We start from the raw sequence: 57,671 nt of genomic DNA on the forward strand, positions 1-57,671 counted from the left end.
TATTCCATATTACTCTGCCCTGAACAAAGCCATACATCACCAACCAATACATTATGAAAAGTAATCGTTGATTCTGCTTTAATCACAAGATCAGCAGGAGTTGCAGAAAGTTGTAGTGGATCTAATATAACTGACCAGTTACTATCCTTAGTTGCTGTTGCAGTTTTTTGTTGTGAAAGAAAGGAAACTATTACGGTTGTTCCGGGATTTGCCTTTCCCCAAACCGGCAATGGGTTATCCCGTTGAAGAACCATATTATCTGAAAAAACAGCAGAAATTTTTAATTGTGCAACTGATCCGGATGTACAGAAAAGCAATAAACTGAGGAAAAGGAAACGAAACTCCGGCAAGCGAAACATGGCAATAGTTTAGCTGTCTAAAGTACTCACTCAAAGAAGCTTATCCGTCCTGCGGCATCCTGCAAAAGCAATTGTTTTCAGGCTGACATATAATATTTATGATGAGCGGTTTTCAAGTAAATTTGCGTTTTCCTTAAATCATTGATCACTATCTCACCATTACCAGGCCAGTATTCCAAACTGCAGATGCGAATTGCCGTTTCGGTCTTCTTTTTTTGTCAGGGAATTTGTTTTGCAAGTTGGGCAAGCCGCATACCTGATATTAAAACTACTTTGCATTTATCGGAAGCTGCATTAGGCAGCATTTTACTGGCACTACCCGCCGGACAATTGACCATGATGCCCTTCAGCGGAAAACTGGCTACACGTTTCGGAAGCAAATACGTGTTGCGGCTAGCTGCCGCCGGATATGCCTTAACGCTCATCATCATTGGATCAACAACTACATCCTGGCAACTGGCTTTATGACTCTATCTTTTTGGATTAACCGGTAACCTTTGCAACATTTCAGTAAACACACAAGCTGTAAATGCAGAAGCATTGTTTGGACGTTCTATTCTTGCATCCTTTCATGGTGTGTGGAGCACCGCCGGTTTTACAGGCGCCTTGGTTGGTTTGTTGATGATGCGTTTGGAATTAGTACCCATGTATCATTTTATGATCATTGCTGCGATTGTGATTACACTGAATATTTTATTTCAGAAATATCTCATCATTACGCCTACCAGTCGCTCTGCTTCTTCGTTTAAAAGATTCCAGATGCCGAAAGGTTTGTTGTTGCAATTAGGATTGATCGCTTTCTGTTGTTTGAGTGCCGAAGGTTGTATGTTCGACTGGAGCGGTGTTTACTTCAAAGAAGTAGTAGGAGTAAAAGGAGAACTGGTATCGTTGGGTTATGCTTCCTTCATGATTATGATGGCAACAGGACGTTTTACAGGCGATAAACTGGCTGAACGTTTTGGCCGTACGAAAATGGTGCGGCTAAGTGGTGTGTTAATCTTTACCGGTATGATGACAGCGGTATTATTCCCGAACATCATTATGTCTACCATCGGCTTTTTGATTGTTGGTTTTGGCGTAAGCAGTATTATCCCCTTGGTGTACAGCACAGCAGGTAAAGTAAAAGATGTGTCAAGTGGTATTGCCATTGCTACAGTTTCAGGTGTTGGTTTTCTTGGTTTCCTAATGGGGCCTCCGTTGATCGGCTATATTGCAGAGCTGGCTGGATTACGTTATTCGTTTGCCGTAATTGCATTGCTTGGTTTGGTGATCAGTTATATGATCAGTAAGATAAAGCTTGCGTGAGACTTATTTCGGTTGCCTTAGGTATGCTATATCTAAAGCAACCTGACAAATTTATTTTACTGAGCAGATATGGCATACCTGGCTCACTCACAAATTCTGCAACAATTCAAATTCTTTTCTGCTGATCGTAAAGATTGTTCCATGACGGATACCTTTTGGCAGGGAAATTTTATCTGAAATATCTGTCCAGTTAATCAAATCAGCTGATTGTATGGCTCCGTATTTATGATCACGGTATTTATCAAAGTAAACAATCCAGGTATTATTCAGCTTTAATGTTGTTGGACCTTCAGCCCAGTAATTACCGGTGATTGGTGCAGTTGCATTGCTGTAACCGCTGTTTAATTTTTTACTCGTAGCGATCTTAATATTTTTCTGCGCAGGTTCTCTTGTTTCATCTTTCAGAAACATGATAAACCGTTTTCCGTCAGGAACAATCGTTGCATCAATCACATTGAAACCTTTGTCGTAAAGTAATTTTGTTTTGCTGAAGGTTTTAAAGTCTTTTGTCAGCACATAATACATCCGATGATTGTAACCGCTCTCTACTTTTGGATCAGCTTTGTATTTACCGGAGATGGTTGTTGCCCAATAGATCATGTATTGTTTCTTCTTTGCATCATAGGTAATTTCAGGAGCCCAGCAGTTGCGTGCAGAATCTTCCTGCTGCATCACAGGAATAAATTGTTGTTCACTCCAGTGAATCAAATCAGCTGATGATGCATAACCGATTCCTTTCTCATTCCAGCTTACTGTCCATACCACATGAAACAAACCATCAGCACCACGGATAATGCAGGGGTCACGCATCAGTTTATCTTTTGAAACAACAGGCTTTAAAAAAGAGCTGTCATTCTTCAATGCTTTCCATTGTAACCCATCAAAACTGTAAGCAAGATGCAAACCATCCTGCCCGTTATTTTTGAAATAGGCAAACACACGAACACTGTCGCCCGACTGTGCAACTACTGCACTTAAAAAAAACAAACCAACCAGTGCTGTATAAATTCGTTTCATTGCTTTCTGTTATAAGTTTAAAATTTCATTCCAGATATTTTCCAACACAGGAATTCCATTTTGCAGATTTTTTCTCTTGCCTGCAGAACACGTTCACCGGGGTAGGCAATTTTTGCTTCAGCATTCGCCGGAACAGACTGTTTATAATCTGCAATGACCCGTTCAATCAGTTGAGGAATGGATGAATGATTGGACAATTTTGAAAGATCAATTGCAATAAACACCTGCGACAAACTATGCTCCGTTTCTTTCTTTGTGATTTCATGTGCAGATAATCCGCCAGATAAAATTGCAGCAAGCAAATCCAGCAATAATGAAAGACCGGCACCTTTCCAGTATCCAACAGGAACAGGACGTTTGAAAGCAAGAATTGCAGAAGGATCTTTTGTAAGCTGACCATGTTCATCATATCCACCATCAACACTCAGCATTTCATCATTCATGGCTTTCAGTTCCAGTGCACCATTTGAAAATTGTGAAACAGCCATATCAAGAACAATTGCTTCATGTTGAAAAGGAACTGCAATAACAAGCGGATTATTTCCCAGCCTTGCATCAACAGCACCCCATGCCGGCATGAGGCCGGTAGTGTTTGTCCATCCTATAAATACAAAACCTTTCTTTGCTGCCTGCCATCCGTAAGTTCCGCCACGCATCCAGTGATTGGTATTTGATAAAGCCACACAACCAATTCCATATTCACCAGCAAGTTTCATGGATTGATCTGCAGCAAACTGTGCATTCAAAATTCCCGGACCAAGCTGTCCGTTCCATTGCTCCATTCCATTGAACTTTCCTGTAAGCACCGGTTCTGCATTCTTATCTACAATTCCATTTCTTGTATATTCTACAAACCGTTTAAACCTGTTCACGCCATGAGAAGTAACACCATCCATACTGCTTTGTGTAAATACCTCTGCAAGCATCTTTGATTTTTCTGCTGCAAACCCTTCCCTGTTGAGAATTGACTCAAACCTCGCTGACATTTCAGATGCCTTAATATAAACAGTTTGATTACTCATTTAAATGTTTAATGAAATGGATCACCTGATTAAAGTTACACTCATCAGTCCAATCACCACATCATTGGCAATGGTTTGCAATTTTAATTCTTTCAGGGTTTTATTTTTATTCAATGGCAGATCTAAAACCGTAGCTGCCCCGCCATCAATCATTTTTCCTTTGTAAGCTGCAATAGTGTTATCGTAGTCAGATACAATTTTTCCTGTCTTTAAATGAATACGTACAGGTCGTGCTGCATCAATGGTAAAAGCAAACCCATCATCCATATAATCCTGCTCGATGGGCCACCATGTTTCAGGGTTTTTCAACAATAATGTATCGGATGTATTATCAGTATAGGATATGATCACCGCAGCATTCACCATCCTGCTTTGCATCGGGTTGGTCGATCCTGCCATCAGCAAATAAGCATGCGATGCTTTGCCTGTTAGCGGAACGATAGCTTCTTTGGGATAATTATCCCATTGAGAAGTAAACAGGATATTTGATTGTAACGTATCTGAAGGAGTGGCGAAAGAAATACCCTGCGGTAAAACGATCCTGTTTGATTCACCTGCTAATTTCCTTAAACCTCTGTCATTGATGTCAGCCGTTAATAATGGATGCGTCCATTCTCCGATTCCCTGTGTAGGTAATTGCAGTGTAGCTACCTGTGGTCTTGGTGAGAGATACTGGTTCCTGAATATTTTCGTGACTTTATCGTTAAACAGTTTCGTTAAATCGACCTGTTCAGTTTTCCCAAACGGTTGATCTGTATTCCAATTAACGATTTGTTGATGAACTGTGGTTTCATTCGCTACAAAAGAAATGGTATTGGAACCGGGAATAACATACTGCTTTTCTACATTCGCTTGCTTGTAACTACCATTGGGCTGTAATTCCAATACTCTGGTAAATGGATGAACATCTGAATTAATGATCAGATTTCCCTTTAGTATTGAATTGCTGTTATTAACGATACTGAATTCCAGGCTGTTCCTTGGCTGATTGAAGGAAGCTGTTATTTCAACGGCATCTTTCACAGTTATATCCAACGGTTGCCACCAAATGAAATCATTCTGTTTCAGCTTTACAAAAACAGTATAGCTTCCTTTCACAGCATTGATTACTGCTGAAACTTTTTCCTTATTGTTTTGTACCGATTGTAAGATTTGCTGCGGATCGGATATGCTTTGAATTTCAGTACCGGAAAATTGCAAATTAAGTTTTGCTCCGTTTGTATAATGTGGTTGCAGACCAGATACCGCTGTGCTGTTTCCTGACCATATGATGCTGATGACATATTTATCCTGTACTCCACTGCTCACTTCAATTGCAGGCGATCCTATTACATCTTCAACATTTTTCCATGTTGTTTTTTTACCGTTCACTATTACAGACTGAACATTGGCTCCATTTGCTTTTACTACTAATTTCAATTTCATCTTTTTTCCGAGAGATGGAATAATGGTATAACGATCTTCTTTGCCGTTTCGTTTAAAATCAACACTAATATCAGGTACGCTGATGGATGCATGATTCCATGCGGAAGGGAAACCAGGCTTTATTACCAGTTCTCCTTTCAAAGCATTCGGTAAGATTCCAAACAAGCCTTCAACCAGGCTTCTTGCAGTCATTGCAACTGGATCAGCAAAATCACGGTAAGATTCACCACGGGCAGCATCATAAAAAGATATTTGTCCGATGTTACCTGCACTGCCACCGAGATACATGGTAGATAATAATTCACTCTTAAATAAATTAAACCCTTTTTCATTTCTTCCGGCCTGCCAGTTGGCCAATGCAGTATGCATCACTTCCGCAGTAGCCACATTATTCAAACTCCATTCGTAAGGCATCCAGTTTGTTGTACTTACTGTATAATAACCATCTTCCAGTCCTTTTGCTGTTACAGGAATATGCGGAATATTTTTATCGATATATTTCATGCTTTGATATGCCTGGAAAAGATCCGGCACATCACTGTCAATACTGTGATACATGGTCCATAATCCAGCACTTGTATGCAACAACTTGTTACCCATCATGTCTTTAAATTCTGCATAAGTTCCTTGTGAAGGCATCCACAAAACAGTATTGATTGCTTTCAAAATTTTGGCAGCTTCTGCTTCATAAGCAGTTCCATCTTCACCAATCAGTTTTGCAATCATTGCTGCATCCCTGTTGGCTTTATAATTATAAGCTGATGAATGTGTAACTGCTCCTCCACTGTATTGCAATGCATCGCTTGCCCAGATGACTGCATACGCATCGTAGAGCCCATCATTATCAGGATCAAAATTTCTTTTCTCCCATGCAAGATGCCGGGTAATAACAGGCCATATTTCTTTTGCAAAAGTTAAATCACCTGTCCAGAATAAATGACGCAGCAATGCATCAATATAAACCAGGTTCATATCATAATGATGAGCACGGATATCACCATTTGGATTACGACAAATATATCCGCTGGTAAAAACAGAGGTCCCGATTTTTTCCAGTGTTCTTGCAAGGTGCAGTGCTGTATCCATTACAAGAGGGCCAGTCAAAGGTGCAGTAATTTGCGATAAAGCATATGCTTTAAAATGTGTGTTTGCCCTGTCGTGCCAACTCAACACATCACCAACATACGGACCACGCCATCCATTTAAACGCATCCTCCACCCAATAGAACCATGCATGAATGTTGGATTTTCCCAAACAGCATCTGCTGTAATTCCTAAAACTCCACCTAATGTGTTGATGTATTTATCCGGAGTAACTACTTTAACCCGATCAGCAATCTTACGTCTTGCAGCCTCTGCTTTGCTGTATATTTTTTCAGATTCAGTATAAGAAATCGATTTTTTACTGCCGGGTTTTTGGATGGCGAAATAATAAACTTCATTATTTTTTACATCCAGTCTTCCTGTTATCAATGAAGCTTTGCTTTTTGCTGAATGATATAACAGATCCGGGGATTTTTGTTGTGCAGCATCCCCAATATGTAATTGCATGGAAGGAGGAACAAAACCAATCAGCTGTTGTTCTTTGCTCACAGTAACAGGTTTGACCGTATCAGTTGCAAAGTTTTTATTTACATATGGATCCCATTCAGCAACCACACCTGTTCCATATTTCAACAGGAAATTATTGTTGTTTATCACATAACTGTTATCCGTGCAGTATTCCGGTTTTAAATAAAAACTGCTTTCAGGATCAGGGCCCATATCACCATCACGACTGAATTTTTTTCCTGAGGCACCTCCATAAGCATAAATTAATTTTATAGATGATGGAACGTTTTCAAACTGCAACTTAATAATCACACCCTCTGCATCAGCCATGGCAAGAATACTAAGATGCAGCTTTCCTTTGCTCAGCATTTTATCTTCAATTACATAAATCATACTGCCGGGGCGGTAACGTGCAGTTATTTTATCAGCATAAATCAACCATTTGCTGCTGTCATTATTTGCCAGTCCGAATTTTATATTACCACCCATGCCCGGCATATACATTGCAAACTCCGGAAGATCACCAGCTTCTGCACGAAAGGCAGTATTGGTACCATACAAGGCTCTAGTGAAACGCCTGTTCCCATTCTCAATTACAATATCATTCCCTTCGGGATGATAACGAACCTGGCGTTCAATTCCATGCCATGATTTTTTCTCTTGACAGAATGAGAACTGCCATGCAGAAATTAATAGTGTAAGAAGTATAATTTGTTTCATTTAGCCTCTCCTCCCTTCCTCCTCTCCCGTAGAGAGGAGGCGGTACTTTAATTTTTTATTGAATCGTTTATCTACCACATCTGCTTTATCTATTTACTCAACACATCAACCCAATTCTTTTAATCAGCTTTTGCGAAAAGCAAGGGCTGTGTGTTGATGGCCTTCTCCTTTGGAGAAGGTCGGGATGAGGCTTCAAGGGCTGTGTGTTGCAGTTCCCCCTTCAGGGGGCGGAGGGGTTTTAAAACATTTTCTTCAACCCTTCCCATTTCACTTTCCATGTTTTTGGAAAGCCTGCATTGATTCCTTTGTCTGCATCAGCACCTGTACACATCAATGCAACAGCATTCAACACACCACCATTGCCCGGCAGATAGATCGTTAAACGATCATCCTGGAAATTATGTCCATTGATTAAATACGTATTTGTTCTAACAGGCATCAGTAATGCATTTACTGCTTCTTCACCCATATGCAAACGTGCTGCTGTCATTGCCATCAGGGGATAATCCCAACCCCATGTTTCATTCCAATCCCATTTTTCCAATACGGTAAAATAAGTTTTTTCATTACCACTGTATCCAATCCGTTTGCAGCAGGGATCGTACTGTAAGCACCCAACACTGCCGGATGATCAGTTAAATACTTTGATCCTTTTTCATAACAGTCAGGTGTGTTGCCAGCTGCCAGATAAACACCGTTCAACTGTGGCAATGGTGCAAGATTGTTAATGATCTCATCCCATTTCTTTTCTCTTGGCAAACCTGAACGTACTCTCCATTGCTGTGCAACTTCCAAGGCCCAGCTCCAGTAAGACAATTCATAGGTTGGATTGAAAGTTGATACTGCATCAAAACATTCCTGCGCAGGGATCAATCCTTTACCAAGATTATATTTTTTTGTTTGTTGATTGTACGAAGGAAACGATGCCATAAAATCGGCTGTAGCAAACAATAACTCTTTGTACTTATTTAATGTTTTGCTATTTGGGTTATGACGATACATCAACTCCGCCATATAAATAAAATGCGGTTGTTGCCAAATGAGAAATGCACCAACAGAAGATGGAGCTTCATCACCATTATTATCTGTCATCTTTTGCCAACGCAAACCTTCAAAGCCTTGTCGCTTGGCAATCAACTTTGCTTTTTCCGCAACAGTAAAATACCAGTCGAGACTTTTTTCCATCAACTCTGGTCTTCCCCATTGTGCAAAATGCACGGCATGCCACCAATGCATTTCTAAATGTGGTTTACCATACCAGCTGTTATAAGTTAATCCTGTTTCCTGTGGCGGATAAGCAGATACACAGTTTACTTTCGTGAGATATTGTGATAACACAACTCTGCGTTCCAGTTCAAATGCTCTTGCTTCTTTTACCTGTGAAAAATCAACAGCACCACCACTTAACCAGAATTTTTTCCATGAGAGTTCACTGCTCTGTTTCGTTTTAGAATAGTTGGTGATGGTTGTTACAGGTTTCTTCTCTGAAAAACTGAAGCTGCATTCAAACAAACCCTTTCCAGACGTTGGTTGTAACAGAAAATAATGAGTGTCTGCTTTTTTAATTGTTGCAGACGAAGACCAATTCACATCAACATAATAATTAGTTGTATCGAATGTTCGTTTGATGAGTGCACTACCCGTACTACTTGATAATGTTGAACTGTGTTTTTCATCGCTCTTGAAATTATCTCCACCGTCTTTAAACTGTGCATTTGGATAAGGGAAATGCAAACGGACAGTAATTCTTTTATTGGATAGTAATGGTGATTCAATACGAAACGAAACAGCATCGTGTTGCTGATGTGCGGCTGTTGTAACTTTTACAGGTACACCTTCTACTGTAAAGTTGCTGATGATTACTCCCGTCCACAAATTCAATTCCTGGCTGATCTTTTGAATATCTTTTTCTGTTGCAAGCGTTCCATCATTCTTTTTTATTTCCAAACCAATATTGCCCAATTGCAAACGATGTGGATTAACACGAAAATATTCTACTGCCATCTTCACCCTGCCCCCTTCTTTCGGCTGTACGGTGTAAGAAATTTTTCTTCCTTCCAGTTCATATACTTTCTGTGCTTCTTCTACCCGCAAGTTTTCCGTATTGGGAAAGCTGTGCCAGCCCCATACCGATTGTGTTCCCAACGGCACTCCTTTTATATAGGCATCAGGAAAACTCTGCATACCTGTTGCATCAACTGTAAATGCGAAATTGCCATTGCCAACAGTGAGTGATGAAAGTGAATCAATCTTGTTCACTTTTACATTGTGGCGTTTCACTACTGTTTCACGGTTGATGGGTTGCGAGGTTGCCACAAAGACACTAAGGCAGAAAGAAGCGCAAAGAAGAAAAGAAGAAAAGTTGAATTTCATTTTATTGTTTTATCGCCACCAAGTTCGCTGAAACAAAGAAGCTTCATGTTTTCCTTTGCGTCTTCATGTCTTTATACCAATGATCAGAATACATTATCTACTGCCGGGCGACTATAATTTTCTTTCTGTCAGTTGTCTTTGGCATACCAAAATAGAAATACAAGGTACGCTTCTTGCTTCCGCTTACATGATTCAGTTCACTCTTTGGTCCGTACACTCTTGTATTGGTTGTTAAACCTGTTGCCAGTTTGGTACCAATCGGTGGAATGCAATCCAAAAAAGAAATATTCCCGGTTGGTAATTCAGGATGCGGTTTGGTGGCACTGCTCAATGCATAAAAATCAAAGAGACGGACAAACAATCCACTATCTGGTGATGCCACGTACAGTTTACCTTCAACCGTACTCAGCTCCATCCAGTTTACTTCCCCATAATATCCTTTAAACTCAGGATATACAGCAGGAGAATAACCCGTATGTGAGTTGTTATAAATATTCTGCCAAACATTTACAGGTGTACCTGCCAACCTGTTTTTCCATTGACGAACAGGACCTTTACCTAACCAACGGCTTGATAAAATATAATTCTCCGGATAATTAAAACTGATCCCTGCAAACGGCTGATCACCTTCCAGGCTGTACTCATATTCCATCGTTGTCCATCCGCTTGCGTTGATTTTCCAGCGAACATATTTCATGTTACCACTGTAAGTAAACTCAACAACAGAATTCGTTCCTTCCTTATAAGACCTTGATGATACAACGGCTGCAGTTCCTTTTACCAGTACAGGGCCGTTGTTAAATGATAACACATAATCATTCGCTGTATTTCTTGTTGTAACAAGGTTACCTGTTTTTTTATCCAGCACTACTGTTACTTCTCCCCCTGTGATTGAATACACCGTATCTGTTTCTTTAATAACCGTTGAATCATTCTTTACTGTAACAAAACCATTCAGCTGTACCGCATTACTTTTAATACTGGAAGTCCATTTGTAAATCTCCCTGCCGAAATTATCTTTCGCCACAATCACCAGTGCATCATAATTTTTATAATCAGCAGGTAACTGCAATTGCAATGATCCTGTTTTTGTTGCTTCAATGGCTGGAAAAGATGCAGTGCCTTTTTCTTTACGATATAACCATCAAAACGGTCAAAGGGTTTGCTGTAGTCAACCAATGCCCAATAAAAACTGCATTGACTGGTATTGAGAAAATGATACCGGTTTTCCAATTCAATAGTTCCATTAAAGTTCGCAGGCAACTGTGTGCCGAGTTTTAATTGAATGGGTGAAAAGATTTCACGCAGCGCATAAAAGCTTCCTTCTTTTTCACGGTGCGGACCAAGTATTCCATCGTTTGCATTCAAACCATTTGCATCCAGTGCATTATTTAAATCTGTGCGTACAATTGCTTCATCCACCATTGCCCAAATAAATACACCACCACTCTTTTGTGATTTCCAATGCAGGTTCCAGAAATCCTCCATTGCTGCGCCACCTCCACCATCATCCTGCGAATGCAGCATTTCTGTCGGCATATAAATCAATGAATCGTTCAGAATTTTTTGTGTACTGTAAAAGTCTTCGTAATGATTACCATCGATGCCGCTAAAATGATTACCCGGTCGATGATGCGGATGAATGACAGGACGTTTTTGAAAATCCCATTTTGTAAAATCATCATCCAGTTCTTTGTTGGTGCCGCCTTCATTTCCATTGTCCCAGAAAATAATGGAAGGATGATTCAGATCACGCAACACCAGTTCTTTTACCAATGGTTCACCTGCTTTTGCTGAATAGAATTTTTGCCAGCCGGCTAATTCATTCAATACATAAATACCGAGACTATCACAAAGCTGTAAAAATATTTATCAGGCGGATAATGACTGCAGCGAACTGCATTCATATTCATTTCTTTCAATAGTAATGCATCAGTCAATTCCTGTTCTTTACTCAGCGATCTTGCAGTTTCAGGCCACCAGCAATGTCGGTTCACACCTTTAAATTTCACCTGTGTACCGTTGATATAAATACCCTGTCCATATTTTATTTCAATGGTGCGGAAACCAAACTTCTCATTCAGTTCATATAATTTTTTACCGGAAGCATCCTGCAGAACTACATTAGCAGAATATAAGTTCGGTAATTCAGATGTCCATGTTTTAATATTGGGAACCTGTGCTGATACAATTACATTTTCATCTGCTTTTGATACAGAAGTTTTTACTGTAGAGATCACTTTTTTATTTACATCCGTAATCGTTGTTAATACAAATGCATTTTGTAAAAGATTTTTGTCCAAACCTGCATTGCAAATTTGCCATCGGCTTTTGCATCAATACCAACATAGTCAATATACTGCTTTGGCGTTGCTTCCAGCCAAACCGGGCGGAAGATGCCGCCGAATACCCAATAATCAGCAAGACGTTCTGCATTGTTTACACTGGCATCACTGCTCATCTTGCTCACGGTTACTTCCAGTGTATTTGGTTTATCATAATTCAATAAAGAAGTCACATCATATTTAAACCGGTAGAAAGCGCCCCGATGTGTATCACCTGCTGATTTTCCATTGATCTTTACTTCAGTATCCGTCATGCTTCCTTCAAATACAAGCTGTATCAGTTTTCCTTTCATGGATGCAGGAACTTTGAACTGGTATTTATACATCCCCTTCTCATCATAGAAGCGAAAGTTTTTTCCGTTGGTCTTATAATCACGGCCGTAATTATAATTACCAAAGCCCTGCTGCTCCCAGCAGCTCGGCACCTGGATCTTTTTCCATTCGCCGCTATTACGACCTGCGGTGCAAAAGAAATCCCATTGAACAGTATTCTTTGCATCGGTGCCGGAGAGATATTGAATTTGCTTTTGTTGTGCCTGCAGAAAAGTTATGAGTAATAAGTTATAAGTTACGAGTAACCAAACTTTGTACATCTTGTTCATTGTTGTTGTTATTTATGTTATCCGCTTTTGTATTTCTATCATACTTCGTTGCGTCGCACTCTTGTACTGCAACAAATCTTTCAGCCTTCTCTCATCAAACGTTCCTACGGAACGAACCTCTGCTTTTTTATCCTGTTACCGATCAAATGTCCCTACAGGACATTTTCTCTATTCATCATTTATCACTTATCATTTATTGCTCAGTGCTATTCTAACCCCGTCCGACGAAGGCGTCTGACGGGGCGTACATACATCATACATCACTCATAAAGCTTCACCTGGTCGATGACTACGCCTTCATCAACTGCTGTAATTTTCACTACATGTTTTCCAGTTTTACCAACAGCATGTCTTGTTCTGCGAATGGCCTGATTGGTTAATACATTCTGCTTCCACTCTTCACTCCTTCCCTGTGTGGTATAGTCAATGGTTTGTACAGACCCATCATCGACTTGTATTGTGTAACGGATCGTTGTTCCTTCAACAGGATGATTGGGCGCTAATGCCAACACTACTTTTACTGAATCGCCGTTACTGGTAAACACGAAAGAAACAGCACTTCCTTTTGTTATACTGATTGCGCCACGCTGGTAACCCAATCCATGTGCCAATGGTTTATTACCGGTATAGGTTTTATAATCTGTTCCATTAAAAACAAACAATGGTTTTATTGTTTGTACCAATGGTTGATCCGTTGTTTGCTGAATTGCTTTATCATACACCGCCAGTTTTCTTGGCTTCATATCCATCATGTACTTCCACTTTCCATCAGCAAGACTGTTATACCTGTCGGTGAGAGCAGCAATGGTATCGTATGCAGCATCACTCAATGTCCATTCTGCTTTACCATGCCTTGCCAGTTGTGCATACAATAATTTCCTGTTGATCGCTGCTGCGCCTCTTACCGGGTATTCAATCAACTGGAACCAGCTATCCTGCTTTGTTGAAGAAATGCGTTTTGAAAGCTGCACTGTTTTCGCATCGATCACTGCATAGTCTTTCAAACGTTGGTTGATTTCTTCTTCAGTCCATGACAAGTCAGTTACAAGTTTGTATTTCGGATCGCTTTCTTCTGTTCTTGTGGCTCCCATAAATTCAGGCTTGCGGATATAAGCCAACCGATAATATTCATTCATCACCGCACCCATTTCTTTTGCATTTGCAGTTCCAAATTCTCTTGCCAGCCAATTCTGCAAATGCTGTTCTAATCCTTTTTGATTGTTGGCAATGGAATCAATACTCCATGCCATCTCTAAAAACAATTCGATTAAATATTCACCGGGTTTAATATCACCCACATTCACCACCCACATTTCTTTTGCTCCTTTTTCATAAGCCACACGCATTTGCGTATAGATCTGTGCCGGATGAGTGCTTGCCAGCCAGAGATAATCATGCGGCCGTCCCCAATAGGAAATATGATAGTACACACCGTTACCGCCTTTTTGAGTCCGTTCTTTTTCATTGGGAAAATGCCGGATATAACCATAGTTATCATCGCACCAAACCAATGTTACATCCTGCGGTACTTCAAAACCATAATCATAAATATCCTGCACTTCTTTGTAAGGAATAAATGCCTGCGGTACTTTTTCAATTGCAGGGTTAATATGCTTCACCAATAGTTGTCTTTGTTCTTTTACTGCTTTATCCATCACCTCTTTTTGCTCCTGCAGTGTATTTGCACCAAGCATTTTACTATCGTGTACTCCACGAATCCCCAATGTATAAAATGCGTTGAATCCTTTGCTTTGTATAACTCTGTCTTCCCAATAGCGGTAGATGGTATCATGATTGCTGATGAAATTAAACTCACCCATTGTTTTCTCCTTCCATTCATCCACATTATTACGCAACATGGGTTCTGCATGCGAACTGCCGATCACAATTGCATAATCGGTTGCCATTTGTGCATTGCCGGGATAGTGAAAAAAAGCTTTGGTTGAAGGATGCATGGCAGGCCAGATAAGGTTTGCCCGCAAGCGTAGTAGTAATTCAAAAATCTTTGCATAGGTATTCGGACCAATATCACCTGTTTCGGGTTCAAATGTTTTTGCAGCCCATGGTTGCAATCCCCAGTCTTCATCATTTAAAAAGATGCCACGATACTTTACAGAAGGAGCCGATGAAATATAGCTACCTGAAATAAACAGTTGCTTCTTTTTGTTTGGTACTGCATCGGCCCACCAAACCCAGGGCGAAACACCCAACAATTTCGATAAATGAAAAATACCATAAGCAGTTCCCCTTGGATCACTACCAACAATCACTAGTACCCCTCCGCCCCTAAATGGGGACTTAAGAGCCCGCTCTTTTGAGCTACTCGTAATAATCTGGATTGTAAAACATTCCCACTTGTTGCTGATTGTTGTTACATCAATCAATTTTTTTGCAATCAAATCATCAATGAGTTTTGACTGACCAATAGTACCGGCAACAATGCAGAATCCTTTTAAAGGAACTGTATGCAACACGGGCATCTGCTTTCCACTGATTAATTGAACATCGTTTGCAAAAGCATCCGCAGCAATGGTTACCACTTTTGCATCATGCTCATCGGTACAAATCGCAGCAACAGATGAAGGAGTGAATAAAGAGAAAGAAGAAGGCTTTTCAGAAATCGACAGTGTATTGGTTTGTGCCCTGCAAATAGTCACAAGAAAAAGCAGACAGCAGCAGAACAGGGGCTTGATCATCTTCAGCATACACAATCGTTTAAAACAGCATGTAAATTTAGCGTACTGGGGAGGTAAGCTATCCTGCTGTGTCCTGCAATAGAAACGGCCTGTTTTCCCCCTAATTTACAATGCCTGTGCTGCTGTTAACGATATATTCCGGCTTTTGACCATTCGCCGTTTTGATTTGTTCAAACTTCACCTGTTCTGCATCGTTGATGAGCACTTTACTGTTTGAAGGAAGCAGAATGTTGCTGAACAGCACATTCTTCAGCTTATGTGCCAGATCTTTAAACCCGTTGATATTGATCACCGGTTCTTTTACATCTGCCTGCGACAGATCGATATTCTTAAAAATAAAATTTTCAAAGGTTGGCGGTTCAGGTGCTGCTTCACCATCGTTATTGTAATTCAGTTTTGAGAAAATGGTGATCTTCAGCAATTGGCAATCCACCACTGTTACATTTTTTACATAACCACCCCGTTCTTTGGTTCCTTTTATCTGCAACCCGTTGATCAATGCACCGGCTTTACAATCCTGCACCAGTACATCACTTACGCCTCCGCTCATTTCGCTGCCAATGGAAATACCATGACCACGCTTGAAATCACAATCCGTTATCCGTACATTTTTTGTTGGCTTGCCTACATAAAATCCTTCCGGGTTTTTGCCCGATTTGATCGCAATACAATCATCTCCATTATCAAAGCTGCAATTGAAAATGTAGGAATCGGTTGAAGAATCCGGATCAATCCCATCGCTGTTGCGGATACCATAGGTAATGATCTTTAAGTCGTGACAGGTAATATTATCGCTGTAGATATAATGGATCGTCCAGCTTGGCGGTTCTGTTATGGTAAGGTTAGAAATACTTACATCCTGGCAATTGATCAGGCAAATCAATCTGCCACGGCTTCTCTCGCCTCCTGTTTTCCACATAGCATCACCCAACTTTCTTCCTCCGCCACTGATGGTGCCGCCACCTGTAATGCGAAGATTTTTTACATTGTAAGAACCATCACGGTTTAATGTACCGGCATTTAATAAACTGGCATAGGTTTTCAATTCCCATCCTTCAAACCGGTTTAAGATCATGGGCAGATAATCGTCGGGAGCTACAGACCCTTTGAGTATGGCTCCTTTTTCGATATACAGCGTCATATTACTTTTCAAAAACAATGCACCAGAAATAAATGTTCCCTTCGGAATATAAACAGTGCCACCTGTTGTGCAGGCATCAATGGCTTTTTGAATGGCAACGGTATTTACAACGATTGAATCGGCCTTTGCACCAAAGTCAACAATGTTATAAATCTTTCCTTTGGCTGCTGTTTTAAACTTCAGTGCAAACAGTGTTGTTTGTTTTGTTTGTTTCAACCGCAGCGAAACGGTATAAGCAACAGCAGGTTTCAAACCTGTGATGGTATAATTTGTTTTGGTAGTTGTGCCATGCAGTTTACCATTGAGCAGCAGTTCATACAGAACCGCCTCTTTTGCATATTGCTTATCCCACAACAACACCACCGAAGTTTCGGATAAGGTGCCGGGAGCAATCAACAGATTGTATCGGTTGGAAGGAGAAGCCGAAACCGCTAACACAAAACAAGAAAGAAGAATGACAGAAAGAAATCTTTTCATACAGCGTGCTTTAGCAATGGGATAAAAATAAGCGGGTTGGGAGAAAGGAACATCCTGTACTGTTACGGGAGAAAGAAAAAAACATACTAATTTCCTCGATCGACTAATGTTAGCCCCAAACAGATAAAAATAGGAGTCAAAAATTTTAGGTGATACGTTTTTTCTCAGCAACGTCTCCGCCTCGGGACGTTGCGTATTACGATGGTACTGCTGATGAATCTATAAATAACTGTTGATATTTTGATTTGCTGCTCATCAGAATTCCGTCAAGCCCAGCTTTTGCAAATACTTTTGTTGCCTGCTGTCCTTTCTTGTGCTTTTAGTTTTTCTGGAAAGTTTTTTTTAAGAGCCGTAATTCATTTATCAAATGATGAACTTTTGTACAAGGCTTTTGGTTTGCATAGTCTTCCCGTTCTTCCCATAATTTCTCGAGTCTTTCCGCATTTTCGATTGCAAAATCTAAATTGCCATACTTAGAAAGAATGTCTAACATTTCTTTACTATTTTTTGTATAAACAAAGGCTTTCCCCATTTTTTTAGATAGTTGTTCTTCTAACATCCTCTGATATTCAGTTCTTCTTATAGCAGTGTCAAAATAAATTAGATGAAGGAGATACCATAATTCAAAAGCTTCATTGCTCCATGCACACCCTATTTCTGGCTTAGATTGTTTACACCTGGTAATAGCAGTGTTAAATTGTTGTGCTTCAAAACTATCTCTGTCAAAAACGACCCAAGCTTTGTCTATTGGGCGACCAGTTTCTTCATGCCATTTCCCCATAAGTCGGATGGTTTCATCTAAAAGTGACTCTGTATTTCTGCCAGCACCTTCGATTTCGATATGGCATGCTGTTAGAACTCCTTTTGGTAAACGCTCTTTTATTGCTTCGAAATAATTAGGTTCTGTTTGCACTCCTTCGCATACTATTAAATAGAACTTCCTTTTCGTTCTTACATTTATTTTTCTTTTAGTGTTTACCCTAACTAGTCTCTTTTGTAAATGGTTAGGAATTTTTATTTTCCTTGCCATTAGTTTAAGAGTTTATGTAGGTTACCAATAAAAGGAATAGCTCCATATCTGCCTTGTATATAGTCCTTTTCAAATGAGCGGTCTTTTCTAATTTTCTTACCACCATCTTCTTTGTATTCTACTAATGAGTATAAATCTGAAGCTCCGTATACATCTTTTTCAACAAAATAGATTTGGTCTCTTCGATAATGTCCGTACTCAAAAAGATTCGTGTCGTGAGTTGCAAATATTAGCTGAGCATTAGTTTTGTTAAATTCAGTGGAATTAAAAAGTTTTGTAATCATTAATGTCATTAAGGGATGCAAACTAGCGTCTAGCTCATCAATAATTAATACTCCACCTTTTTTTAGAACATCAAATACGGGGCCTGAAATGTTAAATACTTTATTTGTTCCTGATGATTCCTGTCGCCTCATATCAAACTTTTCAAATGAAACAACTTCGTTATCGCTATTGTATTTTTTGTGAATTGTCTTTATATCAATTTTACTTTTCCCTTCAAAGTCTGATAAAAATTGTTTGGCAATTTCCTCATTAAAAACTTTAGTGATCTCTTTTGTGTCAAACGGCTTTTTCTCTAAATCTATTTCATCACATCCTAGGTTCAGTTTTTTATAAAAATCGAGCAGTTTTGGTTTTGTATTACCATCCTCCAACATCTTAAATGTTACGTTTTTATATCGTTCGTGTGATAATCCTGATATTGTTATAAAATTTGAAAACCATTTCATGATTTGTTTAGCTGTTGCTCCATTAAACTGGTCAATAACTGATAAAAACAAAGCATTGTCTCTAGTTTTTTCTTCTAAGTCTTTTGCTTCCTTAAAATTGGTAGAAACCTCAATACCATCTCCTTCTCTAATGAATAATGGCTTCTCAGTTTTTTTTCTTGCTTCAAAAAGCCATTCGGACTTAATAGAAATATTGTCTACTTCAAAGCCATAGCGGTATCTGATGTTATCTATCAGAAATAAAATTTCAAAAAAAGAAGGTTTGTCAGAAGTTTCAGTGCTTAGTAAAAATGGGGTTATTCCTAGTTCGTCGGTAGAAGATGCCTCAAAACTTTGCATTAATATCCTTCGCATTGTGCTCATAGCCTTAATAAAGTTACTTTTACCGCCAGCGTTTGCACCATATATTACTGCACCCCGAAGTAGTTGTAGTTTGTCAAGTTTTACAATGTTTGTGTCAATATGCTCCTTGATGGCAGCAGCTTCAAGACTTAGTGTCTTTTGCTTTTAAAGGATAAAAAATTCCCTATTGTGAATTCAAGTAACATAGCGTATAAGTTTAGAAACCGAGAAAAATTCTCAAATTTGAAGCAAAATAAGATAAAATAGCTATAAAGTGAGAAAAATTCACATAATTTAACCAATTGCTTGCTTTTTTGATTATGTGGGCTCTTCTCCTGCGCAGCAATCAAAATAAAATTGTCCGGGGTAAAGCGTGGAATTTGGGTTAGCTCTGGCTGTTCCGGTGGTTCACGGTTGCAGTTTCACTTGCTGGCGCTGGTCGATAGTAAATAAAAAGATCAACTTGTTTAAAAATAAAAATCAGTCTGTCTGGGAGCTGGCCTTAGCCCCGGATGGACGAATGTTAAATAGAATTGCTTCAGTACAAGTGTGCGACGCAACAGACGATCCCAATAGCAATGTCGCTGGTTACATAATACTTTCTTAACTGCCTTTACTTCGCTGTATACAGAGTACTAAACTCATATTTTCCCGAACCCACTTTCACTACCACATACTCTTTCTCCTTACCAACCACCTGTATCTCTTTTACAGATGAAAGCGGCTGCCCGTTTTCCAATACATCTGTTGCAGCAGCTGCAGGAATATAAATGGTGGCAGTTGTATTGGCCGGAACTAAAGCATGCAGGATCAATTTACCATCCTGTATTTTCCAGCCACTGCTTAGTTTGCCATACTGTGTTTCGTATGTTGCTGATGCATGTGTAAAGGTTCCGCCCACATGCGGCTGAATACGGATCTTCTTATAACCAACAGCATTATTGTCTGTATCCAAACCAACCATTACACGATACATCCAGTCGCCGATGGCACCGTATGCATAATGATTGAAAGAGTTCATGGTAACGGCCTGAAAATCGCCGTTGGTGCGGATGCCATCCCAACGTTCCCAGATTGTAGTAGCGCCTTTTGTTACAGGATACAACCAGGATGGATAGGTCTTTTGCAATAACAGGGTATACGCCACATCGGTATAACCATAACGACTCAACACATGACAGAGATAAGGTGTGCCGAGGAATCCTGTGGTTAAATGATTGCCGTATTGTTTGATGTTGTTCACCAAACGGTCGGCTGCCTGCTGACGCAATTCCTCCGGAAACAGATCGAACTGCAATGCCAGCACATAGGATGTTTGTGTGTTGCTCATGGTGGCGCCATTGGGCGTGGTATATTCTTTCAGAAATGCTTCTTTTATTTTTTTCAGCAAGGTTGTGTAAGCGGTTACATCATCCTTCTTTCCCAACTCTTTTGCTGCATTGATGAGCAATTGTGTGGAGTAGGCATAAAAGCATTGTGCAATTAAATATTTATTGGTGATGGCTGCTCTGCCGTCATTATCATCAGCCATGGTGTAAAACAGCCAGTCGCCAAAATGAAATCCTTTGTTCCATAAGTTATTCGAACTCTGGCTTTGCATATAACCTACCCATGCCTTCATACTTGCGTACTGATTTTCTAAAATGCGTTTATCGCCATACACCACATACATTTCCCATGGAATAATGGTACAAACATCGGCCCATCCGGTGCTGCCTGCTGAATTATCGCCTAAAATATTCGGGATGACGTAAGGAACACTGCCGGATTTTAACTGATCCAGTGCCACATCTTTCATCCACTTGGTATAAAAATTTTTTGAGCCTCTTAAAAATGATGCGGTATGGAAGAAAGCCTGTGCATCACCTGTCCAGCCCATACGTTCATCACGCTGCGGACAATCGGTTGGCACATCTAAAAAATTTCCTCTTAATCCCCATTCAATATTATGCTGGAGTTGATTGATGAGTGTATCAGATGAAGTGAAGCTTCCGGTTTGCTCCATATCAGAATACAAAGCAACCGCTGTAAAATCCTGAGGCTGCAAATCGCCGGTGATTCCTTCCACTTTTATATAACGGAAACCGAAAAAAGTAAAATGCGGTTCAAATATTTCTTCGCCGTTTCCTTTGAGTACATACACAGCCTGTGCTTTTGCGCCACGCAGATTATCGATATAAAAATTTCCGTTCTTGTCTAACACTTCAGCATGGGAAACAGTGATCTTATCTCCTGCTTTCCCTCTTACTTTTATCTGCACCCAGCCAACAAGGTTCTGTCCAAAGTCAATTACCTTTTCGCCTTTTGGCGTAGTAATAAGTTTTAAGGATGGAAATGTTTCATGCTTTTTGATGGGTTCGTTATAGGTTGCTACTAAAATATCTTTTGAAAAATTGGCGGTCTTCACTGCAGTCCAGTTTTGATCATCATAACCTGCAACTGTCCAACCATTCTTTTCCTGTCTTGCATCAACGATCTCACCCTGGTAAATACCATTTGAACGAATGGCGCCAGTTGAAGATTTCCAGCTTCCATCAGAAACAATAATTGCTGTTGTTCCATCAGCATAAACAAGTTCCAGTTGAAACAGCAGTGCAATATCTTTTCCGTAAATATTTCTTTTGTGATCGAAGGAGAAGTTACCACGATACCATCCATCCCCCAATGTAACAGCAATGGCGTTTGCTCCGCTTTTCAACAGATCAGTTACATCATAAGCCTGGTATTGTAAGCGTTTGTTATAACTCGTCCAGCCGGGAGTTAGATAAGCATCACCAACACGTTTGCCGTTGATCTGTGCTTCGTATAAACCATGTGCAGTAATATATGCAGTTGCTGATTTTATTTTTTTTGCCATTTGCAAATTCTTTGCGCATCAAAGGCGCTGCAAATACCTTGTCTTCGGTAAAGCCAGGCTCGATCCATTGTGCTTTCCAGTCTGTTGGCTGCAGTAAACCCATTTGCCAAAACGCAACTGCACTCCATGCAGATGCTTTTCCATTATTGTCCCATACACGTACCTGCCAGTAATATTTTTTACCCGATGCTAATGCAGCGCCTTTGTACGGAACATGAATTGATTGATCGGAAGTAATCTTTCCACTCTTCCAGATTCCTTCACCTTTTACTAAAGCCGCCGGAAATTCACCGACTCTTATTTCATAAGCAGACTGCATTGTATTGCGTTGATCAGAAATTAACTGCCAGCTGAAATAAGGTTGCAGTACATCAAGCCCGATGGGGTTGTTTAAGTTTTCTGTACGGAGATGATCCAGTTTTACCTGTGCAGGAACAGATAACAGGATGCACTGAAAACTGAGCAGAAGGAAGATAAATTCTTTCATATGACCATGTTGAGTTCGTGTGATTAATCAACTTTCAATACCAAAATTCCATGTTTGGTATAGTGAATGCGGTTAAAACAAATTTCTACAGCAATTTCAAACTAAACATTCACATCTGCAAGGAATTACTGAACGCTGATAATATTTGCTTCACCGGTTTTTATATTTAATGTCCATTGTTTCGGCTTGAGAAGCCAAAGTTTACCTTCTCCAATTTCCAGCGGCATCCATAAATAACGGGAATCCCATTGTGTTTTTGGTTTCCAGATATCCGCCATAAATATCACCGTTGTTGATTTTGTTCCAACCACTTTAATCATCATGGTAGATTGAGAGCCGTATGTTTTAGTTTCCGGCTGCGCAATATCTTTAAATTCAGACCATGGCCCTGACAATGATTTTGCAGTTGCAAACTTATTCGGATTAGGGTTCCAGCCAGTTAAAGCAGAGCCAATTGCATAATAAAGGCCTTCATAATGCACAATAGCACCTCCTTCAAGAGGCGCCTGTATAAAAGCAACTTCCTTTTCTACATCGAGGTAATCTTCGGAAAGTTGTGCGATGTAAAACCCTTTCGTTGGCCGGCTTTCAAATACAAGATAGGCTGATCCGTCATCATCGATGAACTGCCCGATATCCCTGCTCTCTTTGCCCAGTGGCCGAAAACTACGAACATACTTAAACGGCCCTTCCGGTTTATTACTAACGGCAATCGCCACCCTTGCCATTTTATAGGAATGCCCGCTTTCACCATTGCCCGGTCCATCCAGGTGAAAATACATGACATACTTCTTCGTCTTTTTATTGTAATACACTTTAGGACGTTCAAGCACCCAATGTTTTCCTGCACTGTCATGTTCTGACAATTTTAAAGCATCGCCTGTAAATTTCCAGTTAACGAGATCTGCAGAAGAATAACAGCTGACGTAGCGGAAATTCGAATCCAGTCCCTGCCTGCGCTCTTCTCCATACCAGTAATACGTATTTTTTATTTTGATGATTCCACCACCATGTGCCTGGATATGATTACCATCCTTATCCGGCCATACTTCACCCGGGCGAATAATGTTTTGGTTTTGTGCAAACAAACTGCTGAACAGCATCGCTAAGAAAAACGTAAGGACCTGTCGCTTAAATAAAATGTACTTCATGTTGTATAAATTATTTTAGTATAAAAGTTTGTTCTGCCTGTTTCAATCCTGCTGCTGTAACTTTCAATTTTACAGTTCCTGCAGTTTGTGCTGAACGTAAAATGGCCATGGCAAAACCTTTGTACAATACTTTTTTATTGCCGCTAAATAAATCATCGCTGGAATGGTCGCCATTATCCACTGCAATTAAGCTGGCTGCGCCACTCACTTCAAAAGTAATTTCTCCGGTTGCAGTTGGTACTTTATTTCCTTTGCTGTCAACAGCATAAACTTTTACATATTGAAGATCCATGCCGTCAGCTTTCCAGGTTGCATTCTCCGTTTCTATTTTTAATGCAACAGCTTTTCCCGTTGTTTCTATTACATGGCGTGCTACTTCCTTACCATTGGTTCGGGCTATGGCAACTAATTTTCCGGCTTTGTAGGGTACCGCCGGCCAGTATATCATATTGCGTTTGTACACATCGGTTGTATTGTTTTTTTGTACACCAACAGATTTTCCATTTACCAGCAACTCTACCTCATCAGCATTGGTAAACGTGAACAGTTTTTGAGTGCTTCCTGTTGCTCTGTTCCAATGTGATGAAAGCGGTAAATGACCTACTGTAATATCGTTCCACTCTATATTTTCTTTTTCACTGTCTACCACACTTATGTATACCAAAGGTTCTTCTTTAAAGGCTGTTTTTACAAGGTAAGCCTGTGGCAAAGGCTCCATTGCATGATTAAAAAAAGAGTAGTTCCATCCTTTTTTGGGCCAGCCGTTGGACTCACCCCAATACTCAATTGCACCCCAATAAGCAAGGCCCACCATTCTATCTCTGTTCATTCCGAAAAAGGGAGCTAACAACTCATTGGTAGTAGCTTCGCTTTGGTAAATGTTCATGTTGGGTGCATGTTTCAAATAATCTGCATAGTTATACCAACGGTAATTAAAACTTGCTACGTCGGTAACAGTAGCCAACTCTGGCGGCAGAATGTTCGTATTAAACCCTTCATCGCTTTTGCCGACAGCGCCTGCCCGTGCCGGAAACATGGCCACGGTTGTTTTTCTTGTAGTGTCGTAACGCCTCGCCAGCACATTCATCATGTGATAGGTAGTTACTCCCCAATCTCCGGTTTGATAACCAGCCAAATCTTCCCGCATTTGTAATTCATTGCCAAAACTCCACATAATTACCGATGGATGGTTTCTGTCTCTCTTAATCCATTCGGTAAGATTTTCAGGCCACAATTCGGTCCAGGGTTTTCGCCCTGCCCAATAATCTTTATTGCTCCATTTATCGTACAATTCATCTACTATTAATATGCCTTTTTCATCGGCCAAACGTAAAAAAGCTTCGGAGTAAGGATTGTGCGAAGTGCGGATATGATTAAATCCAAAGGCTTTCAACTGATCCATCATTCTTGCAATGGATGTTTCATAAGCAGCAGCGCCAACAGCGCCCAAGTCGTGATGATTGGCAATGCCTTTTAGAAAAACTTTTTTGCCGTTGAGTTTAAAGCCATATTCTTTATTAAACTCAATCGTTCGAATGCCAAATTTTTCACTCAACTGATCTACTATTTTTCCATCTATACTTAAAGTAACAATTGCGGTGTACAGGTTTGGTGTTTCGCATGACCATAGCTGTGGGTTAGCCACTGCAATAGCAGGCAACGGAACTTCAACGGCTTTTAATTTATTACGTTGGGGAGCAGCAATTTTAGAGCTTGCCATTTGTTTGCCATCCGGAGAAATGATGGTTGTGCTTATTTCTACATTTACACTTTTATTCCTGATGCCTTCTATTTCTACCTGTACATTTACCGTTGCATTTTTGTCAGATACGTTGGGTGTGGTAATGTATATTCCATGACGTGCAATTGAGATACTGTCTTTTACAAGCAAATGCACATCACGGAAAAGCCCTCCGCCTGTGTACCAGCGGGAGTTTCCTTTGGCGCCGGTAGATGCCCGTACTGCTACTATATTTTCTGAACCATACTTAATAAGCTTTGTGATATCAGCTTCAAAACCCAAATAACCATAATCGGTGCCGCCAACTTTTTCGCCATTGAGCCAAACATCACCTATCAGCATCAACCCTTCAAAGTCCAGTAAAACAGTTTTGCCCTTCCATGACTCATCTGCTTTAAAAACTTTACGATACCAACCTGTACCCATTGCCTTAAAACCTCTGGCACCACCTGCTGACTTATCCCAAGGTTGATTCATTTGAAAATCATGTGGCAAATCCAGCAGTTGCCATTCACTATCATCAAAAGCCAGGTTTTGTGCATTTGACATTTCACCAGCTTTGAACTTCCAACCAAAATTAAAAAGCTGGTTTACTCTTACATTCTCTTTACTGCTTTGTGCAAAAACAAATGTGCTGCAACAAATAGCAATAATAATTGACACAATTCTCAACGTCTTCATTTTTTTCATTTAAAAGCCTTTATTATTTTCTAAACATTTTTAAGCCAATGAGTATTTATAAATACTCTCATTCTATATTAAAAACTATAATTTCTTAAACTTAAACTCACTAAACTTTACTTCACCTTCTCCATAAGCAAACAACCCCGGAAGAATACTTATGAAGTCATATAATGTGTTGTGATGATAGCCGGATATATCTCTTGCCCAGCCTTCCTTCTTCCAGTTGATGCCATCATCACTATAATAAGCAGTCATTATTTGGTCGATGTTTTTGATCTTCAACCATAATTGTGTTTTTCCCCGTCCGACTGGGTCAACCGGACGGGCTTTTGCGCCGCCCTTGCTTTTATAGCTCCCTTTCTCCAACCAAGTCTTTCCTTATTGTCGAAGCCGGTACCAACATAAAAATCGCTGTTATAAAAAAGCATCAGCCCTGCAGTGGCAGTGGAGTCTTTATTAATTTTCACACTAAACTCATAATTGTGTGCGCCTGCAATAAAAAGCAGTGGAGCAGATTCATGCGGTGTTTTGCCCTGCGCTTTTAATGTAAGAATACCATTGTTAACCAAAAAACGACTTGTATCAAATTGCTTATAAAAACGCCAATCGAGCCCAATGCGAAATTTATTTAATTGAGCCAGGCGGTCAGCAGTTAAAGAAGATTTGATTGGTTTCAGCAAAGGCTTTTCTATTGTTGTACCTGTTGGTGCTTTTAGCCACCCATCACTTGTTACTTCTACCGGCTCAAGTAATGTTTGTCTGCCCAAACCATAAAATCCATTTTCATAGGCATGATATACGATCCACCATTTTCCATCGGGTGCATCAATTAATGAACCATGGCCTTTCGACCACCATCTTTCTGATTTGTTGTAGGTATGTATTAAAGGATTATCAGGAGCATTCTCCCATGGGCCATTAACAGATTTTGAACGGGCAACAACTACCATGTGAGATGTTGGCGGGCCGGCTGTTCCTCCCTGTGCACTCAACATATAATAGTAGCTGCCAATTTTTTTAAGCTTGGGTCCTTCCAATGCCTTGCCTTCTGTATCCCACTCTTCGGGATATTTCCACCCTTCATATATTTTCTCTAAAGAACCAATTGTTGATAGACCGTCTGCTGAAAGTTTTATTCTATGTCCGCCACTTAAAAATAACCATCGCTGTCCCGTTTCATCTGCAATATGACAAGGGTCAATCCAGCCAACTTTTAAATCAACAGGATTACTCCATGGCCCATAAGGACTGGAAGAGGTGACAACGAAATTTCCCTTGTTAGCTACGGTGAAGTATATGTAGAATTTATCCCCATATTTTAAAATATCGGGTGCCCAGCCAGAACCAAGATAAGAAGTAACAGCAAAACTGATAGCTTCCCAATTAATTAAGTCAGTTGAATGAAAGACTGTTAATCCGGGCACATAATCAAAGGAAGAATGCACCATATAATAATCATTCCCATCTCTCATCATACTTGGATCGGGATAATCACCAGCAAGTATGGGATTAAGAAAGGTATTATTGCTTACAGGTTTGCTTTGTGCAGTTGTATAAACAGGCAAAAACACAAGCATCAACTTAAAGAAATATTTTACTGCTGACTTCATGATTTTAATTCTATTCTTCTCTATTCCGTAACAACTATTTTCTCAACTGAAACAACAGTCCCTTTACTCCCTGAAAGCCTTCCCGACTTTTCTTTCCACCACCATTTTTCACCTAATACTGTAACAGTAACTGTGTAAGTGTCTTTCTTCAACACAGGACTTAAAAACTTCAACAATACTGTTGGATATTTTGAATACAGATCGATTGATGAAGTAAGAACTGTTTTGCCTTTACTGTTACGAATGATAATACCTGCGTAGCCGCCATTTGGTCTTGCAAGTCCATATATAGCAATCTGCTTCCCTTTTGCAGTAAAAGAAAATGAAGCATCTTTTTCATCTGAGCTTTTTACAGTTAATGTATCCTGTTTCCAATCTCCTGAATAAATTATTTGATTATCTGTTGCTTCAATTGTTTTTCCTTTTACAGTTGCTGTAGAAACAACACCTGTCTTTTGATCAATCTTCCATGCTTCTTTGAATTCAGGTAATGAAACAGTATAACCTGAAACAATTAACGGCTGCCAAACATAAGTTGCAGCAGATGCCTGTTTTGGAAACGACCAGCGGTCGCCCATGAACATGAAGGTTGTTTCTTTTGTTCCTTCAATGGGTAAAACAAATGTTGTCTGTGAGTTCCAGGTGAGTGTGCCTTGTGGTGCAAAGAATCCTCTTTTTGTCCAGGGACCTTTGAGTGAAGTTGCGGTAAAATAATAATTGTCGTTTCGCTCCCAACCTGTAAGATCAGAACCTAAGAAATAATACAAACTGTCTTTATGAAACATTGCAGGAGATTCAAACCCACGTTCAAATGCTTTGTTTATTTGTTCACTGATGCTTTTGTAATCGTCATTCAGCTTATAAATATCACCACCATGCAGCAATACATAACCACTGCCGTCTTTATCCTGAAAAGTACCCATATCCCATTTCTTTATCGGCTTGCCATTAAATAACAATGGCCCGTGAAAAGTATAAGGGCCTGTAATATTTTTTGCAGTTGCATAGCCCACAAACTGATCTACATAACCCAATGTATCTGCATGCATGTACATGATGTATTCACCTGTTGAAGGACACTTCATTACTTTGCAACGTTCACCAACACGTTTTGGCCCCAGCTTACCGCTTTGCTGTTGAGGCAAGGCGATGCGTTCAAATTTCCAGTTGTATAAATCAACAGATGAATAACAGTTGAAACCAGCAAATGCATTGCTTGTATCGTCGTGACGTTCCCCAAACAAATAAGACTTAACATTCTCCTTTACAATATTTGAACCATGTGCACTTACTGAATTTCTCTTCTCATCAAACCAGGGAACGCCGGAGTAAATAGCATCATTCTTCTTTTGTGTAAACGCAGAAATACTGCTTGTGAGCAGAATAAAAAATAATATTGATTTGAAAACACTGCTCATTACCCGTTTAAAATTGTTTCAATCTTCGTTAATTCTTCTGCTGTAAACTCCAGGTTTTTTAAACAGTCAACTGAATCAAGCAACTGAGCTGAACTGCTGGCACCGATCAATACAGAAGTTACACGTTCATCTTTTAATAACCAGGCCAATGCCATTTGCGCCAATGACTGATTGCGTTCTGTTGCAATTGCGTTCAGCGCTCTTACTTTCGTCAACACTTCTTCGGTGATCTGTTCCTGTTTCAGGAACACTCCTTTTGTTGCTCTTGAACCTTCAGGAATACCTTTGAGATATTTATTCGTTAACAGGCCCTGGGCCAATGGAGAAAAAGGAATACAACCAACCCCGTTTGCTTCAAGTACATTCAACAATCCATCTTTCTCCACCCATCTTTCAAACATGGAATATTTGGGTTGTTGAATTAAACAGGGCGTGCCCAATTGTTTTAATATTTCAAATGCTTTTGCTGCTTCTGCACTTTTATAATTTGAGATTCCAACATATAATGCTTTTCCCTGGCGAACAATTAAATCTAATGCTGCCATCGTTTCTTCCAACGGTGTATTTGGGTCGGGACGATGATGATAAAATATATCAACATAATCCAGCTGCATACGTTTTAAACTCTGGTTCAAACTTGCAACCAGGTTTTTCTTACTTCCCCATTCGCCATAAGGCCCGGGCCACATATAATAACCTGCTTTGGTAGAGATGATCAATTCATCACGGTAAGCAGCAAAATCTTCTTTTAAAATTTTTCCGAAATTGATTTCAGCACTGCCGGGCGACGGGCCATAATTATTAGCAAGATCAAAATGTGTAATGCCGCAATCAAATGCTGTGTGTAAGGTTTTACGATATACTGCTTCATCATCCACATCGCCGAAGTTGTGCCATAAACCTAATGAAAGTGCAGATAACTGAATACCACTTTTTCCGCAGCGGCGGTATTGCATTTGCTGATAACGTTGTTCGTTTGCTGAGTATGCCATTTCTATAAGATTATTTCAGCGTGAAAGTTAAGGCATCATCTAATCTGTTGCTGATCTGTTTCTGCACAGTTGTGCACTTACTTTGCATCTGTCTTTTTAGTGAGATCAAACGGCAAACCGTTCACTGTTACTTTTTCGAATTTTATCCCGGTATAGTTTGTTTTTAGCGTAGCAGCTTCTGCAGTTGCCTTTATATTGCTGAACAGAATATTGGAAACAGTATCAGCCGGGTTACCTTCCATTGTGCCAATCGTTTTGCATTCCACATTGATATTGGAGAAGCTGATGTTGCGAACGATTGCAAATGGTTTTTCTTTACTGCCACCCATATCATAAAACTGTGTCCATGGTGCCATGCTGATAATGGTTCCGCATTTACCGGTGATATTTTCAATGCGTACGTTTTCATAAACCTGGTAGGTATCAGGTCGCATTTTCAAACGCAGGATCGATGTGTTGTGTTCCATCTTACAATTACGCATGGTAATGTTACGGGCATGTATACTTTCGCTGCCAAATGTTAAGGTACCATGCGATTCGCCAAACACACAGTCTTCAATTAAGATATCTTCCACTATACCATTCTCTCCCCGCAAATGTGCATCAGGGCCCTTGCCTCCTTTAATGCAAACAGCATCATCATTCACAGAGATATAACATTTCCGGATCGTTACTTTTTTACAAACATCAATATCAATACCATCAGTACTTGGAGCCTTTACCGGTTTAAACGGCGAACGGATATCACAGTTTTCAATCAGCACATTCGTACACTGATATAAATGTGTTGTCCAGAAACCGGAGTTATGCAGCTTTACGTTTTGAATGGTTACGTTGTTACAACCCCAGATAAACAGCAAACGTGGACGATGTACTTCGAGATTGGTGGCAGAACGACCAACTTTTTTTACTGAGTCACGGTAAAACCAAAAATATTCCCAGTAACGAAGTCCGTTACCATCAATCGTACCCGTTCCTGTTATTTTGAAACTATCTACATGGTAGACATTGATGAGTGCTGCGTAATAATAGATGCTTCTGCCTTCCATGCGTGAAGGGATCAATGGATAATTATCAATATTATCCGAACCTTTCAGCTTTGCACCTTCCTGCAACAATAATTTTGTTTTTGGTTTGAAGAACAATGCACCGGTGAGATAAACGCCTTTGGGAATAACAATTGTGCCGCCGCCATTTGCTTCGGCTTTGTCAATTACGTTTTGAATGGCAACGGTGTTGAGCTTTGTACTGTCTGCACTCACTCCATGATCAGTGATAACATAGTTCTGCGATGCTGCTCTTAAAACAACAGTAACGAAACATAGAAACAACAATAGTTTTTTCATATTCAAACTTTTTCTCAATATCATTTGAGATGATGAATTCTTTTTTTTGATTACTTCACTATCACCACTCCCCTGGGTGCTTTAATTACGCTGCTTACTTTTCCATCAGCTGCTTTTGTATGTTTTACATAAAGTACACCCATAGGAGTGGGAAAAGTGCCTTCAGCGAAATGCAGATCGCCAAGCTGTGGTGATATCTTTATCTTTTTGCAACCGGGTTCAAGTACCTGTATGCCCAATACATGTTCCGACAACCATGCTGTTGGGCCTGCTGACCAACCATGACACAGGCTTCTTCTTACACCGATGTAACAATAATCGCCGGTACTCCAGTGATAATCTTTTTTTCCAGAAGGAACAACATCATCTATCGGCGCTGAGCCTTCTGCTTCTTTCAGATCAAACTCTTCCCAAAATGTAGTTGCACCCATATCAAGCATACCGCCCCAGAAGCTGCGTATATTATTTAATGCCCCTTTGTAATCACCTGCCTTAGCCTGTGCCTGCAACATATAATATCCAAAAAATGCTGAAAAATTTTCAGCGCCTCCCACTGCTATAACATCTTTGTTTGTCTTTACCGCATCTGTTATACCAGCCAATGTAAGCAACGAAGCCGCTTCTTTTGAACCGGCAGGGTCAGGAGCATACTTGCGCATCTTAGCTGCAATGCCCAGGTATTCTTTTGCCTTTGTCTCTTCGCCCAGTACTTTACACAATGCTGCTCCTTTTTCAAATGCGATTACCATCATACCCTGCAAACCTGCATGCACTGCTTCCTTGTTACGGGATGATGGCCAGTTGAGAAAACGGAAGCCGATATTTTGCAACTGCTCAGATCCTTTTTCATCTACATATTTTGCAAACAATTCCAGTAGCGGAAGCAGGTAGCTTTTTTGTTCCTGGAGGTAACTCAGTTTACCATGATATTGGTACCAGTCGTGCTGCATAATGATCCACCATAAAGAATAGGATGGAATACCATTCATGAATTTTGGAAGTGCTGTGTTGTCACGCAAAAAGTCCAGGCTTTTGGGCAACACTTCCTGGTAGCCAAATACGGTGTTGATGACCATTAATTCAGGATGCATATCGCCTGCCCATACCATACGATCACGTTTAATACCATCGTACAAATATTCCTGCATATTCAGATGAACCGTATAGGCTCCTGTTTCCCATATTTTATTAAGACGATCATCATTGCATTTAAAAGAACCGAGGTAAGGTATATCACGAAATACAGCAATGGCCCTTACTTCCTTTAATACTACAAATGCATCTTTATCAAGCAGATCAATACGAACAAAACGAAAACCACTGTTGCCCACTTCAGTAGTACCATAACCTGGTAACGTCAATTCAAAATCACGCATAGCATGATGGTTGGTGGCACCGCCATCCTTACCACTTGTACCATCACCGGTAACAGTGCTGAAGGTTTCACTTACAGATTCGCCAAACCGGATACGGATCTTACGGGTAACACGGTTACTTTGTGAAGTGGTGATTTGCAAACCACCCATGATCTCTTTACCAAAATCGAGTATTATACTGGCTGTATCATTTCCTTTATTGGTAAGCCTGCAAACAGGTTGTGAACCAAAAAAAGCCTGGCCAGTTCCTTTCTGCAACAGCACTTCTGATCTTTGTACTAACGAATCATTTGACTTCCACACAATTCTTTGCGGCGAAAGCAGGACACGTTTCATAGGATCAACAGATGCACCTGCAATTATTTCTTTTGAAAAGGCTGGCGGATATTGTGTAAATCCTTTGTTGCAAAGAAAGCAAAGGAAAAATGCGGCCGTAATAAATACCTTTTTCATTATTATTATAATTTAAAAATGAGAGGCTCATCCCTGTCACAAACAATTTCTCCCCGTCCGACCGGGTCATCCGGGCGGGCGTTTATATATTTTAATTCTGCTACCTGTATCACACTTCGTTTATCATCGAAGGAACCTCTTGCTGCAGGATTTGCTTTACTTCTTCCGGGATGGGTAAAGTAATACACAAAAGCACGACCATTACTTACTACTACATCACAGTGTCCGCCAATTGCCTGGTCGTCTTTTCCTTTGCCCGGTTCTTCCAATATTCGTTTGGGTTGTTTCTTCCATGTCAACAAATCATCAGAAGAATACACTTCCATTCCTTTCCATGCATCAACGATCATAAAATATTTTCCCTGCCAGAAAAATGTTTTCGGCCCTTCACCTCTTGCTGCAATGGCTTTTCCTTTATCTACCCAGTTGTATAAGTCTTTGCTGTCGGCATAATAAATACTCTTGCCATCTTTTTCATTATTGTACCACATGCGGAAAGTAGTATCGTTGATCTTATACACAGATGCATCAATTACCTTCTCGTTACTAAGTTTTAGTGTGGAATGATAGTTCCAGTTCTTTAAATCTTTACTCGTCAAATGCACAATAACTCTTGGATGATTCCAGTCTTTGAATGTTCCGGGTACGTAAGTGAGATACATGTGGTAGGTTCCCTTGTGCTCAATCACATCAGGCGCCCAATGTGTGTAGCCAGCATCAGGGCGATAATTAATATTGGCTGTATCAACGTACTTCCAGTTGATGCCGTCTTTACTTTCTGCAATACCGATTCTTGTTCCATGCACCCACTGTACAGTTGAATCCTGTATTGATGCTCTGCGGTTGGTGTACAACATCCACCATTTCTTTACCTGTTTGTTATAAATGATTACAGGATCTGCTGCACCATGATAAACAGGATCGTCGAATAATGGCTTTGGCACAGCAGACTTCTGTGCAACAGCTGCATTCACTAAAATTGAAAGAATAAGTATGATTGCTGTTTTCTTCATTTTATTCAAACACAATCACAAATCCATCATTCGGATTTACGCTGATTGCTTTTCTTTCACCCTGCTTTACAGGATAATTTTCTGTAACAGTTTCACCCCTTTCATTTGTACGAAAGATTGTTCCTGTTTTACCTGCAGCAATCCTTGAGACATCAACTGGTATTTGCTTTTGCACAGTGTCTCCATTAATCGCTGCCACATACCATTTCTTTCCTGCTCTTCTTGCCACTGCATAAAATTTACCGGGATAACCATCAATGAATTTTACTTCATCCCATGCTACCGGTACTGTTTGCATATATTCTTTAACAGCAGCAGGCATCTTCGCCATCCCATCAGGCCCTTCTACATAGTGCTGAATGCCAGATAAAAAAATAACTGAAGTTGCCAGTTCAAATGCACTGCTTGTTTTCCTGTTGATGCGGGGAATTTTATACAGACTTACAGGAGTGAAATCCATTGGATCAAACGCATTGCGTGCAAAGGCGCTCATCACCATATGCGGCGCTGCAAGATCTGCATCTTTCTGACCGAAGGTGATCATTTCATAACCATACACTGCTTCGGTAGTCATTAAGTTGGGATAGGTTCTCTGCCAGCCTCTTGGCAATGTGGCTCCATGAAAATTTACCAGTAAGTGATAGGTTGCAGCATCTTCTAAAATATCCTGGTAGTAATTGATCATTGACTGACCATCGCCTGCAAAGAAATCTGTTTTAATTCCTTTGATACCCATTTTCTGCAGCACTGCAAATTCTTTGATCCTGCTTTCATGTGTCAGCATTTTATCTTTTGGAGTATACTTCACGGTATTCCACGCTCCTGCTGAATTATACCACAACAGCAATCCTACTTTTTTTGTTGTTGCATAATCTGCCAGTTCTTTTATTTTATCATAACCGATCTTCCTGTCCCAGTCAGCATCAATCAAACAATACTCCCAGTGCATGTCGGCTGCATAATCAATGTATTTTTTCTGTTCAGCATACACGATATAATCATCCTTGCTCATGATCCAGCTCCAGGATGCTCTTCCGGGTTTAATAAATTCAGCATCGATTCTTTTCGCAGGAAAAGCAAGATCAGTTCCCAATGTAGATTCTGCAATTGTTTTTAAACTTCCAATTGCAATAATGCGCCAGGGCATTTGCCAAGGCAGGGTTGATTGAGGAAACAAAGCACCATTGGTAAACTTTTCTGCTTCCTGAGGAAAATTAATTTTGTATTCGTTGTTTTCTGAAAACTGCTGTAAGGCAGTACCACAATAGGTTCTTCCCAATGCAGCTTCCGTAATCAGCATCCATGTATTTTTATAATGAAACATGGCCGGATAGATCCACCCGTTTTTTCCGGGTGCAGGTGTTCCTGTTTTAATATCCATCATGTAATGGGCTTCATAAGATGGATTGCTGTGCTCCCATCCGCTTTGCGCTTCTGTCTTAGGCTGCAACCATGCTTTTGTTCCTTCATAAAAATGAAAACTGGTGGCTTCCTGTTTTATTTTTTTGATATCGGTTGATGTTTCAGTAAACTCATATCGAAACGCAACACCATCATTTGACACCTGGAACACAATATTCATTTTATTGCCTTCCTTATTTTTTACAGTAATTACTTTTCTGTTGGCAGAATAATTAATGGAAGATTTTTTCGCAGTAAGAATTCTGTAGTTGTCTTTAATGAGCAGTTGATCCGAAACAGTTACCCATTGCATAGCCATTGAAAAATCTGCATCTTCTCTCACAATACCCAACGAGGAGTTTTGCAGAACAGCTACATTGAGATACCTGATATTATAAACCAGCTGCTGATCTTTATTCAGCAATACTTCTGCTGCAATTTTATTATCCGGACTTTTAATGATGGTACTTTTTTGAGCAATACTGCTGTTAAGCATTGATACACTGCAAATCACTGTCAAAAGAAAATTCAAGTTCTTCATTGTTGTATCTCTTAAAATTTATAATCGTTCCGTTTAATCCTTATACGTTCTCTTTAACCATTCTTCCGGCACAGGAATAATACAAATATTCATTGATCTGTTATCGGCTGAAAGCATGGCTGACTGAATTTGAATCTTTGTTCCATCCGGACTCATGGTAGGATGCGGATGATCGCCTGCAGTTGTTTTATGACCTGTTGATAATAAAATCATTTCACCTGTATGTCTGTCGATCAGATAAATATTTCTTGCAAAGTCATCTCCCACTGCCCATCTTCCATCAGACGAACCGCTTACATGCCAAAGTCCACTTCCACTTTTTGTTTGTCCGGCAATGACCATTTCTCTTGTACGAAGATTGACAATACCCAACCCTGTTGGTTTTTCTCTTGTGCCAGATGGACCCCAAGCAGCTTCCTGTCCGGGATTAGCACCGCCCACTGCTGTTCCTTCTGCAGTTGTTTTCGCTGTACCCGGAATTTTCCTGTGACCCATAATCGCAATAGCCACTTCATCTTTTGATATCACAGCTTCATGTGTTACCCATTCATATTCTGATTCAGGGTACAAAGGACGAAGACCGGTACCATCACTCATCACTGTCCATGTACGTTGTGGTGATTTACCGCCAGTTTCCCAGCAGAAAACAATTTCACCAGCCCCCCATGGATTGGTTTGTATATGACCTATTTGAAATGGAACTGATATCACATATTTTATTTCCCCTGTATGAATATTCATTCCTGCAATACCTGATGGACCGGCTCCCATATTTCTCGGGCCAAAGTTTTTTTCAAGTGCCGTACCCGGTGCCAAATGTTTTGCTGCTTCCTGCAAACCTACACGAAAGTAAGCCCAGTCTTCATCACCATCCAATGCCATATCACCACCGGCACCCAATTCTTTTGGAGTAGTACCACAAACACGTTGATAAGCATCTGCTTTTTTTAAGGTCCCTGCTTTACTGTCGGCAAATAATTTTTCAAGATTTACTTCTATGATCTGTACAGGTCTTTGTACACGGCGGCGGGCAGTATCACCCGGTGTAACAGGAATTGTATCTGTCCTTTCATTGCGCATGAAATACAGCTTCATTGATTTTCTTGCAACGTTCAGCATACCTGTGTAACTGCCTTCTGTTACCTGTACAATATCCCCGGTTTTTTCATTCACCGCCATTGCCTCACCTCTTACCCTGTTTGAACGGAAGATCAACCATTGCCCATCAGATGTCCATTGATTATGTGTTTGATAAATTTTTGCATCACCGTTTTGCGTACTCGTTAAAAAAGTAAGCATAGTTCCTGTAACAGGATCCTTTACCATTTTTTCTCTGAAGGAAAGCGTTTACCGATCTGCGCATTAATTTGGCATGAAAAGGCAGGCATTTTACTTATTGTTGTTCGTCCCCCCCTGTTTGCTCTTCTTTTCATTCTTTTATTTTAACGGAGTAATCGTTACCGGTCCAAGCAAACCGGATGACAAAGGCTTCCATACTGATGCATCAAATAATCCATTCTTTACATTCTCTCTCTTCCTTGCAGGCATATTGGTATTGTAGAATATTTTCCAGGGAAGATTATTCCTGTCCATATAGGAAATACGGTTTGCCATCAGGTTGGCAACAATGATTTCCAGTTTATTTGTTTGCTGAAATGCAGATGCAGGAATCACACATTGAAATACCGGGCCTATCAAGGTTGTAATTCTCTTTCCATTTAAAAATACTTCTGCGGTTTCATTTACTTTTCCAAGATTCAGTAAGTATGATGAAGTACTTCCTGCAGATTTTTCAAACTCAACACTGTACTTCCCTGTACCTGAAAAATTCTTTACATCATCTCCTCCCAGTTCGGTCCAGGATATCAGCTGATCTGTTTTGATGGAAGACGGAATCGTTGGACCGCCATCAAGAAATGTGATCGTCCAGTTGCTCTTTATTTCCTGAGGCTGGCCTGCTGCTTCTTTGTATGGAAATACCGTTCCGCTCTTCTTTACATTGTATGATTGAATAATGATTGATTCATACGATTGCAGTTGCAGCAACACTTCAACTCCGCCTTTTGTGTTCTTTCTCCACTTCGCCAAACCTTTCTTGCCTGTCATTGCATCAAACAATCCAAAGGAAACTGCACTGCTGTTTATTTCAATCCACTCCTCCAATGCGTTGTCGGTGCGGTTATTAATTAACCATACTGTTCCCTCATTGTTTTTACGACGAAGAACAGACAGGCCTTTTTCTGTATAGCTTTCTTTTCTTGCTTTCGCAGCAAGCAGCAATACATCCAGATCATCACTCATAATAAAACTGCCTTTACCAACAACTGCTTTCTGCAGGTTGTCTGACTTTGAAAACTTCAACTGGCTGATCAATTGCTGAAATGTTTTTCTTCTTGCATCCAGGTTGCCAAAGCCCGGCACATCCTGCGGAAGATTTTTATACACAAGAATTGTTGCTCCCTGCTTTGCCAATTTCAGCAACTGCTGAAATGATTGTTCATTAATGAGTTTATTGGCAGGTAAAAGAATAGTGCGGTATGCATTTCCACTGCTGATGATATTATTACCTCTGTTGGTGAACCGCTGCAACTGACGTTCAGAAAAGAAATCAAAACTATATCCTTTTTCTACCATCCATTTTGATACATGTTCAAACTCGGTCTTTTCAAAATTCCTTTCCATTCCATCGAAATGCTGAAGTAACGCATTCCCCGGTTCTGAATAACGGTCAACGATCGGATAATATAATAACACATCATTATCCGGCTTGCCTTTTTGCAAAAAACTTTGTGTACGTGTAATGTATTCATTCAGTACATGAAAATCTTTCCACTGCGGATTCGTTGGCTGAAAATGTACCGCTGCATAAAATAACCAGCCGGGCCATTTTGCTTCCTTCGGTGAATATTCTGTACCATGATAAAAAATATGATTCACTCCGCCGAGGAAATACAGATCAATTGCCTTTTTTACATCGCCCCAGGAAGAAAGAAAATGCTCATTGAGCCAGGTAGCCGATTCAGAAGAAACCAATTGTTTGCCCATGACATTGGCAGCAGAAGTTGCAAACTTGAAACGCAGAATATCTGTTCCTTCTGTTTCAGGAATATCTACCACACTGTACAGATCTAATGTATTTGCAGGTGAACCATGCGATTGATTGCGCAGCATCTTTCCCTTTGTTCCTGCCCATTTTTTCCAGGTCATGGTGAAATGTTCCAGCAGCAACTCATCAATCACCGAACGGTAATCATAAATAACACGTTTGTTTTTCTCTGTTTCATCTTTTCCAAACAAGGCAGGAAGATGATTGCGCAAATCATAACCCTTGCGTTGCTGAAATTCTGTAAATAAATTTGTTGTCCAGTTACCCTGTCCTCTTGCATCATCCACTTCATAAGAATCATTAAAGAAAGAACGCAGGTAAGAAATATCATATCCTTTAAAGGAAGCATCAAATTTTTTGAAATAATTATTAGCAGCTGTTAATGAAAAATGATCAATGGCATAACCTTCACCACCCGGGGCTGCACGTTCAACCATCTTACCATGTAATCCCTGGAACAAAGCATACAGTGTCCATTTCCCGCCGGTTGGCGGGGCTGACCAGTTTAACTTCCCTGTTGCATCTACTTTATCTGTAAGATTGATTGTTTCATTTTTATCTGAATATGCAATCAGTGTTTGCAAAGGAAGTTTGCCGGCATACTGTATCTGATCCAATGCCAGCTCCTGCAGATTTTTATTTACATAAACTGGTTTCAGAATATTTTCAATCGCTGCCGGTTTGTTATTCGCAGTACGTACCCATGCTTCCTGATTATATTCAATTGCATCTTTCAATTGCTCTCCTTCATTCAGCGAATAGGTTTTATAAAAGATCGTTTTACTTGCATCTTCATTTTTTACCCAGGGACCACCAAAAGGCCAGCCTGTTCCATTCGCTAAATCAACTCCAAGTCCTAATCGCTTTGATTCATTCAATGTATGCGTAAACATCTGCATCCATTGCGGCGATAAAAAATTGATGAACTCTTTCTCATATCCATACACACCATAAATGGGTGTGAGCTCTACACCACCGAGTCCAGCTTTCCGGTATTGCTCGAGGTTCCAGGTCAAATCATTTTTGTTGACTGCACTTCCTTCCCACCACCAGCGTGTCCATGGTTTTGTTACATTGGTTACTGTTGGCCAGTTGAGTTGTGCTTCTGCAAAAACTACCGCTAAAATAAAAGAAAGAAGTACTGTTATCTTTTTCATTCGTAGTGTTGAATAATAAATTGCTTACTGTTTTGCTTCACTGATCTCTACTGCATAGACGTTCTCAATACCTTCAAAGTTGGCACGGAAAATAATCCACTTACCATCGGGACTGAAATGAACGTTTGGCTCCAAATTATATTTATGATTTTTCATATTCACCAGCCGGGTTGATACAAACTTATCACCCTGCGGCTTAAATAAATAAATCCACATACCATCCTTTGCTTTGGCTACCTGGCCGGAGTTGCCGCCATCACCGCAAAAAGTGAATTATCCTTATTGCTGTTGAAATGAATGCTCCACTCATCACGCTGTAATTCATACTTTGTTTTTGCCCGGTTTTTACATTATGCCCCTCAACAAAAAAGTTGTACTCCTTGGTTGCTGCAAATCGTACCAGATTATTTGTCCATCGGCACTGCTCCATTCATGCCCTGCAATTTCCATATCCATGATGCGCTTATGAATCTGTGTGATCTGTTTTGTTTTTACATCAATCGTCCATATCCTGTTTACTTTATGCCAGGGGCCTTCATGACAAAACATTAATAGGTTGGGATCCGTACTTGAAAACTGTACATGATTCAGCCATGCACTGTCGGAGTGTACTTTGTTCAGCTCCTTCTTTTTAATATCGATGGTGAACAATGTACGTGGAAGCTTTGCTTCGTAAATGATGTTGAAATAACTTGATTTGTTTGGATATTTCTTAAAGAGTTCTTTTTCTTCATCACTCGATTTTGCACCGCCGAGTAATGTACCATCCGCATTAATAGCGGTAACAGTTCCCTTAAAATCGGCAGGGAATACAAAAACAGTTTTTACTTCTTTGGTTTTTGCATTCACACAAAACACAGAATCTCTGATCTGGTAATACACAATGCCTGCTTTGTTATCAACGATTTCACCATTCATCGGTGAACGGTGAAAAGTAAGCTGTTCTGATTTTAATGTTTTAAGATCAAGCAAATGGATTTGACGGTTGCCGGAAATTACAGTTGAGATTTCCTGCTTGGCAACACTGTCAACCTTGTTCTTATTGCTGCTGTAAAACACCATCGAGTTACCGATGAATGGGTTGTTATGAAAATAGAAGCTGAGGTTACTCCTGCCTTCCATTCTTGTTAACTTAACAACACGGTGTTTGGTGTCTTTATCAATCCATTCGTCGGGCATTTTCTGTCCGCCGGTTTCAAGCAAAGGTTGTGCAAAAACGGTATCTGCCAGAGAGAGCAGGCATACACAAAACAGATAGCGCAAGGGGGATTTAGTTAATTTTTTCATGTCAGGCAATCTTTAGTGTATAAAGTAAGAACATCGTGGACTTTTCGGTATCCTGTACAGTCCTGTTGTAAAACGAAATAAATTACCTGGCAAACCAATTTGCAGGTATCCTGTCTATCTCCTTTTTCCGGATAAATTTCTATTCAGCATATACTTCTTCTAACTGCTTCGTAAGATATTGAAACGCAAGCGGCATGTCATTTTTTGGATTGCTGCTGCCGCCTTCAATAAAAATATATCCTTTGTAATTTGCGGTTCGTAAAGCTCTTAAATAGGGTTTAAAATCATCCCCCATCACACCGGGAAATGAACGCTTTTGTTTTTCTGCAATTTCACAATACACCAGTACATCAGCCGCATCAATAATACTTTGCGGTGCTTCACCTTCCCTCATCATATGAAAAATGTCTGCATTCAACTTAAAGTTCGGATGATTTACTGCTCTTACTACTTCGGCAGCAGATTTCAACGTAATGAGAAAATTTGTTTCTGTTGCCTCGAGGCTTTCCAATGCAATCATGATCCCGTATTTACCTGCAACCATTGCCAGCTTGCGGCATAATACAGCAAAATCAGCCTGTGCTTTTTGTACATCATATCCATCCGGAATTCTTCTGGCACCACCGCTGCCCAATACAATAAAATGCACACCGGCTCTTTGTGCTCTTGAGAAAACAGTGTCGGCATAACCTACTACTTTGTTCTCATCTACATCAGGTCCTGCAATTTTCATTTTACCCGAAATAAAAACATTGCAGATCATTACTTTGCATTTTGCTTTTTTTATACGGGCAAGATTCAGTTTAAACTGTTCTTCTGTTAAAGAAGGCGATAACATTCTGCCAACTGATTCGCCCAGCATACGAAAGCCTGATGCATATACAAGACTGTCCTGATCTAAAGAAGCAACAATACCTAATTGTGGAACTGATTCTTTATTTGGTTTAAAGCCAAACAACAGAACAAAGAACAATGCTGAAAGAATGAATATGATTTTATGTTTCATTTGTTACTCTTTAAGTCACAGTTGAATCAAAATAATAGCCTCCCATTATTTAGCTGCTTTTACTCCTTCACTGGTCATCACTACCCGTTTCATAGTTCCGTCTTTGTTATAATAGAGATAGTCAATGCAAACCGAGCGGTGAAAACTGCCAGCATCGGGCACCAAGGCTCCATTATGATAGATAAAATACCATTTGCCTTTAAATTCAATAATAGCCTGGTGATTGGTATTGCTGTTCCCGGCAATTTCATTCAAAATGCCTTTGTACTCCCACGGACCATTAATGTTGCGGCTCATGGCATAAGTGATTTTCTCGGGAAATTCATAAGCATACGAAAGATAGTACCAGCCATTCCGTTTATGTACCCAGGGTGCTTCTGTAAACTTTGGCACTTCCACTTTTTTGAACGCTCCATCCATTTCAATCATATTTGGTTTCAGCTTTACATAATGTAAGGTAGTATTACCCCAAAACAAATATGCCTGACCGTCATCATCAATAAACACAGTAGGATCAATATCATCCCAGCTGATCTTTGCTTCCGTTGTCATATCATTTGTGATGAGCGCCTTACCGATTGCATCAGTAAAAGGCCCGGTTGGACTATCGCTTACTGCAACACCAATTGCTTTTCCTCTGTGTGTACTGTCGTGCGTAATAGCAACATACCAGTAAAACTTTCCATTGCGTTCAATTACCTGGCTTGCCCATGCATCATCTTTTGCCCATTTAAATGCTTTTACATTTAAGGGGGATGGATGCTCTGTCCAGTTAACCATATCATTGGTAGAAAAACATAACCATTCATGCATCACATAACGGTTTTCTTTTGGCGGAGCTACATCATGCCCGGTGTAGAGATACACTTTATCCTTATACACCAATGCTGCTGCATCAGCTGTGTATTTATGTTTGATAATGGGATTACCGTTGGATTGAAATGATGTATCAGCCCCCCTGCCCCCCAAAGGGGGGTTATCAGACTCCGATTTTACAAGAGCCGTTTGACTATTTTGTGCGTAACTCAGGTTACATGATACTAACAGTAGAAACAATCCTGTTAAATATTTTGTATTTCTATTCATCTGTCTATTTATTAAATAATTATAGCCGCATCATCTTGTTTTCACCAACGAAATATCATCCACATAACAAAAAGAATTGGCCGTTCCTTCAGCAAGAAAACCAATCTCTACCTTTCCACCTTTAACAGGCACACGTTCAATAGTAATCGTTTTCCACGATGCATTTTCTTCCTTTACAGTAAAGAAGCGGATTTTACCATCGCTTACAGCATACATTTCAAACTTCGTAAAGCCGCTGCTGCTCTTCACTTTTGCTGTTAATGTGTAATTGCCATCTTGCAGCTTTACGTAAGGTGAAGAAGTGATGATCTGGCTTACTCTTCGGCTGAAGTTAATCTTATCACTGATGCAAAGGCTTTTTTCGCCAATGACAATTTTCCTGTCACTCTCCGTATTAAAATAGTTCAATACAGGCGAGCTGTTGCTGTCAAGCGAAACTTTGTTGCCTTCGATAACAGTAGTCGTCCAGCCGAGTAAAAATTCCTGTACCGGTTTAACATGACTGGGAATTCTTCTTCTGTCTGCTTCAAAGCTTCCGTTCTTTACAAAGTTATTATCAGTAGCTACTTTCCATTCACCTGTTTTTGCATTGATGTTCCAGGAGCTAAGCGAATTAAAATAAGGTTCTGCTCCATTGAATGAAAGCGGGAACCACTGATTATAGCCCTGGCCATTGCCTGCAAAGTCAGCCCAGCGGTCACCACAATACAGAACCGTTTCCTGCTTACTGCCTTTTACATTAAAGAAGAATCCTGTTTGCGTTACATGGGCAAAATCGTTTTCGCTTCCTTTCATTACCTGCATATCATTCGTTGGTAAATAAGGTCCACGAATATCATCTGCTACTAAATAATAGGCATAAGAAGCATCCCATCCGTAAATATTAGATGCGGCCATATAATATTTGCCTTTGTATTTAAACATGCAGTTTCCTTCCCTGCTTTCGCCCTGGAAAATCTTTGTGCAGTCTAACAGATTCACCATTCCATCTTTTACTCCAATTTCTGAAACATAAATTCTATTTCTTCCCCGGCCATAAGAATAAATGAGGTATGACTTTCCGCTGTCTTCATCGGTAAACACCGTTTGATCGCCGGTATTGCTGGTGCCGATCATGCTCATCATGTTAATTTTCTGATGCCATTTAAATTCTCCTGTCGGCTTTTCAGCAAGAGCAATCAGCACTTCACTTCCATGCTGTACAAATAGTGCATATCTATTCAACTCTTTGATATATGCAACACCTAAACGCCCCACCCATGTTTTTGCTGCAGTTTTAAATGCTTCTTCCTTAGTGAAAACATCTGCTTCAAATGTCCAGTTAACTAAATCAGTGGAACTGTAACATGTTACAGATTCGAAAGTAGCATTGGGTAATGTTACGGATGGATCAATTCGATATATGTCCGCTTCTTTATAATGAACACCGTACCAATAATATTTCTCTTTGCCTGCAGCATCTTTGAACTTAAAAATTCCACCGCCCTGGCTGTTGATGGGCTTTCCATCTTTTGTGTTCCAGAACAGATCATTTTTAATATTGAGTAACTGCCCGTAAGAAGATGACAGAACGGAAACACATATTGCTATTATTAAAACACTCTTTTTCATGTGTTCATTTTTATCTTATTGCTTGCCACATGTTATTCGCCATAAAAATTATCATCGTCAGTTAATTAAATTAGCCGATAATTTTTATGGCTCATTTCATGAATGCTTTTCAAATTTATCACCAATCCAGTTTCAGCAGGCTTACACCTTGCTGTGGTAATGAAAGTTTTATCTTCAAAATTCCATTCACCACTTTTACTTTCTTTGACGAACCCATTGTTTTTAATTGCCCTGATTTTTCCAATATGGCTATCTGTTCTTTTGTTGGATTTTGTGGTGAGCCCATCTTCTTCCACACTTCATAAGAATTACTGTGTTCATCATCAATGCGGTATTCAGTGAGTGTAACAACAGTAACTGATACCCCGTTAATATTTACTTCAACAGGAAGTGCAGGTTGTTTCACATCATCATCATGATAATTCCAGATCATCACTGTTGCTGATCGTTGATCTTTTGCAGCAAGCCCACCAACATCACTGTAAGCCCTTCGTACACTTGAATCAACCATTGTTTTTAAATCATACATTTGGCTGCCCTGCACCAACACCCGTTTGCCTTTCATCATTCCAAACATGCGGAATACATTCAGCACCGGTTTATCAACCCCGTTAGTAGCCAGATCACGAAAGCCATAGAACCATGGCTGATCTTCAAATTCGAATGCCCAGGTAACAGCACCAAGGAAATTTACATGAAAGGAATCGGCGAGTAAATATTTCCGTGCAAAGGATGCAGCTGTATAACTTGAATACATGGTGCCGTTGCGGTAACCATTGGATGGATTGGTTTTCATTCCGCATGCAGCACAACCTTCAGGATCGCTTTCACCAATTACAACGGGAAGGTTTTTTAATTGCGGATAAGATGCCACAAACTTAAACCCGGCGTGAATATCCTGTAACTGTCTTCCCATATTCATCTGCACATGTCCGTCAATCACTTTTGGTGAGCCCTTTGCATGAAACAATATCATATCAACTGGAGAACCTATTTGCTTTGTTACATAGTTAGTATCATAAAAACAATGTTTTACAAATGCATGCATCCAATCCTGTGCATTTTTTCCTGCGGTGCCTGCAATATTGATTCCGCCGATTTTTGCTGTGGGTAATGCCCGCTTCACCGCATCTGCTGTATAATCATATAATTTAAAAAATTCATTCTGTGTTCCTTTCCAGTAACCATTCGGTTCATTCCATAATTCCCAATACCAGCTTTCCACTTCACTTTGTCCGTAACGCTCTACACTATGTTTCACCCATTGAAAAACCAACTCTGCCCATTTGTTATAATCTTTCGGAGGATAAGCCCATCCGGTAATAATTTTAAAATATGGATCCCCCGGTTTCCAGTCGTGTTTGTAAGGAACAGGATTTGTTGACAATGCCTCCGGCATAAAACCAATCTGCGCCAATGGTTTCATTCCACGCTGTATATAGGTATCAAAAATACTGTCAATGATTTTCCAGTTATAAATTGGATTGCCATTGGCATCTTCAGTATAAGCATTCGTGCTCCCCCATTTTAATGCAGCAACCCCATCGCCACTTACCAGTAAACTGTGTGCCCTTACATAAACAGGAACAGGACTTAATGCAGCAATCTCTGATAACAGTTTCTTTCCATCTTTCATGTAGGTATAGTTTGGTTCATCATAACCAAACCATGCCCATACGGGTTTCATATCACCGGTTTCTTTTGTAAGATCAACATGGATAGTTACAGTTTGAGCAAAAGCAGAAGAAGAGATCAGTAAAGCAAGCAGTAATTGTTTCATCCAATGATTTATTTAATGATACTAACTGTAGTTTTTCATAGCATCTTCGTTGCAATCACTTCATCGTTCAGTTCACTGATCTTTCTTAATTACCATCCGGTTTAGCAGCTGTAACAAACGAACTCAATGGCCAGTAGAACTTCTCAAATGGCATTGGATTCGCCGGATCGTATGCAGAAATATCTGTGCGTAATAATTTTGCTAAAGGCAGATTCTGATCTTTGATGCTCTTTACAATACAACTCGCCAATTCATATGCGCCATAAGGATTGAAATGCGTATTATCTTCCAGCTTGGTTGTTTGCCCGGGAAATGTATTGGCCGGGTAATGTACAAATGCTTTAACAGATTCAGTTGGCCCCCATGCTTCATACAACACTTTGCTCATGGCGTTTAAATCAATTACTGCTACATTTTCTTCTTTTGCAGTTTGACGGACTGCTTCTGGATATTCAAGCAGTGTATTAATGGTATGTCCGTCTTTGTCAAAACTTCTTCGATGCATCGATGTCACCAACACCGGTATACCACCCTTCTTTTTCACTTCAGCTATATATTGCTTCAATAGTTTTTTGTACGAAGTAAAAGGACCAATACCCGGGCCTTTTTGTTTCATATCATTATGTCCAAACTCAATGAACAAATAATCACCCGGTTTCATCAGGCTCAAAATTTTCTCCAGGCGTCTTGCACTCAGAAATGAATTCAAAGCTTCGCCACTCTCTGCATAGTTGGCAACAGCCACTTTACCGGGAGCAAAAAAGCGTGGAATCATTTGTCCCCATGCTGCCCATGGTTCACGGCTTTGATCAACCACAGTAGAATTGCCTGCTAAGAAAATCGTCGTTGCCGTTTTGTTGGGTGTGATTTCTATTGCACAAACTTTCGGCAATGAATCATTAAACTCAATAGTGAGAAAATTATCCCAATGAAGATATTCGTACTCTCTTGGTTTTAATTTCACCGCCTTAACAATATTTCCCTTTGCATCACGGATCAAACTGTCTCTTACATTCACGGTAAATGTTTCTGTAATAAGTTGTCCTTTCTTTGTTTGAATATTTTCCAGCATTAACCTTCTGCATTCTGCACGAACGGTTGTTGCTGAGATACCTTTTTTATCACCGAGAATTAATTTTACATCGTAATTACCATCGGGCAGATTTACCGAAAAATAAAATGGTTTGGAAGAAGTGATATAATCTCCGGTTAATGTATTGCCTCCACGATCAACTGCTGTTAGCTCAGAACCATTCGTAAAACCATACCCTTTTTCATTGGCATATTTTGATTCAGTTGTAATACTGATATATCCTTTCGTTGCCCTTCCGTTTCCAAAATCGAATTTAAAACTTGGCTGTTGAGCTTTAACAAACACACTCACTAACAATACAGCAATTAAAACAAAAGAACGTTTCATAATTTATTTTTTCAACAGTTGAAGCGAACTGTCGTTGATCTCAAATTTGAAATTAGTCAACAGCTGATAAACTTCTGCTCCTGCAAGTATTACGGGCCCATACCCATGTGCAGCATACACATTCACAGGGCGGTGATAATAAAATGCAGGATCAAATGCCATTCCCGTTCCTACACAGGTTCCTTCCACCTGTCCCTGTGCATTTACTTTTGTAGTTACAGCGTTCCATGCAAGAATTGCAGCAGGTGCATAGGTCATGGGATCGATCCATCCTTTATTGGCGGCATGTGCAATACAATATGCATAAATAGCTGTGGCTGATGTTTCGAGATAAGAATCATTTCTGTCTAACAACTGGTGCCAGAAACCTGTCCCATCCTGGTAACGCAGTAAGCCATTGATATGATCTTTTAATTGCTGTAATACAAAACTTCTGCCCGGATGATTTTCAGGCAATACATCGAGCAACTCAACTTTTGTAAGCAATGCCCAGCCATTCGCTCTTGCCCATCTGAATTCGGGATGAGTTTGCATACTCTCCACCCAGCCATGCATGTACAATCCTTTTTCTTTATTGAACATGCGTTTCGAAAACAGTTTTACCTGGTTCACTGCATCATCAAAATATTGTATATCGCCCGTAAGCTTTCCCATTTGTGAAATAGCAGGAACGCCCATGTATAAATCATCGAGCCACAATGTATTTGCCTGCGGACGCATACGTGCCAATGTTCCATCTTTCAACCTGTATTCTTTTTTTGCAACGTAGTTGATGAGATTATCAATAACAGGGCGAAGGTTTTTATTCAATCCGCTTCTTTGTGCCTTGATCATGGAAGCACATACAGCACCTGCATCATCCAGTGCATGCGGATCAATGGGTTGATTCAAAAATCTTTTTTGCCGGATATATTCAATGCTGAATTTCTGCTTCACCGCAGGGATCCACTTTGCAAGAAAATCAAATCTTGTTTTTACATAATCAGCATATTGCTGATCACCAGTTGTTTCAAATGCACGCTGCATAGCTGAGTAGGTAACACCCCATTCGTAACTGGTTAAACGAAAATCGCCCTGCTTTACAATTGTATTTGTATCCAGCTGTGATGCATCAGTCACTGGTGCGCCGGTTTGCTTATTGATCATCTGTGCAGGTGTAACAGCATTCAGATAATTGAATACTTTATCCAGTACTGATTTTACATTTTCCTTTGAAGGAGCACCATAAGGAACAGGATAGTCAGGTTTCATTAAATGCAAAGGAGTTGTTACATCATTTTGTTTTTGCTGTGCGTGTACAGTTGCAAAAATTGAAATAAAAAAAATAGACAGTGGGATGGAGATTCTCATTGTTTTGTTTTTATCTGTTAACCATGGTTGTTACAAACGAAAAAGACAGGTACTTTATTCCCTGTCTTCTTCTGACGATTGCTTGTTGAAAGAACTATTATGATTACCATTTAAATGGCAGATACCAGTCTCTGTTCATTAACTTGGCTCTTGCCTGTGCTGCAGAACCTGACGACACACCTGACTTGAGCAATTTATTATACACTTTATCAGCAATAAAAGCAGGATCATTTCTGCGGATGGCTACTCTTAATAAATCGGCCCATCTTGTGCCTTCAAATGCGTTTTCAAGAGCTGTTTCTTTGATCAATCCTGTTTCAATACTGTTTAAACTGTCGGCTGCAGGAATATCCACATTAACGAGGTTTGCCCTTGCCCTGATACCAATATTTCTATACCAGTCTGCACGATAGTAAGGTACACCTGAACTTCCACTGTTTCTTGCATCAAAATTATAAGGATAAGGTTCCCACAATGTATTGTGATAGTCTGTTACAGTACTTGTTGGGGCAGGATAAGCACCGGCAATACCACTGTTCCAGAATCCCCAGGCCAAACGGTAACGTCCTGCACGGTTGGCGGCTTCTGCAAAACGCATGTGCAACTGTGTTTGACGGAATAAAAACCACTTGCCATTTTTTACCAGCGGATTGGTTGGTGTGCCAGTAGCATAGTTCAGATAATTGTATAAATATTTCATTGCTACGGGCTGTCCGCCAATATCCATCGTACTTAATAATTTTCTTGCATCATAAGGAATTGAACCACCCTGTGCAACTCTTTGTGTCTCACCATCCCAAAGATCATACACTTCCTGCGATGGCCTTACTAAGTAATCGCCTCCGATGGGAGAAAATAATTTGATTAATGAATTTTCCGGCTTGAATTTATTATCGAATGGCAACACCCATACCCATTCACGGTCTAAACCTTTTGATCCATAATCCTGATCGAACATCACCCGCCATTGAGAATTATAAACAAGCGTTGAAGCATCACCAGCTCTTGAATAACTGATATAGTGATCAAGTGTTCCGTCACTGTCCCATCCAACTTTATAGAAACTGTAATATCTGCCATCTACCACTCCCTGTGTTCCTGATTCCATTACCTGGCGGTAATACTCTGCTGATTTCTGATAGTTTCCTTTCCATAAATATAAATCGCCAAGAATCACTTTCTTATTTACATAAAACTTTTGAGTCTGGTAACCATCAACAGTTATATTAAGATTTGTACCTGCAGGATAAAGATCTTTGAAAGGCAGCCTTTCAGAGAAATTGATTAAGCTGTCGAGTAAGATATTAAAAGTCAACTTGGGATAATTACCTGCATTCTTTACTTCATCAACATTTTTTAATGAACTGGTTACATAAGGTACTTCGCCAAAATGAATTCCCAATTGTAAATATAAAAATGTACGTAATGCCCCTATATCTGAATAACGCTGGCTGAATTCAGCTTCCGTCATTCTTTTCTCATTCACCATAACCTGAAAATGTTCCAGCACATCATTGCAGTTCAGGATCAGTTCATAAAAAGGTTTGGGACTGGCATAAGGGTTGTTTTCTGTTACAGTGTGAGTACTGATTTGCCGCAGAGCTTCGTTGGCGTTTGGAGTGCAGTCGAGCAAATCGGCACGCAGCTCATTTAACACAACATAGCGGTCTGCAAGCCCCATAAACTTTCCGTAAATACCCACTACTGCGGCATCGGCATCGTACACATTCTGATAAGCCTGACTTTCCTCAAGCTGATCCTGTGGTTTTACATCCAACAACTTTTTGCAGCCTGTTACACTTAACAGCACAGTTGCAACAATTACTGATTTTATTATTCTGAACCTTGTCATAAATTTCATTTTCAACTTTTCATTAGTAAATTATATTCACCAACACTTATTTTAATTTCAACTGATACCTGTTACAGGCCAATTCTTGCTCCCAATGATATTGACTTAAATATCGGATCAAGTCCTGTATCAATTCCCTGTGCAAATACGCCCGGGCCTGCACTGAATTCAGGATCATAACCCATATACTTTGTAAACGTTAACAGGTTGTTTCCTGTTAGATAAACAGTTGCATTCTTAACTGCCATTCCTTTGAATGGAATACTGTACGATAAGGATACATTCCTTAGACGCAGGTAAGATCCATCTTCAATCCATCTTGTGCTGAACCGGTTATTCCCCATCGGATCGCCATAGGTTGCTTTTGGCATTGCTGTTACCTGGCCATCTGCTCTCCAGCGGTTAACCACACTGTTGAGTTGGTTTTCCACTCCGCTTGCAGACTCAAGCCTGTAGCGTAAGTAGTTAAACACCTGGTTTCCTTCTGAGAAAGTAAATAACGCATCCAACTGAAAACGTTTATAAGTCAGGCGGCTGCTGATACTTCCGAAAAATTTGGGAGTGGGGATGCCTATGATTTGTCTGTCATTTTCATCAATAATATAATCTCCATTCAAATCAAGGAAACGAACATCGCCTGCACCAAAATTGCTGTAAGACCCATCAGCATTTTTCTTTTTTAAGCCAGATGAACCTGCTTCGCCTTCAGAACTGAAAACCCCCTTTGCAATGTATCCGTAAAACAGATTCGCCTGGCTGCCATTTTGTGTTAATACAGAAGCACCGGCATATTGAGTAACCATACTGTTTCCGGGAATAGAAATCACCTTGTTTTCATTTGTTGCAAACGTAACTCCAACATCCCATTTCAGATTTACTTTATTGATTGCACGCAGGCTTATGTTTGCTTCAAATCCCTGGTTCTGCATACTGCCACTGTTGGTTAGTACACGTTCAAACCCGGAAGCAGAAGGAAGGCTTTCATACGCCAGCATATTTTTTGTTCTGGATTGATAAAGATCAAGACTTACTCCTACTCTTTCATTCCATAAAGCCATGTCAAAACCCAGGTTTAATTTTTTGCTTGTTTCCCATTGCAGTGCCGGATTTGGAATTCCATTTCTTACAAGCCCCTGCATACCCAGTAAGTTCTGAGAGGTATAGGTTTGAATATGATTGTAGTTGCCGATATCATCGTTACCTGAAATGCTGTAGTTGAACCGGAGTTTAAACAGATCAATTCTTGAATCTGTCATAAAGCTCTCGGATGACAGAAGCCATGCAACACCAACAGATGGCATAATGGCAAATTTGTTTCCGCCAATTGTAATTCCGTTTTTAGCCTGGCTGCCAAAACGTGAAGATCCATCCATTGCTGCATTGAATGAAACAAATAATTTTTCTTTATAGTCATAATCGGCATTAAAGTAGGTATTCATCCAATTCCATTCCTGGATACCACCACCTATTTGTCTTAATGCTGTTACACCATTCTGTACACTGATCAGTTCATCAGTTGCTGAATTATAGCCAAGTGCAAAATCCTGTTCTGCTTTATTTTTCTGCAGCCTGAACCCCAGTCGTGAAGAAAGATTATGGTTCTGTGCAATTGTTTTTTTGTACTCTAATTTTGAATCAGAATAAACAGTGAACAGTCTTTTTACCTGCGAACCAAGGCGGCTGTCGGCCACTGCATTACTTAATGTATCATCAGCAACTCCTTTACGGGGAATAAATATATTTTCCCGCACTTTATCATATACTACACCAAACATTGTAGATGCGTTTAGTGTTTTTGTAATGTCATAATTAAATTTGAAAGAGCCGAATAACCGGTAATACTTATTGGTAGCCAGCATATTTTCAATGATTGCAGTTGGATTACTTATTCCGAGGATATCTGTTTCTTCAAGATTTGGAGAAAAGATTCCCTTCTCATTTACTTCCTGCGATGTTAAGAAAGGAGACTTTGTTAAAGCCAGGAAAATCGGTGCTGTTTTATCAGCATTCCCCTGATTCTTCAGGTTTTGCTCATTGTAAGTGAAAGACAGGTTTGTTGTTCCTTTAAATCTTTTCGAAAAATTAAACTCTGCGTTGAAGCGTGTGTTATACCTGGTTAAATCTGTATTCTTAATTACACCATCATTCTTCATGTAACCCATACTTAAAGCATAAGTGGCAATGTTATCTCCACCCGTTACTTTCAGGTAAATATTTTTATTAAAACTGTTTCTCAATATTTTATTCTGCCAGTTGGTATTGTTGTGATACCTGTAATACTGGCTGTTGCCGCTTGTATCATCATTCATATAAGGTAATGCTGCAATTTCAGATGAGCTCATTCCCTTTGACTGCAATATTTCACTCAAATAAATTCTGTACGATGAAGCACCCATAACCGGTAACAGATCAGGGGTCATGTTATAACTGGAAAAAACACCAAAGTCAATACTGGTTGCTTCTTTCTTTGCCCTGTTTGTTGTAATAATAATGGCTCCATTTGCTCCTTTGGTTCCATAAATTGAACTGGCATCTTTCAGCACAGTAACATTATCAATATCCTGTACGCTGATTAAAGAAAGAGGATTTGTTGCATTGTTTTCAATAATACTTTTTCCATAATCATTCGCATCATACAGCATCCCATCGACTACTATCAAAGGACTGTTGGTTCCGTACAGAGAGTTATACCCTCTTAAAAACAGGTTGGCTCCAACACCCGGTGTTCCGGATCTTTTAATACTGTTCAACCCACTTACCTGCCCCTGCAGCAATGCATCAATTGTTTCATCTGGTCTTTTCCACTCTCCATTGGTATTATAAATACCTGCTGAAGCAGTGAGGTTTCTTTTTGTTGTAACAAAAAGAGGCATTGTAACCGGTTGCTGAAAAGAGGTATGTGAATCATCGAGCAAAGCCACCTGAAGTGTTTTGCTTCCTTTCAATGAAACCTGTCTTGATTCATATCCTTCTCCTGTGATCACCACATCTGAAGAATAAGAAGGAACACTGAGTGTAAACTCTCCTTTTTCATCTGTAATAGCAGCTGAGAAATTTTTAACCGTTATACTGATCCCCACAAGGCCCTTGCCTGTTGCAGCATCTGTAATTACTCCGGTGAGTGGCAGCCTTTCTGCTTTTTAACAGGTGCTCCGGTATTTTTCGGGGGAATTGTATCCTGTGCTTTTACAGAATTAAATGCAAACAGCACCGTGGCGAACCCGGCTGCTTTTATCAGATTATGCAATTTCATTTTAGTCATTTCTAATATCAATTTTTGTCAGACTGTCTTTATTATAAACTTGGCACCAGCTTAATATAATCGCAAACAATAGGATTCGTAGCAGCAACAGTTGTGTTAGCCGCAACTAAATAAATACTATATACAGGTTTATACTGTGTCATTGTAAACTCGCCGATATACACTTCGTTCGGGTTATTTACTGCCACGGTGGTATATGGAAAAGTTGTTGAGGCAGCTATTCCAATTCCCAGTTTTTGTGTATATGTTGTTGTTTGAAAATCATTTACAGCCAGCCAGTAAGCCTTATACTTGATGGATGGAACTTCAGTAATATCATAACGGATATTAAACAATGCAACACCGTGACTAAAGACTAATACATCTTTAAAATCTTTCCCTGATACGGAATTATACCTGTCTCTGAAATAGGTATTGCCTCTTCTGTCGTGACTTGTTGCTGCATAATTTTCCGCTTCAATCAGGTAAGGCTTAAACTTGCTTACTGGCTGAACATCTGCTTTATTCAGAATATAAATAATTCCATTACTTGTTTTGATTGTTTTTACAATGGCTGATCTGTTCACCGGCAGCTTCGTGCCAAATTTTGAAACAATTGTATCGGGTATAGAAGATGGATTATAAACGGTATCTATTGCAAAGTCTTTCAGTACATTCCAGCTTGTTACAAGTTTATTACTGTCGGGAGTTCCAGTAACAAAGTAGGGAGTATATTTTGTTACTTCAGCATCCCATGCTGCATCTTCCAGCATGAAGAGTGTATATTGTTTTTTCTCATCTCTTAAATCATATACTTTATTCCAGAAGAGATTGGTATAAATTGAATCCGTACCGGGTTGGTATATCGGGTCTCCTGTTGCAGGATTCACACCGATAATCACAGCATTGGATGTATCAAACACATTTCTGAAAAGAGAAAGCATAAAATCTTTCTGCTTCACAGGAGCAGCTGTATTCGTACTTATAAACTCCCAGCTGTTATCAAGTGCCGGCAGCATTTTATCAACAACCTGTAAAATACCATTAGATGCATATTTATCTGCTACAGTGATATTTGCCTCTTCTATTTTAGAACTCTGCATGTTATTATACTTCCCGCTTAGCATGATAATGCGTGTAAGAGAAGCGACATTCCTCGTAGAGTAAAGCTGAATGGCAATATGATTACCTACAAATTTCTTCAGCTTAACCGGATCGTTTACAATAGCAGCATCGAGTGTTGCCAATGCGCTGTTAACCGGCGCAAAAACTGTATAGTTTTTTGAAGAAGAAATCACTTTATCATATCCTGTTTGCAGCAGGTATTTTGAAAAAGTGCTCAGCTCTGCATCAGAACTGATTACTTCAGCCAGTGTTTTATCCAATGAATCATCTGTTACTGCATTATGTTCTTCTGTAAGCTTTTTACACCCGTAAAACAACAGAACGGACATGCTCACTGCAAACAACATCAAACTTTTATACCTGAACTTCATTTCTTATTATTTTATGTTACCTGTCAAATTTGTTCTATGTGAGTTTTAAAAATAAATCATCGTGCCATTTGGCTGGAATCTTGGCAATACCTGATTATCATCAATTGGTATAAAGTGAATCATATCCAGGTTATTATTATTCTGTGTACCTACTAATGGTGTAATCCTGATAATCTGCTGTTGAGTAGTTGTAAACTCAATTACCCCTACCTGTCTTGAAGCCCACAGATTACTTGTATTTTCAGTATACCGCTTCCATCCAATTGCTTCCAGTTCTGCATCAGTACCGGCAGGGCGTGTTTCTGTAAAATTCATAGTACGCTGCATTAATACTCCGTTTACTTCTACCTGGCAAAGCATATTTGAGCTGCTGGATTGCTTTTGTTGTCTGTAACAAACCCACACCTTATACTTTCCTTTAATAATGGGAGGGGTTCTCATTTCCCACCATACCGGTCTTGCCGGCAAACCCATAGGCAGCATATTTACATCACTGTTATAACCATAATTTGTAATAGAACTTGCTGCAGAATAGAGGTATGATAATGTGTTTGTACCTGCTAAAGAGCCCCAGCCCCAATAATGATCTTTAATTGGATTATCTGCCTGAGTTGGTCTGCCGAAATTATAATTGGCTTTTTTGTAATACGCAGGCAGTTTCATAATTTCCGTAAACGAAGAAACATCCCAGTAAAGCGGAGCAGGTTTTCTAAACTTTACCATAAAATGTGCAGCAGCGTCATGCCATACACCATTTGTTGCAGCGAGGTCGCTATTTGCCCTGTTTAATGTTATTCCCTGTTCAAGAACACCGTTAAACACATCCTGATTTAAAACTACTTCCTGGTTAATTAATTTCACACTAATTACTTCCTGCGGCAGTAATGTTTCGTGTGTTGAAACAGTAATAATATCACCTAAAAATTTAAGCCCTTGTGATATGTGATAAGCCACATACATATGTAAACTGTCGTTGGTATTGGCAGGGTTTCCTGTTTGAGAGTATTTTGTTTTTAATGCAGCATAGGTTGCAAAGCCACTATCAGCAAGTGCCTGGTTGCTTTCGGCAAAGA

The 57,671-nt window shown here is 39.9% G+C and carries 26 protein-coding genes and 9 pseudogenes (2 of these 35 only partly in view); 1 reads left to right on the forward strand and 34 read right to left on the reverse strand.

The genetic code is table 11. The features are described from left to right. Positions 1 to 359: the start of a sialate O-acetylesterase gene (locus tag IPK31_21770; GenBank protein MBK8090309.1), read on the reverse strand. Its footprint begins 1,105 nt before the window's first position; the window shows 359 of its 1,464 coding nt (coding positions 1-359); it begins with the start codon at positions 357 to 359; its stop codon lies off the left edge, out of view. Positions 360 to 545: 186 nt separating this feature from the next. On the opposite strand from IPK31_21770, the pseudogene IPK31_21775 reads away from it, so the two are divergent. Beyond that, positions 546 to 1,664, forward strand: a pseudogene (locus tag IPK31_21775) (MFS transporter). Positions 1,665 to 1,751: 87 nt separating this feature from the next. Here the strand turns inward: IPK31_21775 and IPK31_21780 are convergent. The 33 genes and pseudogenes from IPK31_21780 to IPK31_21940 form a co-directional block, all read right to left on the reverse strand. Then, positions 1,752 to 2,681 (reverse strand): glycoside hydrolase family 43 protein, encoded by a 930-nt coding sequence (locus tag IPK31_21780; GenBank protein MBK8090310.1) that lies wholly within the window; start codon positions 2,679 to 2,681, stop codon positions 1,752 to 1,754. Between the two features lie 9 nt (positions 2,682 to 2,690). After that, positions 2,691 to 3,703: pseudogene (gene yiaK, locus IPK31_21785) on the reverse strand (3-dehydro-L-gulonate 2-dehydrogenase). 21 nt (positions 3,704 to 3,724) lie between these two features. Continuing rightward, positions 3,725 to 7,399 (reverse strand): DUF4450 domain-containing protein, encoded by a 3,675-nt coding sequence (locus tag IPK31_21790; protein MBK8090311.1) that lies wholly within the window; start codon positions 7,397 to 7,399, stop codon positions 3,725 to 3,727. Positions 7,400 to 7,637: 238 nt separating this feature from the next. Beyond that, positions 7,638 to 9,772: pseudogene (locus tag IPK31_21795) on the reverse strand (hypothetical protein). An 83-nt stretch (positions 9,773 to 9,855) separates the two neighbouring features. Next, positions 9,856 to 12,719, reverse strand: a pseudogene (locus IPK31_21800) (glycoside hydrolase family 2). A gap of 260 nt (positions 12,720 to 12,979) precedes the next feature. After that, positions 12,980 to 15,424, reverse strand: coding sequence for a glycosyl hydrolase 115 family protein (locus tag IPK31_21805; protein MBK8090312.1), 2,445 nt, complete (start codon positions 15,422 to 15,424; stop codon positions 12,980 to 12,982). A 91-nt stretch (positions 15,425 to 15,515) separates the two neighbouring features. After that, positions 15,516 to 17,033, reverse strand: coding sequence for a glycoside hydrolase family 28 protein (locus IPK31_21810; protein ID MBK8090313.1), 1,518 nt, complete (start codon positions 17,031 to 17,033; stop codon positions 15,516 to 15,518). A gap of 319 nt (positions 17,034 to 17,352) precedes the next feature. After that, on the reverse strand, positions 17,353 to 18,063 hold the full coding sequence (locus IPK31_21815; GenBank protein ID MBK8090314.1) for an RloB domain-containing protein: 711 nt from the start codon (positions 18,061 to 18,063) through the stop codon (positions 17,353 to 17,355). After that, positions 18,063 to 19,342: pseudogene (locus IPK31_21820) on the reverse strand (ATP-binding protein). The gene IPK31_21815 and the pseudogene IPK31_21820 overlap by 1 nt, the downstream one beginning before the upstream one ends. Before the next feature lie 407 nt (positions 19,343 to 19,749). Next, positions 19,750 to 22,480: pseudogene (locus IPK31_21825) on the reverse strand (family 78 glycoside hydrolase catalytic domain). A gap of 125 nt (positions 22,481 to 22,605) precedes the next feature. Continuing rightward, entirely contained in the window at positions 22,606 to 23,631 is a 1,026-nt protein-coding gene (locus IPK31_21830; GenBank protein MBK8090315.1) for a family 43 glycosylhydrolase, read from the reverse strand. A 10-nt stretch (positions 23,632 to 23,641) separates the two neighbouring features. Next, positions 23,642 to 26,062 carry a DUF4982 domain-containing protein gene (locus IPK31_21835; GenBank protein MBK8090316.1) on the reverse strand — a complete coding sequence of 807 codons (2,421 nt, stop codon included), beginning with the start codon at positions 26,060 to 26,062 and terminating at the stop codon, positions 23,642 to 23,644. A gap of 75 nt (positions 26,063 to 26,137) precedes the next feature. Then, a pseudogene (locus IPK31_21840) lies at positions 26,138 to 27,633 on the reverse strand (family 43 glycosylhydrolase). 53 nt (positions 27,634 to 27,686) lie between these two features. Then, positions 27,687 to 29,084: a family 43 glycosylhydrolase gene (locus IPK31_21845; GenBank protein ID MBK8090317.1), complete on the reverse strand. Its 1,398-nt coding sequence runs from the start codon at positions 29,082 to 29,084 to the stop codon at positions 27,687 to 27,689. After that, positions 29,084 to 30,076 (reverse strand): L-glyceraldehyde 3-phosphate reductase, encoded by a 993-nt coding sequence (gene mgrA / locus IPK31_21850; GenBank protein ID MBK8090318.1) that lies wholly within the window; start codon positions 30,074 to 30,076, stop codon positions 29,084 to 29,086. Before mgrA ends, IPK31_21845 begins: the two co-directional genes overlap by 1 nt. Before the next feature lie 77 nt (positions 30,077 to 30,153). Further along, positions 30,154 to 31,422, reverse strand: a complete 1,269-nt coding sequence (locus IPK31_21855) for a right-handed parallel beta-helix repeat-containing protein (protein ID MBK8090319.1) — start codon at positions 31,420 to 31,422, stop codon at positions 30,154 to 30,156. A 50-nt stretch (positions 31,423 to 31,472) separates the two neighbouring features. Continuing rightward, positions 31,473 to 33,251, reverse strand: a complete 1,779-nt coding sequence (locus IPK31_21860) for an alpha-L-rhamnosidase (GenBank protein MBK8090320.1) — start codon at positions 33,249 to 33,251, stop codon at positions 31,473 to 31,475. A gap of 5 nt (positions 33,252 to 33,256) precedes the next feature. Next, positions 33,257 to 34,264: a family 43 glycosylhydrolase gene (locus tag IPK31_21865; protein MBK8090321.1), complete on the reverse strand. Its 1,008-nt coding sequence runs from the start codon at positions 34,262 to 34,264 to the stop codon at positions 33,257 to 33,259. 1 nt (position 34,265) lies between these two features. After that, positions 34,266 to 36,206, reverse strand: a complete 1,941-nt coding sequence (locus tag IPK31_21870; protein ID MBK8090322.1) for a glycoside hydrolase family 97 catalytic domain-containing protein — start codon at positions 36,204 to 36,206, stop codon at positions 34,266 to 34,268. Positions 36,207 to 36,239: 33 nt separating this feature from the next. Then, a pseudogene (locus IPK31_21875) lies at positions 36,240 to 37,594 on the reverse strand (hypothetical protein). Positions 37,595 to 37,643: 49 nt separating this feature from the next. Next, positions 37,644 to 40,469, reverse strand: a complete 2,826-nt coding sequence (locus IPK31_21880; GenBank protein MBK8090323.1) for a glycoside hydrolase family 2 protein — start codon at positions 40,467 to 40,469, stop codon at positions 37,644 to 37,646. A gap of 24 nt (positions 40,470 to 40,493) precedes the next feature. After that, positions 40,494 to 41,756 (reverse strand): annotated as a pseudogene (locus IPK31_21885) (hypothetical protein). A gap of 139 nt (positions 41,757 to 41,895) precedes the next feature. Continuing rightward, on the reverse strand, positions 41,896 to 42,762 hold the full coding sequence (locus IPK31_21890) for a sugar phosphate isomerase/epimerase (GenBank protein ID MBK8090324.1): 867 nt from the start codon (positions 42,760 to 42,762) through the stop codon (positions 41,896 to 41,898). Between the two features lie 45 nt (positions 42,763 to 42,807). Beyond that, positions 42,808 to 43,848, reverse strand: a complete 1,041-nt coding sequence (locus IPK31_21895; protein ID MBK8090325.1) for a family 43 glycosylhydrolase — start codon at positions 43,846 to 43,848, stop codon at positions 42,808 to 42,810. A 30-nt stretch (positions 43,849 to 43,878) separates the two neighbouring features. Beyond that, the gene (locus IPK31_21900) at positions 43,879 to 45,459 is read right to left on the reverse strand and encodes a family 43 glycosylhydrolase (GenBank protein ID MBK8090326.1); all 1,581 of its coding nucleotides are present in this window, start codon (positions 45,457 to 45,459) and stop codon (positions 43,879 to 43,881) included. Between the two features lie 118 nt (positions 45,460 to 45,577). Beyond that, complete coding sequence (locus IPK31_21905; protein MBK8090327.1) at positions 45,578 to 47,239, reverse strand: beta-xylosidase; 1,662 nt, start codon at positions 47,237 to 47,239, stop codon at positions 45,578 to 45,580. A gap of 85 nt (positions 47,240 to 47,324) precedes the next feature. Beyond that, complete coding sequence (locus tag IPK31_21910) at positions 47,325 to 48,659, reverse strand: rhamnogalacturonan acetylesterase (GenBank protein MBK8090328.1); 1,335 nt, start codon at positions 48,657 to 48,659, stop codon at positions 47,325 to 47,327. A 3-nt stretch (positions 48,660 to 48,662) separates the two neighbouring features. After that, positions 48,663 to 50,009 (reverse strand): glycoside hydrolase family 88 protein, encoded by a 1,347-nt coding sequence (locus tag IPK31_21915; protein ID MBK8090329.1) that lies wholly within the window; start codon positions 50,007 to 50,009, stop codon positions 48,663 to 48,665. 103 nt (positions 50,010 to 50,112) lie between these two features. Beyond that, complete coding sequence (locus IPK31_21920) at positions 50,113 to 51,861, reverse strand: RagB/SusD family nutrient uptake outer membrane protein (protein ID MBK8090330.1); 1,749 nt, start codon at positions 51,859 to 51,861, stop codon at positions 50,113 to 50,115. 71 nt (positions 51,862 to 51,932) lie between these two features. Then, a complete protein-coding gene (locus IPK31_21925; protein MBK8090331.1) occupies positions 51,933 to 54,989 on the reverse strand; it encodes a SusC/RagA family TonB-linked outer membrane protein in 3,057 nt (1,018 codons plus the stop codon). Then, positions 54,971 to 55,114 carry a hypothetical protein gene (locus IPK31_21930; protein ID MBK8090332.1) on the reverse strand — a complete coding sequence of 48 codons (144 nt, stop codon included), beginning with the start codon at positions 55,112 to 55,114 and terminating at the stop codon, positions 54,971 to 54,973. The genes IPK31_21925 and IPK31_21930 overlap by 19 nt, the downstream gene beginning before the upstream one ends. Positions 55,115 to 55,155: 41 nt before the next feature. Then, entirely contained in the window at positions 55,156 to 56,598 is a 1,443-nt protein-coding gene (locus tag IPK31_21935; protein MBK8090333.1) for a fasciclin domain-containing protein, read from the reverse strand. A gap of 45 nt (positions 56,599 to 56,643) precedes the next feature. Continuing rightward, a protein-coding gene (locus IPK31_21940) for a fasciclin domain-containing protein (protein MBK8090334.1) crosses the window boundary here: on the reverse strand, positions 56,644 to 57,671 show its 3' portion. 664 nt of this gene lie beyond the right edge of the window; only the last 1,028 of its 1,692 coding nucleotides appear in the window; its start codon lies beyond the right edge, outside the window; it ends in the stop codon at positions 56,644 to 56,646.

It is taken from the genome of Chitinophagaceae bacterium, from assembly GCA_016713085.1.
GTDB lineage: Bacteria > Bacteroidota > Bacteroidia > Chitinophagales > Chitinophagaceae > Lacibacter.

What these genes read in the sequence shown, in the direction of transcription:
- IPK31_21780 (MBK8090310.1), bottom strand. Translation starts at nt 2,681, where the DNA reads ATGAAACGAATTTATACAGCACTGGTTGGTTTGTTTTTTTTAAGTGCA.
- IPK31_21790 (MBK8090311.1), bottom strand. Translation starts at nt 7,399, where the DNA reads ATGAAACAAATTATACTTCTTACACTATTAATTTCTGCATGGCAGTTC.
- IPK31_21805 (MBK8090312.1), bottom strand. Translation starts at nt 15,424, where the DNA reads ATGCTGAAGATGATCAAGCCCCTGTTCTGCTGCTGTCTGCTTTTTCTT.
- IPK31_21810 (MBK8090313.1), bottom strand. Translation starts at nt 17,033, where the DNA reads ATGAAAAGATTTCTTTCTGTCATTCTTCTTTCTTGTTTTGTGTTAGCG.
- IPK31_21815 (MBK8090314.1), bottom strand. Translation starts at nt 18,063, where the DNA reads ATGGCAAGGAAAATAAAAATTCCTAACCATTTACAAAAGAGACTAGTT.
- IPK31_21830 (MBK8090315.1), bottom strand. Translation starts at nt 23,631, where the DNA reads ATGAAGTACATTTTATTTAAGCGACAGGTCCTTACGTTTTTCTTAGCG.
- IPK31_21835 (MBK8090316.1), bottom strand. Translation starts at nt 26,062, where the DNA reads ATGAAAAAAATGAAGACGTTGAGAATTGTGTCAATTATTATTGCTATT.
- IPK31_21845 (MBK8090317.1), bottom strand. Translation starts at nt 29,084, where the DNA reads ATGAGCAGTGTTTTCAAATCAATATTATTTTTTATTCTGCTCACAAGC.
- mgrA (MBK8090318.1), bottom strand. Translation starts at nt 30,076, where the DNA reads ATGGCATACTCAGCAAACGAACAACGTTATCAGCAAATGCAATACCGC.
- IPK31_21855 (MBK8090319.1), bottom strand. Translation starts at nt 31,422, where the DNA reads ATGAAAAAACTATTGTTGTTTCTATGTTTCGTTACTGTTGTTTTAAGA.
- IPK31_21860 (MBK8090320.1), bottom strand. Translation starts at nt 33,251, where the DNA reads ATGAAAAAGGTATTTATTACGGCCGCATTTTTCCTTTGCTTTCTTTGC.
- IPK31_21865 (MBK8090321.1), bottom strand. Translation starts at nt 34,264, where the DNA reads ATGAAGAAAACAGCAATCATACTTATTCTTTCAATTTTAGTGAATGCA.
- IPK31_21870 (MBK8090322.1), bottom strand. Translation starts at nt 36,206, where the DNA reads ATGAAGAACTTGAATTTTCTTTTGACAGTGATTTGCAGTGTATCAATG.
- IPK31_21880 (MBK8090323.1), bottom strand. Translation starts at nt 40,469, where the DNA reads ATGAAAAAGATAACAGTACTTCTTTCTTTTATTTTAGCGGTAGTTTTT.
- IPK31_21890 (MBK8090324.1), bottom strand. Translation starts at nt 42,762, where the DNA reads ATGAAACATAAAATCATATTCATTCTTTCAGCATTGTTCTTTGTTCTG.
- IPK31_21895 (MBK8090325.1), bottom strand. Translation starts at nt 43,848, where the DNA reads ATGAATAGAAATACAAAATATTTAACAGGATTGTTTCTACTGTTAGTA.
- IPK31_21900 (MBK8090326.1), bottom strand. Translation starts at nt 45,459, where the DNA reads ATGAAAAAGAGTGTTTTAATAATAGCAATATGTGTTTCCGTTCTGTCA.
- IPK31_21905 (MBK8090327.1), bottom strand. Translation starts at nt 47,239, where the DNA reads ATGAAACAATTACTGCTTGCTTTACTGATCTCTTCTTCTGCTTTTGCT.
- IPK31_21910 (MBK8090328.1), bottom strand. Translation starts at nt 48,659, where the DNA reads ATGAAACGTTCTTTTGTTTTAATTGCTGTATTGTTAGTGAGTGTGTTT.
- IPK31_21915 (MBK8090329.1), bottom strand. Translation starts at nt 50,009, where the DNA reads ATGAGAATCTCCATCCCACTGTCTATTTTTTTTATTTCAATTTTTGCA.
- IPK31_21920 (MBK8090330.1), bottom strand. Translation starts at nt 51,861, where the DNA reads ATGACAAGGTTCAGAATAATAAAATCAGTAATTGTTGCAACTGTGCTG.
- IPK31_21930 (MBK8090332.1), bottom strand. Translation starts at nt 55,114, where the DNA reads ATGAAATTGCATAATCTGATAAAAGCAGCCGGGTTCGCCACGGTGCTG.
- IPK31_21935 (MBK8090333.1), bottom strand. Translation starts at nt 56,598, where the DNA reads ATGAAGTTCAGGTATAAAAGTTTGATGTTGTTTGCAGTGAGCATGTCC.